Below are 56,798 nucleotides of genomic sequence, written 5' to 3' on the forward strand. Positions count from 1 at the left end.
ATATAGATGTCAGCAACGCCGGCGATGTGATCATCATGCGCATGGGTAGCGATCACCAGTTTCACAGCCGTTGTGACATCAACGTCGATTGCCGCGAACTAATCCAGGACGGGGTGTGCTCGAGTACGTTGATCGCGGCATGAATCAACGGTCAGCCACTCTCCGTTCCCGAGGTGCACGGCCAGTGCCTCTCCCTTGCCCGGACCGAAGATGGATACCTCCAGCTCACCAGCCTTGGGACGGGTGTACTCCATGCTAGTCGCCGAGGAGTCGCTCAAGCTCCCTCGCTTTTCTGTGAGCAGCGAGCTGGATGGAGTCAAGTTCCGCTTGTGTCCACCTACCCAGCCGGCGCATCCGTATAGAAGTAGTTTTGCTCGGCCCGAACTGGCTATTCACGGAGCGGACGGTCACGTAGACGACGTCTCCAAGAGTCAGATCTTCGTCGAACCCGAGCTGGCTGCGTTCGAATTCTGCCATAAACGTCGAGTTGTCACTCGGATCCTCCAGCTCCGCCACGAAAAATTCACGATCGAGCTCGCGCACTACGCCGGTCCAGGACTTCAGAGCATCGACTCGGTAGGAGGATGGGACGAACGGTGGACGACGGTCGGTGCGCTGAGCGTGTGGGGTGGGGGGCATCGATGCAGTGGTGGCGCCGGTGGTCTGCTGGCCGTCCGCGAGTGCGACCGAGCCGCTGGAATGGTTTCCCCTGAAGCCGAACGTTGACACGAAAGCGCTACTGTTAGTTACGGATCCGGACGCAGTCTGGGTTTCACCCGCCCGTACGACCGTATCTTCACTGAATGCCCAAGTCTCCGACTCCTGTCCGAGCTGCCATGTCTGCTGCGATGCGGATGCGGTGGGGGTAATAACGCCCGTTCTCGTTTTCACAGTGCCTCTTCCCCACCGAGCTCGACGACCCGGGACTCCGCCACCGTTGCTCGCGCTAGAGAAGCATCCCAATTTGCTTGTAACACGTTGATCACAGACTCCACATGCTGGCTCGACGGCGGACCGATCTCTGTGATCTGCCACGATCCTTCTAGCTCTGACGCTTGGGTCGCTGTGAACTGGTAGTGATCGTTGTTTTGAATATAGACGGACTGGGGAAACTGCTGCGAGGGCTCAACGCGAATTTGAACGCGGCCTACGTGGTCGTCTGGACGGGCACCCCATAGAATCACCGAGCGCATTCCTGGCGACTGCAGGACGCCGTCCCAGGGAGACTTCGGTGCGAGTACGTGCCCGATGCGGTTGTACGAGTGGATCGAGTCCATGGTCACATGAACGTCGTGATTGATTCCGACAGCTGCGACCGGAGTGCCCGTGAGGGCGCGGAGCGTTCCAATCACGGCATCGCGGAGTCGCACAAACTCTTCCGGCTCGGTCGTGCTTAGTTGCAGCATGCTTGTATTGGCCGTCAGCCGCAGCCACCCCATCTGAAACGAAGTGACTTCGTTGGATACAACGCCCATCTCAGCCTGCTCTCGCTCGGAGCGGCCGATCAGCAGCTCGTCGAAGAACCAGAGTGGCGAAAAGACCGCTGGATTGAACTGTCCGAGCACGACAACGGACAGGCTCTCGGCGGCGATACCGCGTGATGCCATGGCTCTCCTTGCTCAGTGGTGCGAACATGGGACGCCCTCGACAGTAGCGGATCCCGCCCTACGGACCCATGGGAACTTCTGAGCAACTTGTTGGCGGGGTGGATGAGGAGCGGTGACCAGCCACGCTGTCGGATGCGACTGAAAGTCGAACTCGTGGTCCGCGACGCCGTGCCCGGCCGCCGTTACCTTGCGATGTCGATGTGACTACCTGCATGACCGCGAACATGAGTGTCCACCCGGGCGACTTGGGCCGATCGACGGAGACGGGCGGCAGCACGTAACGCTAGGCCGCGCATCGGTCGCGGCGGTCGTGGACATGGAGCGACCAGGGCGGACACCAGTGCGCGAGGGTGAGTATGCCTCGGGTAACGGCGCTGCAGCATCAATGACGCAGGACAACGCTCCGGCCCACGCCGGTGGCCCCGTATCCCACCCACAGTCCGAGCGCATACCGGGACTGCCGTGTGCTGCTGCTCCAGCTGATGCCTTGCGCCACAACCAAGCTCAAAAGAGATGCAACTGCCGCGCCAGCAATGACTCCGCGCGTAGGTGTTCCGAATTGCCGTCTGGTGAACGGGTGCTCAACGGAGCACCACGTCAGGTCTGGATCGCAACGGACTAGACGGTGCCAGCTGGCACAGTCCCTCCCGTCGATCAGTCAGTGCGGAAGCGCTACTCCGAGAGCGACCATGGCCCGGTCGAGGAGGCGTACCTCGCTGCGTTCACCGCCGTCGCCGAGGACGCGGGCGTCGACCGAGTCCTCCTCCGCGAGCCCGCCGTAGCAGGCTTCATCGACTTCGGACTCGAGCCGAACGTCGACGGGCACGGCCTCCGTGGACTGTTCCCCAGGGACCTGACCGGGTACCACGACGGCGCATCCGTCCCGTTGGACACCGCGCGGGAGCTGCTGCGGGGGATGCTCCGGGACCAGGGCGCATGGTGTCGTCTCGAGGTGGACGGCCGCTTCACCGCCCACGTCGGCTACGACCAGTACCTCTACCTCGCAAGCAGCGCACCGCCGGATCGTGCGATCGCGCTCATCGAGCTGTCGGGATTGTTCGCCGAGCGCATCGACGAGTCTCCGTTCCTGTGGGAGTCCGACGACCCTCCCGCCCGTGCGGCGGACCGCGCGTTCTGGGACGAGGTCGTGGCGCTCGTCTCGTCGCGTGGTCCGCTCCTGCTGGAGGAGGCCTTCGTCCAGAACGCCTCCCGCTGGCACCGGCTGACCCCGGAGTGGATCGAGCAGGTGCGCGCGGGTCTGACGCCGCGGTCTCAGCTCCTGCTGTGGCCCGATCTGTCGACCGACCTGCGGATGGTCCGCAGGGAGCTCCGCCGGGCGCTCCGGCACCGACTGGCGAACGTCGTACCGGAAGATGAGCTGGGGGTGCTCACTGATCGGTACCTGTTCCGACGGCGCGGAGTGACGGCTGCGCTGGCCGGAGTCCGTGCCGCGAGGGTCATGCCGGTGCTGGTCGACGAGGACCGCCCCTTGGCGGCCGCGGTCCTGCCGGATCCCGACGGCGTCCTCCGGGCCCGGTGGACGCCGTCGATCGAGTCGAGTGCGGGGCACTCGTAGATCTTCGACCCGTTGGACCAGGGGACACCGGCGCCTCGACGATCCGGATGTGGCTATGGACCCGCCTCCGTCCGTCTCCTGAGGCGCGATCGTGTGACTGCGACTCGGTCGCCAGCGGCTTGCGCTACCGGGGGTCCTGTTGCCCACGCGTCGCAGGCGGTTTGATGACTCCATGCTCGACATCCGCACCAGGTGGTCTCGTTCCACCGCAGCGTTCGCTGTCTCCGTCGATCCGGGCGCGGCGCGAGAGGCCTTGGTGTCGGCCATCGCTGGGACACGAGGACTCCACGTCCGCTACGTCACCGAGCGGACGGTCGTCCTCATGTCGTCGCTGGGATGGGCGACGTGGGGTGAGCTCGTCACGGTCGAACTCCAGCCGAAGCATGGTGGAGGCACGGATGTCTCCGTGAGGACGGCTCCACCAGTGCCACTCACGCTCTTCGACTTCGGTCAGGGTGCGAAGGACATCCGCGTCGTCCACGACGTTCTCACTCGTGCGGCACAGTAGGCGATCGACCACCGAACGACCGACTCTCCCACTGCGTGCATTCGGAGATCCGGGATCGTGACGGTTACTCCTCGGACCGGGTCGGTCGACGGCGTCGTCGACGGACGGCGATGGCCATCGCGAGGACCGCGCCGCCACTGACTGCGAGCAGGAGGCCACCGACCACTGCACCGAGGGCCGCGTTCTCCCGCTGGCCGTCGTTGCTCGACAGGCCGGCGGCGCCGAGGAGCAGCCCGAGCCCCGTGAACATGAGGACCGAGAACCCGGCCGCAGCCCAATGACCGCGAGTCACCCGCGGACGTTCTCGCCCGCGGCCCTGCCATGCAGCGCCGAACGCTGAACCGTATCCGGCGAGGACAGCGACGGCGATGGGGAACACCGTGCTGAGGGCGACGACCGATGCCCCACTCGCGAGGAAACCTGCGAGCCAGGGGACCCACCACCGAATGCCGGCCGCGTGCTCAGCATCGTCGTCCGGGGTTGGCTCCACGGATGGAGCGTACTTGCGCAGCGGTTGGAAGGGTGGCGCACGACCCAGGTCGACGTTCGGGACTCAGCGCCCACCGACGACGTCATCCGCCTCGACGAGGACGTGTCGCTCAACCCGCGGGCAGCGTCGTCGGCTGGTCGGCAGACTGGGTCCCATGCAGCCCTCGCCGAAAGCCGACGTCACCGCAGCGCTCATCGCCCTCACCGGGCAGGGCGAGCACCCCATCGTCGTCGCCGCTGACGGGGACCGCATCACCGGCACCTGGTCCGTGAACTTGTCCGGGCAGCCGACCGGTGACGGCGGCATCACCCTCCTCGGCAACGCCACCTGGAGTTGGCACGTCACCCTCCTCGACGGAGGGGTCTACAAGGCGTCGATGAGCTCGCGCAACTGGCCCGACGGCGGCGGGTACTTCACGTTCAAGTCCTCGTGGGTCGCCGACCCGATGAAGCAGGTCCTCATCGCCCACGGTTGGCAGCGCCGGGAGAACGCGTTCGCCCGTGCGTGGGGAGCGCTGACCGGTAGGCGCTGACGGCTCTCCGAGCAAACTCCGGGTCTGGAGGGGCACAGTTCGTCGATCTCCATGCCCCGACGGTACCTGCGCGATCCGTCGTCGGGCGGGGCGTCACGCGTGTCGGGCCGTCGTCGCCGCCCTGACGAGCGGCTGGCGGGGGTGGGACGACGATCAGAACACGCGGACGGTCCGCACGACGTTCGGCAACGTGATCGGGTCGAGCACCCCGTGGTGGACCGCCCACACCACCCAGAGCATCTGGACGGGCAGCGCGATGACGATCAACGCCGTCAACACGACCATCACACCGACAGTCCACCGCAGGATCGCTTGCGGGTCCGACCGCCCCGACGGACCGCCCCGTCTGGACAGCCGCCATCCGATCATCACCACTGCGACGTCGATCGCGACCAGCCACCACGTGGGGTGCGACTGGAACTCGAACGCGCGGTCTGCGATACCGGACGCGACCACTGACACCTGCCACGTCGATGCGACGGTCTGCACGAGCAGGAACATCAGGGTCCACCCGGTCAATCGAGGCCCGTGAACGGAGACGGAACGGCGGCGCGCACCGCCATACCGGGCATCGGTCGCGGGGGTCGTGGACATGGAGGGATCATGGCAGACCCAAGCACGCGAGAGCGAGCACTCTCGCAGACGGTGGAGGTCGCGAGCGCGCTGGCGACACGGACGACGGGAGGGACGGTGCCAGCTGGCACCGTCCCTCCAGTCCGTCATGGAGCGCGGGAGCGCTACTCCGACTTCTCCAGCTGCCACGTCTCGGGCTCGCGGTCGCCGTTCGGGCGGACCGGGCGGACGTCGCCGACGATCGGGATGGCACGCTTGCGCATGAACCAGAGGTAGCGCACGAAGAAGTGCGTCAGCGTCGACAGGCGGTTGCCGTTGCCGAGGAGGCTCGCGATGTGCACGACGACCCACGCCGCCCAGGCGACCGGGCCGGTCATGGTGATGCCGCCACGGAGCTGGGCGACGGCGGCGTTCGTGCCGATCGTCGCCATGGTGCCCTTGTCGTGGTACTTGAACCGCTCGCGGGGCTTGCCGGCGAGCGTCCGCATGATCTGCTCGCCGATGTGCTCGCCACCCTGGATCGCCGGCTGTGCGAGCTGCGCGAGGGCGTCGTCCTGCGCGGCGATGTCGCCGGCCGCGTAGATGTTGTCGAACCCCTTGACCGTCAGGTCGTCGTTCACCTGGACGCGACCACCGGGGCCCTGCGGCATGCCCCAGTCGGCGACCTCCTTGTGGGCGGCGACGCCGGTCGCCCAGACGACGACCTCGGCGGGGATGAACTCGCCGCCCGCGGCGATGACACCGTCGGGGGTGACCTCCTCGACGCCGGTGTTCAGGCGGAGGACGACACCGCGGTGCCGCAGGACCTTGGCGGCGTAGCGACGGAGCCGGGGCGCGAACGGCTTGAGGAGCTCCCCGCTGCGGTGCACGAGTGTGATCGAGATGCTCGACGCGTCGATCTCCGGGTAGGCGTCCTTGAGGGCCTGGTCGCGGAGCTCGGCCATCGAGCCGGCCATCTCCACACCGGTCGCGCCGCCGCCGACGATGACGACCCGGACCTCGCTGGTGTCCTGCCCCGCGGCCGCCTTCTCGAGCTGGGTGAACAGCTCGTCGCGGATGCGGAGGGCCTGCGAGCGCGAGTACATCGAGTAGGCGTACTCGTAGGCGCCCTTCGTGCCGAAGTAGCTGGTGTTGACGCCGTTCGCGAGGACGAGGGCGTCGTAACGGATCTCCTCGCCGTCGCTGAGGGCCACCGTCTGTGCAGCGGGGTCGATCTCGCGGAGCAGGCCGTGGCGGAAGTTCGCGTTCGGCTGCTTGGCACGGAGGCTCCGCAGGAAGTAGGTGACGTCCCCGGCGTTGAGGCCACCGGTCGCCACCTGGTACATGAGGGGCTGGAACATGTTGTAGACGTGGCGGTCGATGAGCGTGACGTCGACGTCGGCGTTCCGCAGGGCCTTCATCGCGGCGATGCCGGCGAAGCCCCCGCCGACGATCACGATGTGGGGACGGGCATCCTGCGGCATGGGTTCTCCTGCGTGTTCCTCGATGCGGCCGCGGGGTCACCACGGTCTGCTGCTGCCGCGGGGTCGCCACGGGCTCGGTGCGGACGGGGCCGTGCGCGCCGTCGGGCAGGTCGTCGACACCCACCCTGACACACCTTGCGCGCGCGTGTGCGCCCGGTGGTCCGTTCGGCGGATTGCTCGGTGTTCCATCCCGCGCTCCGAGCGTCGTCATGGCGGACGCACATCGGGTGTGGCTGGGATCGTCCTGCACCACGACCGAGCGGTGCGGAGAGGCCGAGATGACCACCACGAACGACCCCGAGAACGACCAGCCCGTCGAGCCCCGCGCGGCGGAGTCCCGAGCCGAGACGCCGCGAGCCGCGGGGGCGACTGAGCCGATGGCGCCGCCGCCGACCTGGGCACGGACACCCGGTGTGGAGCCGGCTGCACACGGGACCGACCCCGCTGGCGCGCCTGCGGAGCAGCAGCCCTGGGGTGCGTGGACGACCACGGCACGGACCGGACCCCGCCCGAGGTGGCAGCTGCCGGTGGGCATCGGGGTCGGTGCGCTGATCATCGTCGCCGGAGCCGGGTTCGGAGGCTTCGCCATCGGGCACGCCCTGGGCGGTGGGTCGGGCTCCACCCAGCAGACGGTGCCGAACGGGCAGTTCCCGGGTGGGGCGCCGACGGGGTTCCCGGGCGGATCCGGGGGTACGGGTGGGAGCGGTGGCTTCGGCGGTCCGAACGGCAGCGGCTCCGGCTCGTCCGGGACCGGGACCGGGACGGGGACGGGGACCGGCACCGGGTCTGGGTCGTCCGGGACCGGGACCGGGACCGGGACCGGGAGCAGCGGTACGTCCTCCTGACGCCACTGCCGAGGGCCACCGCGGCGGAGGGCAGAACGGTCGGGCGGCGCACGATTCCGTCCCACCACGGCGCGTGCGGACGGCCCTCGGTACGGTGAACCGACCGCGCGCCACTCCGGTGCGGGCTGGAGGGAACACCATGACCGACCGTGATCGCACCGCCACCGAGGACTCCACGGGCGGAGGGTTCACCGCCGGGATCGTCCAGAAGGCGATCGCACCGCTCCTCAGGGTCCTGCGCGACGAGATCGCGTCCGCCAAGCGGGAGGTCGGGCAGCGGGTCGCCGGCGCCAAGCGCGGGCTGGTGCTGACGGCCGCCGGTGCGGTGCTGGCACTCGTCGCGGTCGGACTCGTCGCGGCGCTCGACGTGACGCTCCTGATGCTCGTCGTCCCGGCGTGGGCTGCGGTCGCCATCACGCTGGTGGTGTTCCTCGTCGCCGCAGGGATCCTGCTCGCGGTCGGCATCCGCGGGATCAGCCGCGGTGTGCCGCCGGTCCCCAGGGACACCATCGCCGCCGCGAAGAACCGCACCGAGGACACCGGCACGCACGCGCGAGCGATCGACTAGGGCTAGCGCGAGGTCGGCTCCGGCCCGTCCTCGACGAGCCGCACCTTCACGTTCACCGCGAGCTCCCCCTCGGCAGCTCCCGCTTCGTGCACGTGCGTCCGGATCAGTTCCCCGACCCGGCGGAGCGTCTCGGGCGCGGGGACCGAGGACACCGTGGCGATGTGCGCAGTGACGGTCGTGAACCCGTCCACGCGATCGATGTCGACGAGGACGTCGGGCATGCGCAGCGCCAGTCGGACCGCGATCGCGTCGGCCGCAGCCTCAATGATCGGCTGCGCCGGGAACACGCCGGACACCCCCTCGACGTCGCGGATCGCAGCGGTGAGGTGCTGGGACAGCGCGGTGTCGTCGGTCACGGTCGTCCCCCCTCGGGCGGGAACACGTCGTCGATCGTGACGTCGACCGCCGCGACCACCAGCTCGGTGTGCTCGGCGAGCACGGCCGTGATCCGGTGCCGCAGTCGCTCCGCCGCGTCCTCGATCGGGATGCCGAACTCCAGGCTCGCGGTGACGTCGACCCGGATCGGGGCACCCGGGATCGTCACGTCGCCGTCCAGCACGCACCGCCCCATGACGACACCGCCCATGGTGTCCCCGGCACGTCGGACCATCCCGCGGACCGCAGCCTCGGTGAGGGAGAGTCGCAGCGTCGGATCGGGGTGCGTGATCGGCACGTCGCGGCCGGATCGGAGCTCCGACTTGATCGAGTCGAGGAGCCCGCTGATCCACACCTCGTCGCGGGCCGCGTCGCCCTGCGCCTCGCGATCGAACGCGGCGTGGGTGAGCTCGCGGAGCCGGGTGAGGTTCGTCAGCGCGAGTCGGCATGCCGCCGAGTGCTCGATCGACGAGTCGTACGGCGTCCGTCCGCGGTCGAGGTAGTCGCCGAGCTCCTCCATCGTGTGACCGTCGAGCTCGTCGGTCGGAGCGAGCTCGTCGGACGGCGTCAGGTGGTCACCGGGCGTCAGGGGGTCACCTGGCGTCGGGTCGTCGGGGGGCGTCAGGTCGTCGGTCGTCATCGCCATGCCTCCATCTCGTGGAGCACGAAACTGCGGGCCCGCGCGAGGAGACCCCGCACGGTGGAGACGGGGATCTGCAGCGTGTCTGCGATCTCCTGGTACGTGTAGCCGGCCGTCTCGCGGAGGAGCCAGCACCGCCGCTGGTCGGTCGGGAGCTTGTCGAGCGCCAACCAGACCGCGTCGAGCTGCATGCGTGCCTCGACGACGCGCTCCGGGGACGCTGCGCTGCGCGCCGGGGGATCCAGCTCGGTGACGTCGACGTGGTGCCGCCGCACCCGGAGCCGGTCGATCGCCTTGTTCGTCACGATCCGCATCAGCCAACCGCGGACGTACTTGGGACTCTCGAGCTCGGCGATGCGGCGCCACCCGGTCAGGAACGCCTCCTGCACCACGTCGTCGGACTCCACGTCGGAGCCGAGCAGCTTCGCCGCGTAGACGCGCATCAGCGGACCGTGTCGCCGTGCGAGGACCTCGAACGAGCGGACGTCGCCGTCCGCCGCCCTGGAGGCGAGCGTCGCGTCCGACGCCTCCAGCAGTGGGTCCTGTTCGACGATGACATGCTCCTGGTTCGTGGCGGCGCTCGTCCGCGATGGCTCCGACCTGCCTACCACGCCGGGGGCACCCGTCGCCGAGCGGTGGCCCGGAACCGAGTCGGGCGGGGTACGACGTGCAGTGGACAGACCATTCTCCCCACCATCTGGGGCACCTGCCCACCCCATCCGCCCCGACGGCCGCACCGGATTCCCAGACAACGATCCGTGACACGGGACCAGGCCCACTCGTCATGGTCGTGGTGGCGAGAACGCCTCGCACCCGAGACCGGCCCAACCACCGGACGAAGGACACACATGAGCACGATGCTGCCGTCCGGCGACCCCACGGTGCCCGACGACCCCACGAGACCCGACGACCCCACGAGACCCGACGGCCCCGGCGCCGACGAGCCCGGGAGCCCCGTTCCCTCGACGTCCGGCGACCCCGATCCGATCATCGCCACCGGCGACGCCGTCCCCGAGCGTGTCGAGATCGCCGGCCGCGATCTCGCGACGGCCACCCGCGTCGCACGCGACCACTTCGGCGAGGTGCGCCTCGACGGCACCGCACCGGACGGCCGCCTCGACTTCCGGTACACGGCCGTCGGCGGTCCACGGGTCGACCTCCGCGCAGTGGGCCTCGCGCGGGAGCTCCGCGGCGAGACCGACCGGCTCGACGGGTACTTCGTGGCGTGGTTCCGCGACGGTGCTGCGACCATCGGCCTCGGTACCGCCGACCGGACGACCGAGGTGACGGTCGTCCCGGGTCGGCCGGTGGTCCTGCCGTCCACCGACCCGTTCCGGTTCCGGGTGCCGGCCGGCCGCCAGAACCTCGTCCACGTCGACAGCGCGTTCCTCGAGGACGTCGCGACGGAACGACACGGCGGCTCCGCCCGGCCGGTGGTGTTCCGGACCGAGGTCGAGCCCACCCCGGCGGCGTTCGTCGCCTGGCGCTCCGCGTTGACCGCGGCGGCTCCCGTGATCTCCACTCCCGACGCACCGCCCCTGATGCGGATGGACGCGGACCTCGCCGTCGCCCGGGCCGTGCTCACCGCGTTCTCGTGGCACACCGAACAGGTCCCGGAGGTGTTCCGCACCGTGCGGCTCGCCCGGGTTCGGGCAGCGGTCGAGCACCTGCACGAGAACGCGCACCTGCCGATCAGTCCCTCGGTGGCGGCCACCGCGGTCGGACTCAACACGAGGACCATGCAGGTCGCGTTCCAGCGGTACCTCGGGGTGTCGCCGACGGAGTACCTCCGGGGCGTCCGGCTGGACCGCGTGCGACGGGACCTGGTCGAGCACACGCCCGACACCGCCACGGTGTCCGACCTCGCTCGCGCCTGGGGGTTCGGGAACCTCGGCCGGTTCGCGATGGCGTACGCGGAGCGCTTCGGCGAGAAGCCGAACGAGACGCTCCGCCGCGGGCAGCGCTGACCTCACCAGCGTCCCGAGGATGGCCGCGGAGCGAGTCCGGACCGCATCGTCCGGGGCGAGTCCGGCCACGCGTGTGACAGACCGTCTCCTCGACCTGTCTCAAGGGCGTCCCCGACGCCCTCCGGAAGGAACCCGAACCATGAGCAGCAAACGACCCGTCAGCCGATCCACCGCCGAACAGCGCGCCCAGGATGCCCAGACCTGGCCCACCGCGGCCAGACTCCTGGCGGAGGTCTTCGGGACGTTCCTCCTCGTCTTCGGCGGTGTGGGCACGGCGCTCTTCGCGTCCGCGTTCCCGACCTCCGAGAACACCCTCGGCGTCGGGTTCCTCGGCGTCGCCCTGGCGTTCGGCCTGACGGTCATGGCCGGCATCTACGCGGTCGGACACATCTCCGGCGGGCACTTCAACCCCGCCGTCACGGTCGGCCTCGCGCTCGCCGGGCGGACCGAGTGGCGGCATGTCCCCGGCTACGTGGTCGCGCAGATCGTCGGCGGCCTCGTCGCGTCGAGTGCGCTCGCGGCCATCGCGGCGAGCGGTCCGGGGCGGTACCTGGGCGCTGCGCAGGACGACGGCTTCGCGTCGAATGGGTGGGGCAGCGCCTCACCCGGACACTTCGGCATCGTGGGTGTCGCCCTCACCGAGGTCATCCTCACCGGCGTGTTCGTCGCCGTGATCCTGTCCGTCACCGCCAAGCCCGAGTACAAGGCCGTCGCCCCGATCGGCATCGGCCTCACCCTGACGCTCATCCACCTCATCAGCATCCCGATCAGCAACACCTCGGTGAACCCCGCCCGCTCGATCGCCGCCGCCGTCTACGGTGGGCCGATCGCGCTGTCCCAGCTCTGGCTCTTCATCGTCGCGCCGGTCGTCGGCGCCGCGATCGCGGGGTTCGCGCACCGCCAGCTCTCCCGCAGCCGCGCGCTCGCGCTCACCGACTGACGAACTGACGGACTGACGGACTGGAGGCGCGGTGCAGGCCCGCACCGCGCCTCCAGACCGTCAGGCGGCCGGTCCCGGAGCCGCGACGGATCCGGCGGACGCGACCGACCGCGGTGCCGTGGCCTTCGCGACGAGCAGCGCGACGAGCAGCAGCGCCGCCGGCACGAACATCGCCGTCTGCAGCCCGAGGTGCTCGCCGAGGAACCCGAGCGACGGCGGCCCCACGAGGAACGCGAAGTACCCCGCCGTGGCGACGATCGACACGCGCCGGTCCCCGTCCGTCGGGTGGTCACCCGCCGCCGACACCGCCACGGGGAACCCGAGGGCGATCCCGAGTCCCCAGACGGCCGCGGCCACGACCGTCAGGGCCGCCGAGGGAGCGAGGGCCACCCCGAGGACACCCACCAGCCCGACGATCCCGCAGCCGCGGATCACCGTGGCGCGACCGAAGCGGGCGACGAGCGGCGACCCCGCGGACCGACCGACGAGCATCGCGAGCGAGAAGCCGGTGAAGACGAGGGAGCCGACGACCTCCGGTGCGTCGTGGCTCGTCGTCATGAGGAGCGGGAGCCAGTCGCTCGCCGAACCCTCCGCGAACGCCATCGCGAGCACGATGACGGCGATGAGCGCGACCTGGAGCGTCAGCACGGACCGGGTGCGGGTGCCGGCCACCGTCCGCGTCGGTTCCGGCTCCTGCTCGCGGGGGAGGGGGCGGAGGAACAGCGCCGCAGTGATCGCGAGCGCGGCCATCACGGCGGCGGCGATCGGCAGGTGGACCCCGACGGGCACCCGGGCCGCGGACGCGAGGATGCCCACCCCGCCGCCGAGGACGCTTCCGAGGCTGAAGCAGGCGTGCAGCGTCGGGATGACCGGCCGTTCGAGCACCCGTTCGAGCGCGGCGGCCTCGACGTTGAGGCCGATCTCCGCCATGCCGGACCCGAACCCGACGAGGAACAGGCCTGCGGCCACCCCCGGTGTCAGCGCGGCCGGGGCGAGGAGGCCGACGAGCAGCATCCCGATGACCGGCAGCGCACCCCCGAGGAGGATCAGCGGCCGGGTCCCGACCCGGCGGATGAGTGCGCCCGCCCCGAGGATCCCGAGCATCGACCCGATCGAGAGCCCGAGCAGCACGATCCCCATGGTCTCGATCGACGCACCGAGGTCCGTCCGGACCGCCGGGGTCCGCGTCACCCAGGAGCCGATCCCGAACCCCGTCATCGTCGACGTGGCGAACAGCGCGAGGCGCGGGGCGCCGAGCGACACGGGTGAGCGGTCGGTGGTCACGACGCCAACCCTGTCACGGATGCGGCGGGGCCGTCGGTGTCGGAGCGGAATGGCCGATCCGCGACGCTCCCCAGCATCCTCATGCCCGTCGGGAGTGGAGTGGGCGGATGTCTGAGCGGCCTGCAGCGGTGACGGTCCCGTTCGCCTCGACCGGGACCGGACGACCCGTCGTCGTGCTGCCCGGGATCTGGCCGTCGACCGGTGTCGGGAGCGCCGTGCTCGTCCGTGACGCGCTCGCCCCGCTGCACGCGGTCGCCCCGCAGCGCCGGCTCGTGGTCCTGAACCGGTGGCCAGGGCTCGCGACGGGGACGACCATCCGGGACGTCGCCGCCGAGTACGCCGACACGCTCGACCGGGTGCTCGGCGAACCGTTCGACCTCGTGGGGACGTCGACGGGCGGGAGCATCGCCCAGCAGTTCGCCGCGGACCACCCGCACCTGGTGCGTCGCCTCGCCCTCGTGAGCACCGCGTGCCGTCTTGGTCCCCACGGGCGGCGTGTGCAGGCCGATGTCGCCGCAGCGCTCCGGGCCGGCCGGATCCGGGCGGCGGGCGGGATCGCGACGGCGGGCTCGGCCCCGGCGGTGTTCCGGAGCGTGCTGACCGGTGTCGGGTGGGTCGCTGCGCCGTTGGTGATCCGCGGCCCGCAGACGGCGGCTGACCTCGCCACGACGCTCGAGGCGGAGGACGGGTTCGACCTCGGGTCGGTCGAGCGGGTGATCGCGGCCCCGACGCTGATCCTGGGTGGCGAACGCGACCGCTTCTACGACGCGGAGCTGTTCCCCGCGACGGCGGCCCTCATCCCGGGGAGTGAGCTCCACGTCCTCCCGCGCCTCGGCCACGGCGCGGTGCCGCGGTCGCACGAGGCCCGGGGGCTCCTGACCCGGTTCCTGCTGCGGGACTGACCGCGCCGTCCGTCACCCGGCCGTCCCGCGGCGTGTGGCGATCGCGACGACCTGGTCACACCGTTCGACGAGCACGGGGTCCGGGGCCGCCAGCACGACCACCGCGCCGCCGGCCATCGCGGCGGCGAGCGCGTCCCACACGACGTCCCGGCTCGCGGCGTCGAGCTCGCTCGTCGGGTCGTCGAGGCAGACGAGCCGTGGTGTGCCCACGAGCGCTCGGGCGACGGCGACCCGCTGCTGCTGCCCGCCGGAGAGCTGCTCGACGAGGTTGTGCCAGCTCGACTCCGGCAGACCGAGCGACCCGAGCAGCACCTCGATCGCCGTCCAGTCCTCCTCGGCGAGACGGGCGGAGCGTCGTGTCGGGGCGCCGCCGGAGCGTCGGGTGGGGAGGCCCCAGCGTCGGGTGGGGAGGCCCCAGCGTCGTGCGGGACCGACCTCCGCGGAGTCGTCCATGGTCCCGAGGGCGCGGACGGCGACGTTCTCGGCGGCACTCAGTCCGCCGATGAGCTCGTGCCCCTGCGTGACGACCCCGACATCGCGCGGCGCGGCGGCACGGCCGTCGAGCAGGACGCGCCCCGCCCAGGCGAGACCGGACTGCGCGATGCCGTCCGCCCCGCCCGCGGGCCCGCCGCCGCCGACACCGCCGACGGCGGCGCCGCCGCCGCCGCCGACTCCCTCGACGATCGCCCGGAGCACGCTCGACGTCCCGCTCCCGGCCGGCCCGGTGATCGCGATCGCGGTCCCCGGCGGCACCGTCCGACTGAGCCCGTCGAGCACCACGCGGCCGCCGATCCGCACGACCAGGTCGTCGAGCTCGAGCCCGTCGTTCACGAGTCCTCCCCGTCTGCACGGACGATCCGGAGCGTGTCCCCGTCGCCCTGCTCCACCGTGACGAGCGACCCCGCGGGCCACGCGGCGCGGAGGGCCTCCGGGATCTGGATCGACCCGTCGGTGCCGACCACCGCGTATCGTCCGCGGTCGGTGGCCTCCTCGCCGATCCGACCGTCGCGCAGGTGGATCATCCGCTGCATCCGCGCCGCGACCTGCTCGTCGTGCGTCACGACCAGCACCGCCGTGCCCTGCGCCTCCGCGGTCTCGACGAGGACGTCGAGGAGCCGGTCCCTGGCCTCGTCGTCGAGCTGGCTGGTCGGCTCGTCCGCGAGGAGCAACCGCGGACGGGGCGCCATCGCCACCGCGAGCGCGACGGTCTGCTGCTCCGACGGCGACATCGCCGACACCAGGCGTCCGTCGTCGGCGATCCCCCCGGCCCGGAGCACGTGTCGGCCGATGCGCGTGCTGCTGTTCGCCGTGCCGCGGGTCGCCCAGGTGACGTTGCCGATGGCCGTCTCGTGCAGCAGCAGGTTCACCGACGCCCCCTGCAGCATGAGGCCGAGGGTGCCGCCGCGGAGCCGACGGAGGTCGCGCTCCGAGGCCGACCCGAGGTCCGTGCCGAACACCGACACCCGACCGGCACTCGGACGCATGATGCCGGCGGCGATCGTCAGGAGCGTCGACTTGCCGGAGCCGGAGGGGCCGAGGAGTGCGATCCGGGCCCCGGCAGCGACCGTCAGGTCCACCCCGCGGAGCGCGGCGACGTCGGTCCCCGCCTCGCGGTAGACGTGCACCAGCCCCGCGGCGCGGAACGCGATGCGGTCCTCCGCCGCCGGTGGCACGGTCGGCACCGCGGTCGACGCGTCGGACGCGACCGCGGTCGGTGGCCGGCCACGTCGGGAACGGCGGGTGTCCGTGGTGGTCATGGCGTGCCTCCCGTCCGGTGCGTCGCGTCCCGGAGTTCCAGTCGTGCGCCGACGACCGCGATGGTCGCGAGGAGCGCGAGCTCGCCGACGACCAGCGCGACGATCGGCAGCACACCCGGCGCGAGGTCGGGCGGCGGGCTGCCGCTCTCGCCGGACAGCAGCGGCAGCCGGGCGATCGTCACCGCGAACGCCGCGACGCCCGCCGCGACGCCGAGCAGCGCGCCGATGCCCGTCGGCAGGAGGGCGTCGAGCGTCAGCACACGGCGCAGTCGCGCGGCGCTGAGACCGGCACTCCGGAGTGAGACCCAGTCCCGACGGCGGCCGTCGGCACCGATCACGCGGACGGCGACGAGGGCGAGGAGCGTCAGCCCGAGCGCACCGGCCGCGATCGGCAGGCCGAGCACCGAGCCGAGCGTCGGCGCAGCACGGTCGGCCCGGCGTTCCGCATCCGCCAGGGTGTGCGTCGCCGTCACCCGGATGCCATCCGCCCGCAGCTTCGCCAGGACGTCCGGGTGCGAGCCCGGGGCGAGCCACACCTCGTGCTGGGCGAGGCTCGCAGCCGGGTCGGTGACACGGTCCGCCACGCCGAGGTCGATCATCGCGCCGTCGCCGAGCACCCGGGGGACCGCGTCGGTGTGCCCGACCACACGGAGGATCCGCGGGCTCTGGTCCGGACCGACCCCGCTCACCGCGTCCCTGATCCCGGGGAACGGCGCCGTCCCGGTGCTCCGGCCGAGGAGCGCCGGGATCGGTTCGGGCGCGTCCCTCGGGGCGATGCTCGCGACGTGCGAGCCGGAGCTGTCCGTGAGCGAGACGGCGAGTCCCCGCGCACCGGCCGTGTCCGCCCGCGAGAGCGAGGACCGGGTGCGCTGCTGTGAGTCGGTGCTGTCGCCGATCCGGTTCCGCCAGCGTGACGGTGCAAGCCAGGATGCCGTCGAGCCGCGGTCGAGCCGGTCGGTCGCGATCCCGGTCAGCGTGAACGCCGAGCTGTACGGCGGCTCGTACTGGTCGGTGCTCGTGATGCCGATCGACACCAGGCGGCAGCCGTCGGCGCAACGGATCGGCTCCGTCAGGGTGCCGTCCCGCGGGGAGCCGAAGTCGAGGTACTGCCACCCCGACCCGTTCTGCACGACCACCTGCAGGGCGACCGCGCTCTGGTCGGTGCTGATCGAGGCGCTCCGGACGTCGGCGAGCGTCAGGCGGAGCTCGGAGCCCCTGAGCGTCAGGGACTCCGACGCAGCGGGGTCGAGCAGCGTCGTGAGCTCGGAAGCGGACCGACCGCTCCAGGCCGTGTCCCAGCTGCTGACCGCTCCGAGACGCGCCGTGTCCACCGCGACGAGCCGGCCGACGCCGGTGCCGCTGGTCAGCACCTCCGCGGCCATCGCGGTGCGGCCGTCGGGATCGGCCCGGCGGACCGCGTCGAGGAGCGTGACGTCTCCGGGCACCGACACGTCGAGGACCGTGGCCGCTCCGAGGGTCGCCGCCGTGCGGTCGTCCTGCAGGCGCGTCCCGACGACCGCCGTCTGGCTCGCGTACACCGCGATCGCGACGCCGACCGTCACCATGACGGCCGCCGAGAGGACCGAGGGGGAGCGACCGAGCTGTCGCCCGATGAGCACGCCGCCGAGGCTCCGCGGGGGACGCTTCGTCCGGCGGCGGATGACGAGCACTGCGACCCGGAGCCCCACGATGCCGATGAGGACCGCCACGAGGCTCGGGGCGAGGAGCGCGACTCCCGGCCCGGTGACCTCCTGCACGGTCACGAGCGAGGCGAGCACCGTCACGGTCACGAGCACCGCACCCGCCTGCACCACGACGGCGGTCCGCGACAGCAGCCGCGGTTCGGCGGTCGCCCGGAGCAGGTCGACGAGCGGGAGCCTCGCCGACCGGACACTCGCCGCGACGAGGGCGACGAGGGACCCCACGAGGCTCAGTCCGGCCGCCGCGAGCACCAGCGGCTGCCACGGCTCGACCGACGCCGTCCCACCGAGGACGGTCCGCGCCGCGACGGCCGAGGCAGCGACACCGACGCCGAACCCGACCACGGCGCCGATCACGACGGCCACGCCGGGTTCCAGGAACACCGCGCCGAGCCACCGCCGGCGGGGGAGTCCGCGGAGCCGACCGAGCCCCCACTCCGTCGCCCGGACGCGGCCGATCCGCTGGATGACGAGCCCCTCCGCGAACCAGGCGAGCCCGAGTGCCTGGACCGCCGTGACCGCGAGGATGACCCCGGCGGCGTCGTGCTGCGGCCCGATCCGGTCGAGCACCCCGGTGATGCCGGACGTGAACCTGGCCGATGCCGACGCACCGTCGCTCGTCAGTGTCGACGCCCGCGCGGCCCGGATGTCGCTGCGGATCTCGGGGATCTCACCGAGCGTCGGTGGGTGCCGGAGGTACCGGATCGAGTAGGACGTGCCGTCGGCGACGATGCTGTCGAAACCCTCGAGCGACACCACGAAGTCCGACGAGCCGCCGCCGCCCGCACCGAAGCGACGGCCGGGTCCGGCGAGGAGGTTCCCGGTCCGGCCGGAGTCGCGGTAGATGCCGGTCACGGTGAAGGCGGTGCTCGGGGCCTCGGGGACCAGGTCGGTGAGGTCGACCACGTCACCCACCCGGATCCCGTTCGCGCGCGCAGTGCTCTGCGGGACGACGATCCCCGAGCCGTCGGTGACGCACCGACCGGTCACGAGGGTCGCGCCGCCGCAGGAGCTGTCCGCTGCGACGATGGAGGCCTGGCGCGCCCGGCCCGCCCTGCCCGTGACGTCCCAGCCGTACGGGGTGTCCGACTCGGTGAGGGTCACCGGCCGCTGCCAGAGGTGGTTCGAGACGGCGGAGCTCACCGCGAGTGCCGCCCCGAGACCCTCTGCGCTCTGCGCCGCCTGCGTCGAGGCCTGGGCGACGAGTGCCGTGCCGTCCGGTCCGGCGTTCTGCACCGCCTCGGCGAGGGTGACCTGCTGCACGGCCCGGAAGAGCATCGGCGCGAGCACCGACACGATCATCGCGATCGCGGACAGCGCGACCAGGCACGCGAACGCGGCCGGTCGCCGACGGACGCTGCGCGTCCAGAACGTCCCCCTCATGCCGGTTCGCACCTCCCTGTGCTGCCGTCATCGTGCCACAGACCGGACGGGAGGCGCGGGACCGGCCCGCACCGTGCCTCCCGTCCGTCGCGTGGTGCCGAACGCGGCGCCGGTCCGGTGGGCGGAGTCCGTTCGTCCGTCGGCCGGCGCCGGTCAGTCCGGCGGCGGCGGCGGTCAGTCCGTCGGGCGGGGCCGGTACGTCAGGAGCGCGTTCCCCCTGCTCGTCGTCGCACCCCGGACGAGTTCGAGCCGGGTCGCCGGGTCGTCCGCCGCGAAGAGCCGTTGCCCCGCGCCGGCGATCGCGGGGTGGACCATGAGCAGGAGTTCGTCGAGCAGTCCCGCGAAGAGCAGCTGGCGGACCACCGAGATGCTGCCGAACACACTGATGTCGCCGTCACCGTCGCCCCGCTTGAGGTCCCGGACGAAGGTCTCGAGATCGCCGTCGACGAGCGTGGAGTTCTCCCACGCGAGGGGCGCCGTCAGCGTGTGCGACACGACGAACTTCTGCAGCGGGTTGATGAACGCCGCGAACGGGTCGTCCGACTCAGGGGCGCTGTCCGGCCAGTACCCGGCCCACTCCTCGTACGAGGTCCGCCCCAGGATGCCGGTCGTCGTGGACTGCATCAGGGCGGTCATGCCCGCACCGAGCTCGTCGTCGAAGCTGTCGTACTGGAACCGGTACGGCTCGGAGACGACCCCGTCGACGGAGCTGAAGAGACCCGCGGTGACCTTGCGCATGCGGCGACGGTACCGTTGCCGGCGGCCGTGCACCAGGCCCGGTGGTGCCGCGCGTATCGTCGAGCGCATGCGCCCCCTCGTCGAGACCGTGGAGATCGACGGGGCCACCGTGCGCCTCCGGACGATGGCACCGGCCGGCCGCTCCAGGGACACCCTCACGCCGACGATCGCCCTCGTGCACGGCATCGGGATGTCGCACCGGTCCTTCATCCGGTTGCAGCGGGTGCTCTCGCGGACGTATCGGACGGTCGCGGTCGACCTCCCCGGTTTCGGCGGGCTCCCACCGGTCGGCGCCGTCGGCATCGACGGGTTCGCGCGGATCGTGCTCGCGGCGCTCCGCGAGGTCGAGATCGAGGAGTGCGTCGCACTCGGACAGTCGATGGGATCGCAGGTCGCGGCCGAGATGGCCCGGCAGGACCCCGGGTTCGTCACGTCGGTCGTGCTCGTCGGACCCGTCATCGACGACCACCGTCCACGGCTCTGGCAGCAGGCGCTCTCGCTCCTCGCGGACGGCCCGGGCGAGGGCGTGCGGATGAACTGGGTGCTCCTCAGCGACTACGCGAGGAGTCTGCCGCAGTACCTGGCGGTCCTCCCGGCGATGCTGCGGTACCCGATGTTCCGGGTCGTCGCGGGCCTGACCGTCCCGGTGCTCGTGCTCCGAGGCGGGTACGACCCGATCGCCGACCACGACTGGGGGCGGCGGCTCGCCGGTGTCGCGGGCGAGGGTGCACTCGTCGAGCTGCCGGGCCCGCACCACGTGCAGGAGCACCAGCCCCGACCGGTCGCCGCGATCGTCGACGAGTTCCTCCGGGTGCAGTCCGTCGGACGGCTGCGGTGACCGGGTCCCCGTCGGCGCGACGCGACAACTCCGCGACCGAGGCGGCTCGGGGACACGGCATCGGATGGCGGCTCCGGGTCGCCGGGTGGTGGGTCCGCGACTGGCTCTACGCCGGGGTCTGGCAGGTCCGGAGCCTCGGGCCGACGGGTGCCGACGACTACCGCTCGGGCGACCGACAGCCGATCGTGGTGCTGCCCGGCATCTACGAGACCTGGCACTTCATGCGGCCCCTGATGGACGCCCTGCACGATCGGGGTCATCCGGTGTTCGTCGTCACCGCGCTGCACCACAACCTGCTCCCGGTGCGGGACAGCGCGGCGCTCGTGATGCGACACCTGGTCGACGAGGGACTCGAGGACGTGCTGATCCTCGCGCACAGCAAGGGCGGCCTGATCGGCAAGTACGCCATGACGCAGGACGACCCCGACGAGCGGATCGACCGGATGGTGGCCGTGGCGACGCCCTTCGGCGGGAGCACCTACGCGCGGTACGCCCCGACGCCGGCGCTCCGGGCGTTCTCGGCGGCGGACCCCACCCTCGCTGAGCTCGGGGCCGACGTCGGGGCGAACAGCAGGATCACGTCGGTGTTCGGCGTGTTCGACTCGCTGATCCCGGAGGGGAGCGAACTCGAGGGTGCGCAGAACGTCCGGCTCGCGGTCGGCGGGCACTTCCGGATCCTGAGCGACCCCCGGACCTACCGCGCGGTGCTCGCCGCCGTCGATCCGGACGCGTGACCCCTGCGCTCCTCAGCGCAGGCTGGGGAGCGTCATCCGGAAGCAGTGCGCGGTGTACGGCACCGGCACCGTGGTACGCCCCGCGAGTGCCGGATCGGTGTCGAGCAGGTGGCGGACGGCGTCGAGGACGCGGCCACGGGCCTCCCGGCCGAGCGTGCTGATGTAACTGCGGGACGCGACCATGTCGACGAACGCGTTCCGGTCCTGCTCGTGCACCCAGCGGAAGTCGGCGGTCTCGATCGCCGCGGCGTCGAACGGCTCGGCGACGGTGGGGTGCACGGCCTCGATCGCGTGCTCCTCGGGCTGCGCCATGATCTCGGAGAGCTCCCGGACCCACGGCACACGGTCGTCGCGGATGTTCCAGACGAGCCCGAGGACGCCACCGGGGCGCAGGACACGGGCGACCTCGCGGGAGGCGACGACCGGGTCGACCCAGTGCCATGCCTGCGCGGCGACGACGGCGTCGACCGAGGCGTCCGGCAGCGGGACGTGCTCGCCCGAACCGTCGAGGACCCGTACTCCGGGGACGCGGTCCTCGAGCTGCGCACGCATCGCTGGGTCCGGCTCGACGGCGATCGTCTCGGCGCCGGGGGTCCTCGCGACGAGCGGCGCGACGACCCTCGTGAACTTGCCGGTGCCGGCGCCGAGGTCGACCACCCTCGAGGCGTGCTCGGGGAGGAGCCACTCGGCCGCCGCGACCGGGTACCCGGGGCGTCCGCGTTCGTAGGCGTCCGCGACGGCGCCGAAGGAGAGGGCGTGCGAGTCCATGCCGCTCAGCCTGCCACCGGCGGACGGCGCAGGTCGCAGGCTGCGCGCTCGGGCTGTGCGCTCAGGCTGCGCGCTCGGGCTGCGCGCTCAGTCGGCGCGGACCTGCTCCGGCACGACCGCGTGGGCCTCGTCGCGCAGGCTGTGGAACGCCGCGATCGCCTCGTCGTCGGTGAGCGCATGTGCCTCGAGCCGGTCGCCGATGCCGAGCAGTCGCAGGCGATCACGTGCGGCGGTGGCGACGTCGACCTCGGCCGCGTCGTCGATCGCGTCGCTCGCCTCGAGTCGGGCCAGCAGGGTCTCACGGGTCCAGCGGTGCAGTGCGAAGGCCATGAGGGGACGTCCGTTCCGAGGTGGTCGAGGGAGAGGAGCACGTGCGGCTCGCGCACCCTCCGGACGGTAGCGGTCGGCGGCCCTCGCGCGCATCGGCTCGACCCGGAGACTCGGACAGTGCACGGACGTTGCACGGCAGCGCGAAACATCCCCGAAAGAACGGGTGACAACGATCCGTCCGCGCGGGGGGCATGCGGACCGATCGGGGGACGCGGCGGTCGCCCGATGCGCGTGCATGAGCCTCCGCCCGATGCGCGTGCATGAGCCTGCGGCCGATGCGTGTGCATGCGGCGACATCACCCGAGGATCGCGACGTCGCCTTCCGGGTACGGGGTCGCCCGATGCGTGTGCATGAGCCGACGCCACGGCCCCGCGCGGGGGCTGCACTCGCGTTCCCACTCCGGGCATCGCTGCACCCGAGGCACCGCTGTCTGCACACGGCACCGCCCCAGAGCGTGGTGCCGTGTGCAGACAGCGGTGCGGGGCGCTGAGAGCGCCGGGACCCCGGGCGGAGCAGGGCAGCACCAGGACGACGCGGCGTCAGATCGCGCTGCCGACGATCCGCCCGAGCGCCGCGGCCTGCTGCTTCTCGACGTTCGCCTTGACGCGCTTGGCGTAGCTCTCGACCGCGCTGCCGTACCCGCCGGACAGCGCCTTCGTCTCGAGCGCGGCGAGGTCCTTCGACCGGTCGGACTGCGACGCACCGTGCAACGCCTTGACGTCCTTCCGAAGCGTGGGCGTCGCGGTCTTCCAGGCGGTCTGGGCCGCCGTGGCGATGGTCTTGACGTCGGCGCCGTACGTGCCGTCGAGCGCCTTCGTCTCGATCGCGTCCGCCGCGGCCCGCCGGTCGGAGTCCTTCTTGCCGCGCAGAGCCGTGAGGTCGGTCGCCATCGCGGTGGGGACGGTGCCGAGCTGCGCCCGGATCGCATGTGCCGAGACCGCGCGGAACGGCAGCCCGGTCGTGGTGCGGGACGACGCAGACGGGGACGGAGCGGCGGCGTTCGCGATGCCGGCCGCGCCGAACACGAGTGCGGCGGCAGTTGCAGCGCCGGCGGTGCTCAGCAGGACGCGGCTGGTGATGGTGTGCATGGTTCGTTCTCCTTCGGCCGGTCGGCTCTCGACCGGCAGGACGATCGTCGCCGCGGCACCGCAGGTTCCTGCGTCGGGTGTGTGTGGATCCTGTAAGGCGTCGTCCGCGTCGACCACTTCCCGGTTGACTGAGACTGTGGACGGCGTGCGGGGACTGGTGGTGGTCGTGGAGGACGACGCCGCGATCGCCGACGTCGAGCGCATCTACCTGGACGACGCCGGGTTCACGGTCCACCACAGCCCGGACGGCGTGAGCGGACTCGCGGCGATCCGCAGCCTGCACCCCGTGGCGGCCGTCGTCGACATCGGGCTCCCGGGCCTCGACGGCATCGAGCTCTGCCGCCGGCTCCGCGCGGACGAGGACTGGACGCCGATCCTGTTCGCGACGGCGCGCGACTCAGAGGTGGACCGCGTGCTCGGCATCGAGCTCGGCGGCGACGACTACCTCACCAAGCCGTTCTCACCGCGGGAGCTCGCCACGCGCGTGAAGGGACTCGTCCGGAGGAGCGCGCTCGGTCGACGATCCTCCGTGCTCCAGGTCGGGTCACTGGCGATCGACACCCGCGCGAGGACGGTCATGAACGACGGCGCGCGCGTTGAGCTGACCGCGACCGAGTTCGACCTCCTCGCGTACCTCATGACGAACGCGGGCCAGGTCTTCGGCCGGACGCAGCTGCTCTCCGCGGTGTGGGGCATCGCGGACTACCGGGGGAGCCGGACGATCGACGTGCACGTCGGGCAGATCCGGGCGAAGCTCGGGGACACGGTGCCGCTCCGCACCGTCCGCGGCGTCGGCTACGTCCTCGGCGAGTGATGAGTCGGTTCCGCGAGTCCCTGACGGCGCGCCTGGTCCTGGTGACCGTCGGTGTCGCGGTGCTCGGCGCCGTCGCGACCGTCGGTGTCGCCTACCAACTGGTCCGGACGAGCACCGTGCAGCAGTCGCAGCAGGTCCTCCGCTCGACGGCTGAGGTCGTGGCGAACGCTCCGGCGGCCGACCGAGCGGCGCTGGTCCGGAACCTCGACCGGAGCTCGGCGCGGGGCATCCGGCTCGTGCTCCTCCGCGCCGACGGCTCGACCGTCCCCGCTGCCGAGTCGATCGTGCCGCGCTCGGCCGTGTCGGACGTGCGGGCGAACGGGACGGTCTCCGAACGTGTCCGGCACGCGGGTCGAACGTTCCTGCTCGAGGGGGTCAGGGGTTCCCGCGGTGATGCCGTCGTCGCCGCGCAGGACTTCTCGCTCGTCCGGTCCGCCATCCGACGGCTGAACGACCGGTTCCTCATCGCCACGGCAGCCGGTGCCGTGCTCGCCGCCGCCATCGGCGTCGTCGTCGCGCAGCGCGTCGTCCGGCCGCTCCGTCGCTTCGCCGGCGCCGCTCGCCGGATGGCCGACGGCGAACGAGGGGTGCTGGCCGACGGCCGACGCGGGGTGCTGGCCGACGTCGGCGGCGGCCTGCTCGCGCCCGGCGGCCACCGGGTGTCGTCGGCAGCACAGCCGCGTGCCGAGCCGGTGGCGGAACTCGCGGCGATCGGTGATGCCCTGGCGTCGCTCGACCTCGCGCTGCAGCACTCCGAGGCACGGCAGCGCGAGTTTCTGCTCTCGGTGTCGCACGAGATCCGGACACCGCTGACGGGGATCCGCGGGTACGCCGATGCGCTGGCGGACGGACTCGTCCCGGCCGATGCCCTGCCGGGTGTCGGGAAGACACTCGTCCGCGAGACCGGGCGCCTCGACGCGTTCGTCCGCGACCTCCTGGAGCTCGCACGACTGCAGGCGGACGACTTCGCGATCCGACCGGAACGGTTCGACCTCCGTGACGTCGTCCGGAACTCCCTCGATGCATGGCGGGCGACGGCCGGGGCGGTCGACGTCCGGCTGACCGTCGATGTCCCGCCCGGCGGGGAGGCGCTCGCGTGCGACTCTGACCCGATGCGGGTCCGCCAGTTGCTCGACGGGTTGCTGGAGAACGCGCTGCGCGCCTCGCCACCGGGGTCGACCGTGCACCTCGTGGCCCGCCGCCGTGCGGACCGGTTCCCGGCTGTGATGGAGGTGCGCGTGTTCGACGAGGGCCCCGGTCTCACCGCTGCGGACACGGACGACGCGTTCGAGCGCGGTGTCCTCGCGAACCGCTACCGGAACACCCGGACCGTGGGCACCGGCCTCGGTCTGTCGATCGCGGCGCGGCTGGTCCGGCGGCTCGACGGCCGGATCGGGGCGGGTGCCTGGGAACACGGCGCCGTGTTCACGGTGTCCCTCCGAGCTGCTCCGGACGGTGGGCGAGGGACGATGCCGCCGACCCCGCGGTGAGCTGCTGGAGTGCGACGGGCAGAACACCGCTCTCCAGCGCCACGGAGCACCTCCGGTCCGCCACCCACACTTCGTCCGGTTCGTCCTGCGTCCGGCGACGGATCCCGACAGGCCGGCCCCGGGCCTCCCGGCCGTGTCGCCGCATGCGCGCGTCCGTCACCGGGCCGCCGGACGCACCCATGGTCGCGGAACCGGACTGGAGGCCCACCATGACGGCCGCCACGTCGGCTGCGGTCATGCCGACCACTCGACCACCCGTGACGACGGGTCAGCGCGCCGAGGACCCGCTGGCCGGCTCCGGCACGACGTCGACCGTCCGGCCCGTCCGCACTGACTCCTGCGCGGCGAGCACGATGCCGAGCGTCCGGAGCCCCACGTGCACGTCCGGTTGCGGCTGTTCGCCGGACCTGACCGCCTCGATGAACGTCGCCAGGAGTGCCTCGTCGAAGTTCGGGCCGTAGGGCAGGACGAGCGGGCGGCCGGTCTCGCCGGTGAGTCCACGGGCGCTCGGTCCGAAGAAGTCGATGTCGACGGTGCCCAGGGTCCCGGCGACGCTCAGCTGCAGGCCGCCCCAGATCGGCGACGTGTCCGGCTGCGACCACGAGCAGTCGATCGCCGCGATGACGCCGTTGTCGTAGGTGATCGTCACGAGACCCGCAGTCTCGGCCTTCGCGCGGCCGGCGTGCAGCTTGGCGTTCGCGATGGCCGTGACGGAGACCGGGGCGACGTGCATGAGCCCCTCGAGCATGTCCGCGATGTGCACCACGTGGTCGACGATCGCGCCGCCGCCGGACAGCTCCGGCTCGGTGAACCAGTCCCTGGTCAGCGGGAGCATGCCGTTGTTGCTGCCCCGGATCGCGAACAGCTCGCCGAGGGCCCCGGCGTCGTGGGCGCTCCGCATCCGCTCGAACGTGCTCGAGAACCGGACGGGGAACGCGACCATGAGGAGGACACCGGCGGCTGCGGCAGCATCCCGCATGGCGAGTCCGTCCTCCCACGTGGTGGCGAGGGGCTTCTCGCAGAGCACGTGCGCGCCGGCCGCGGCGGCGAGCTCGACGAGCTCGCGGTGCCGGGCGTTCTCGCTCGTGACGACGACCGCGTGCGGACCCTGGCCGCCCCGCGAGCCCGTGTCGCCCTCGGTGACCGCGTCGCCCTGGTCGTCCTGCGTGCCCGTGTCGCCCTCGTCGTTCCAGGCCAGCAGCTCGTCGTACGTGTCGGCGTAGTCGATCCCGAGTGCGTCCGCGAGTTCCCGTCCTCGGAGGTCGACGAGGTCGGTCCCGGTCGAGACGCCGTCGGGGTCCGACCCGCGGACCTCCACGCCCGGCATGGCCTGCAGTGCCGCGAGGTAGCCGATCGCGTGCGTGTGCGCGAAGGACATGACGGCGACGCGGAGTGTGCCGTGGCCGGCTCCGGTCGGGCTCATGCGCTTGCCGCCGTGCCAGCTGCCGGCGCCGTGTCAGCTGCGGTCGTCCCTGCTGCCGCGGCCGTGAACTCGACGGGCTGCCCGGTCGCGAGCGACTCGAGCGCCGCGTTCGCGATCTTCACCGCGATCGCACCGTCCTCGGCGGTCACCCGCGGAGTCGGGCCGCCCCGGAACGCCCCGAGGTACGCCTCGAGCTCCACGAAGTACGGGTCCTCGGCCGGGTCGACCTCGGGCATCGAGCCGTCGACGGCGTCGGGGGTCGCCAGGTCCGCCGTGTAGTTCTGCTCCGCGGCCGACGAATGTGCGAGGCTCCCGCGTGTCCCGGTGACCGAGTACTCCGTCGTGAACGACAGGTGCGGCGGGCCCCAGATGCCCGCGACGTGCGAGATCGCTCCGGACGCGTGGGTGAGCAGCACGTGCGCCGCCTCGACCGGGTGGTCGACGTCGCCGCGGCGGGTGGTGACCGCCGAGACCCGGACGACCTCACCGGCGACCCACCGGGCGATGTCGAGGTCGTGGATCATCTGGTCCATGATGATGCCGCCGGAGAGCTCCCGGTCGGCGAACCACGCGGTGCGGCTCGGGAACGCCCCGGACCGCGAGAACCGGAGCACCGCGAGGTCGCCGAGCAGTCCGTCGTCGACGGCGGCCTTGAGCCGGGCGTACTGCGGGAAGAACCGGACGACGTGCGCCGGGTAGAGCTGCAGTCCCGCGGCATCGGCACGGGCCACGAGGTCGTCGGCGTCCGCGTCGGTGCGGGCGAGCGGCTTCTCCGAGACGACGTCCTTGCCCGCTGCGAGCGCGGCCCGGACCACCTCGGCGTGTGTGTAGGTCGGGGTCGCCACGTCCACGACGTCGACGCGGGCGAGGAGTTCGTCGAGCGTGTCGACGACCTCGCCGCCGTAGGTCGCGACGAGCTCGGCGGCCCCGACTTCCGAGTACACCAGGACCTCGCCGAGTCGGAGGAGGTTCGGCAGGTGCGCGTGGGCGATGCCGCCCGCGCCGACGAGTCCGATCCTGAGGGGTTCCGTCATGACAGCTCCAACTTCGATTCGGGTGTGGTGGTGGTGGTGTGCGGTGGACCGGCCTGGACGAGCAGCGCGGCGCCGGCGAGTCCTGCTCCGGAGCCGACGAGGGACTGCTCGATGCTCGGGGGCGTGCGCCAGCCGAGCATGTCGGCGACGCCGGCTCGGAGCGGACCGAGCAGGCGTTCGCCCGCCTCGCCGAGTCCGCCGCCGAAGACGATCGCGGTGGGGTCGAGGAGCGCGGACAGGATCGTCGTGCCGGTCGCGAGTGCCGAGACCGCGTCTGCCCAGACGGCGGCGGCGATCGGGTCGGTGTCGATGGACTCCGCGACGTCGCGGGTGGTCGCACTCGCGATGCCACCCGCCGCCCGGTAGCGGCGGAGGATGTTGCCCGCGGAGGCGTAGATCTCGACGCAGCCCCGCTGGCCGCACGTGCAGCGCTCGCCGCCCGGGACGACCGGGATGTGCCCGAACTCGCCGGCGCCGCCGGTCGCGCCGTGCACGATCCGGCCCTCGGTGAAGAGCGTCGAGGCGATGCCGGTGCCGATCGGGACGAACACGAACTCGTCGCCGTCGAGACCCGCCTCGATCCGGGCTGCGCGTTCGGCGCGGGCGGCGGCACGGGCGTCGTGGTCGACGGCGACGGGGACGCCGAAGCGCGCTGCGAGGAGGTCGGCGAGCGGCAGGTCGGACCAGCCGAGGTTCGCCGCGAACACGATGCGCCCGGTGTCACCGTCGACGAGTCCGGGGGAGCAGAGGCCGATGCCGGTGACGCGGCGATCCACGGCGTCCGCTGCAGCGGCGAGCTGCTCGATGAGGCTCGTCACCGCGTCGAGCGCAGCACCGGACGGCCCGAACGTCGGGACGGTCGTCCGGGCGAGCACGGTGCCGTCGGCGTCGAACACGGCGCCCTTCACGGTGGTGCCGCCGATGTCGACGGCGACCACGGCGATGTCGGTCATCACGCCACCACGCCGACCTCGACGGCCACCGGACGCTCGACGGCCACCGGACGCTGGGCGTCCTCACGGACGACCTCGTCGATGCGGGCGGGGGCGAGCACCTCGTCGCGGATCAGGATCGTCGCCCCGCGGACCCCGGCGTCCTGGGGGTTCCGGCTCGCCCGGACCTCGAGGTCGTCGGCCACGATCGGCAGACAGCGCTGGTAGAGCTCGGCGCGGATGGCGGCCACGAGGGGCATCGACGCCGACATCGAGCCGGCGAGGACGACCTCGCGCGGGTTGAAGAAGTTGACCATGCCGGCGAGCACCTGCCCGATCTGTGCTCCGGCCGCGCGGATCGCATCGGTCACCACCGGATCGCCCTGCGCCCCGAGTGCGAGGAGGTCGGCCGGGGTCTCCGCCGCGTAGCCGGCCTGTCGGAGCCGCGCCGCGATCGCGCCGCCGCTCGCGACGGACTCCAGGCAGTTCGGCACCCCGCAGGTGCAGCCGATCATGGCGATGCCGTCCACCGCGGTGTGGCTCACCTCGCCCGCGGCACCCCCGACGCCGCGGTGCAGCCGCCCGCTCGCGATGATGCCGCACCCGATCCGGGTGCCGAGCTTCACGGCGAGGAGCTGGTCCTCGTCGGCGTCGCCCGGTTCGGTCCGCTCGGGTCGTTCGGCGATCGCGATGAGGTTCGCGTCGTTCTCGACGAGCACCGGGGCGTCGGTGTGCGCCGCGAACAGTCCCGGCAGGTCGGCGTCGTGCCACGTCGGCTGGAAGCTCGGCGTCACGATGCGACCGCTCGGGTGTGCGATCGGTGCGGGGACACCGATCGCCACGCCACGGAAGGAGTCCATCGTGAGGTGGTGGTCGTCCGCGAGCTGCACGAGCCGGGCCCACAGCGCGGCGACGGCCACGGCGGGACCGTCGGACATCGGGAGCCGGTGCCGCTCCGTCGCCGAGACGTCTCCGTCGGTGATCGTGTCGGTGTCCACCAGGACCGCGCCGGCCAGGTCGCTCAGGACGATCCGCACGTGGTTCGCGCCGAGGTCGACCGCCGCCACGAAGCCCGCTGAGCCGTCGAGCCGCAGCCGCCGTGCACGCCGTCCACCGCGGGAGTCCTCGTTGCCGACCTCGTGCACGAGCCCCATCCCGATGAGCACGTCGACCCGGAGCGACACCGTCGACGGGGCCAGTCCGGTGGTGCGCGCGAGGGTCGATCGCGACATCGCGTCGACCGAGCGGATCCGCCGCAGGACGTCGCCGACGGAACCCGGACTGTGGTCCAGGTCCTGCAAGAGCCGGTGGTTCATGCGATCACTCTAACGTCGAGCATCGAAGGAAGTCATTTCGAAATCGATCATTTACTTTTCGTGATCGACCGGTAATGATCTGGAAACACACGAACCCTAGCGTTCATCGAAGAGCCGCTGTCCGGTGGCTCGATCCGAACGAAGGAGCCCCGATGACGAGTGCAGTGGACGCCCCGCCGAGTGCCGCCCTGGCACGACCGGCGAAGCGCGCACCTCGTGCACCGCAACGAAGCGCGCTCGAGCGGAAGGAGGGCAAGGCCGGGTACGCGCTCATCGCACCGACGACGATCCTGCTCGCCGTCTTCTACCTGTACCCGTTCGTGCAGACCGTCGGCTACAGCTTCACGAACTGGAACTCCGGCACGGGGCAGGTCGACGGCTTCGTCGGACTCTCGAACTACACCGGGCTGTTCCAGGACTCGGAGTTCCTGAAGGCGGCGGGGAACACCGGGCTGTACGTGATCATCGTCGTCCCGATCACGATGGCGCTCGGCCTCTTCTTCGCGGCACTCCTCGCCCAGCCGTTCCGGGGCCGAGGCGTCTACCGCGCGCTGCTCTTCGTGCCGTACATCGCCCCGATCGTCGGCAGCGCACTCATCTTCAGCTTCATCCTCTCGCCGCTCGGCGGGATCGTGAACAACTTCGTGACCGCGCTCGGAGGAGCCCCGATCGGGTTCCTCAACTCGGAGCCGTGGGCACTCATCAGCGTCATCGCGTTCTCGATCTGGCAGGGCGTCGGCTACACGATGATCATCTTCGCCGCGGCGCTGACGAACATCCCGCAGAGCTACCACGAGGCCGCGATCCTCGACGGCGCCGGACCCATCCGACGCTTCTTCTCGATCTCGCTGCCCCTCGTCGCCCCGACCACCGGCTTCCTCGCGGTGACCGGTGTGGTGTCCAGCCTGCAGGTCTTCACCCAGGTGTACGTCCTGACCGGGGGCGGCCCGCTGCAGAGCACCGAGACGATCCTCTACTACATCTACCAGCAGGGCTTCGTGTTCTTCCACGGCGGCTCCGCGAGTGCCGCGGCCGTCCTGATGCTGTTCGTCGGCGTCATCGTCTCCGTCATCCAGCTGCGCGTCCTGAACCGACGCGACCCGATCGAGCTCGTCTAGGAGACCCCAGTGACCCAGCTCACCGCCCGCTCGTCCGCCGGCCGTCCTGCGGGTGCGACGACTGCCTCCCGTCCGCATCTGCAGCGCCGGCACCGCCCGCTCCGGGCGCGCGTCCGCGTCCTGACCCCCGCGATCCTCCGGCACCTGGTCCTCATCATCGCGGTGCTGATCTTCTTCGGTCCGTTCCTCTGGATGCTCCTGACGAGCTTCAAGTCGTCGGCGGAGTCGCTCGCCTACCCGCCGACGTTCCTGCCGAAGGAGTGGCACTTCGACAACTACGCCGACGTGTTCACGGTGGCGCCGTTCGGGATCTACTACCTGAACTCCACGATCGTCGCCGTCGCGACGACCGCCGGGCAGGTCGTCACGAGCCTCGCCGCAGGGTTCGCGTTCTCCCGCCTGAAGTTCCCCGGTCGGAACATCGTGTTCGTGATCCTGCTCGCGGCGCTCCTCGTGCCGTTCGAGACCGTGTTCACGCCGCTCATCTCGCTGCTGTCGTCACTCGGGTGGCTGAACAGCTACCAGGGCCTCATCGTGCCGAACGTCCCGTCGATCCTCGGGGTGTTCCTGTTCCGGCAGTTCTTCACGTCGTTCCCGGCGGAGATCGAGGACGCCAGCCGTGTCGACGGCGCCGGTGTCTGGCGGCGGATGTGGTCGGTCGTCACCCCGATGGCCACCCCGATGATCGGCTCCTTCGCGGTCCTGTCGTTCGTCTACAACTGGAACAACTTCTTCTTCCAGTTCCTCGTCACCACCAAGACGGAGTTCTTCACCGTCTCGGTCGGACTGACGCAGCTGCAGTCGACGAACGCGGCCGACAGCTTCAACGTGCTCATGGCCGGGTCGACGCTCGCGATCCTGCCGGTCTTCATCGTCTTCCTCATCTTCCAGCGCCAGATCGTGTCGGCCATGGCCGGCGGCCTCCGCTAGAGCCCCAACCGCAGCACCCCGTCCCCCCGCACCAAGAACGCAGCAGCACCCGCAGCACCCAGCACCCGCAGCACCAGTCCACAGCACCCCGGAACCCCCCGGACCCGTCTCTGAGAGGACCCCTCCCGATGCAGTTCACGAACCGGCGCGCACGTCGCGCCATGGCCGGCCTCGCTCTCGCCGCCGGCGCCGCCATCGCCCTCGCCGGATGCAGCAGCGGCGGTGTCTCCGGGAACTCCGGCGACAGCGGCGGCGGCGCGACGTCGATCACGGTGTGGCACAACTACACCGGCCCACAGGCCACCGAGGTGAAGAAGCTCGTCGACGAGTACAACTCCTCGCAGTCCAAGGTCAAGGTCACGGCGCAGTACGCCGCGCAGAGCGACCAGTTCGACGCCAAGCTCATCAATGCGCTGAAGAACAACACCGGCCCGAACATGGTGCTCGGCGACAGCACACCCCAGAAGATCGGTCAGGTCGTGCAGACCGGCAAGGTCGTGCCGCTCGAGAAGTACCTCTCCTCCGGCTCCATCACGAAGGACACCTTCACCGAGGGCATGCTCTCCACCGGGTCCTTCAACGGCAAGCAGTACTCCCTGCCGACGGACATCGGTGACTACGCGGTCGTCTACAACAAGGAGATGTTCAAGGAGGCCGGGATCACCGACACCCCGAAGACCTGGGACGACCTGGCCGCCGACGCCAAGAAGCTCACCAAGGGCACCACCCAGTACGGCATGTACCTGCCGATCGGCACCGGTGAATGGCCGGTGTTCACCTGGCAGTCGATGCTGTGGAGTGCGGGCGGGGACTTCCTGAACGAGGACAACACCAAGGTCGAGTTCAACAGCGCCGCCGGCGTCAAGGCGCTCACCGCGTGGACCGACATGCTGAAGGACGGCACGGCGTACCCGCAGTCGCTCATGACCTCGACGTCGAACGGCGGCACCCCTGCCGTCACGAGCAAGAAGGCGGCGATGGCGATCACCGGGGCGTACGACCTCGGCACGCTCGACGAGGCACTCGGCAAGGACAACGTCGGCGTCTTCGCGCTCCCGGGCATCAAGGAGAACGCGATGAACCTCGGGACGAACAACTCGTACCTGCTGAAGGGCACGGACGCGCAGCAGAACGCGTCGTGGAAGTTCATGCAGTGGTGGCTCTCGCCGACGACCGAGGCGAAGTGGGACATCGCGACCGGCCTCCTGCCCGCGAACTCCAAGACGTCGGACGACTCGACGTGGACGAAGTACCTCGACGACAACCCCCGTCTCAAGGCGTTCGCGTCCGAGCTCGACTACGCCAAGGCGCGTCCGTCGATCACGCAGTACGGCGAGGTGAGCGATGCCCTGTCGCAGGAGCTCCAGGCAGCGATGCTCCTGCAGAAGAGTCCGTCGGACGCCCTGGAGGCGGCCGAGACGAAGGCGCAGCAGGCACTCGACGCCAAGTAGGTCGGGTCGCGTCCGCCGGGTGACCGGCTGACACGGACTGGAGGGACGGTGCGGCTTCCGCACCGTCCCTCTCGTCGTGCGCGCGGCCGACGCCGGCTGCACCCGTTCGGCACTGCGTGGTGAACACCTCCGTCCACCGTGAACACCCGGATTCCCGTGTGCCGCGCGGACGGGCGTGTTCAGAACACCCGTGTGCCCGCCCGCCACCGCCGCGGGGTCAGGCGCGTGCGGCCGCCAGGGCCTTCGTGATGCGCTGCAGCGAGACCGTCTCGGCCGGGCGGAGCTCCTGCGCGAACAGGCTGATGCGGAACTCCTCGAGCATCCAGCGCGCGTGCACGAGCTCCGCGTGGCTGCCGGGTGCGGGCGGGAACGTGCCACCCGCCTCCTCGAAGCGGAGCGTCGCCGTGCCGACCTCGTTCATCCACCCGCGATCACGCCCCGGGTTCTGCAGGAGCTTCGCCACGCGGGCCTCGACGCCCTCGAGGTAGACCCGGGTCCGACGGAGTCGATCGACCCCGCCGATCGACACGAAGTCGGGGAACACCAGGCGCTCCATCTGCTGCCGCATGTCCGTCAGCGCGGGCAGGAGCGCCATGCTCGTCGCCTGCTTCAGCGCCCGCTCGGCACCCCGCCTGGCCGTCAGCACCGCCGCGAGCGACGACACCGCCGCGAACATGGTGTCGACGATGGTCGCGGAGACGGCATCGCGGACCTCCTCGAACGAGGCCCGGGTGAACACCAGCCCGTCGGGGTGTCGCTCACGGAGCACCTGGTCCACGACACCGACGAGCACGTCGTCGAACAGCGCGTTCGTCGACGGGTACGGGCTCGTCGCGAGCGCCAGCTTCTCCTGGCTCGTCAGGTGCGCCTGCACGTAGGTCACCGGGCTCGGGACCGCGAGGGCGACGAGCCGTCGGACCCCCGCGGGCATGAGGAGCGCGCGGTCCTGCTCGGTCGCGAGGAGCCGCACGCCGACGGACCCGCCCTTGACCACGGACGACCCCTCGTCGACGAGGGACGGGTACGCGCGGATCGTCGACCCGGCCTGTCGGGTGTCGAGCGTCCGGTGCAGGTCCTCGTCCGGCCAGGTGACCAGGCCGGAACGTTCCGCTGCCCCGGGGACCGGTGCCGTGCCTCCCGGCCGACCGTCGGGACCGCCCGCGCCACCGCGACCGCGACGCCCGCGCGACCCGCCACCGGGGCCGCCGCTGCCGCCACCGGCGACCGCGCGCGCGACGCTCTCCTGCGTCCGGTCCTTCAGGGTCTCCTGGAGCGCGGCGAGCGCCTTGCCGGACCCGACCTGGCGACCGCGCTCGTCGACCACCGTGTAGGTCGGGAGCAGGTGCGCCGGAACGCGGGACATGTCGAAGTCGGCCTCGGTGACGGGCACGTAGGTCAGGCGCTGGATCGTCGCCGCGAGAGTCGCCCGGAACGACTGCGTCGGCGCGACCGGTGCGTCGGCCGGCAGCTCGGCGACGATCTTCTCCGCCCAGTCCGCGGCCGGCACGACGTTCTTCCGGATCTGCTTCGGGAGTGCCTTGATGAGCGCCGTCACGAGGTCGCGGCGGAGACCGGGGACCTGCCAGTCGAAGCCCTCCTCGCGCATCCGGGGGAGGAGCGGGAGCGGGACCTGCACGGACACACCGTCGTCGTCCGCGCCGGGTTCGAACCGGTAGCGGAGCCCCAGCCGCTGATCGCCGGTCCGCCACTCGGTGGGGTACTCGGCCTCGTCCTGCGCCTTCTCCGCGGTGCCCTCGTCGAGCAGGTCTGCGCGCCGCATCGTGAGCAGCTCTGGACGGTCCTTGCGCTCGGTGCGCCACCAGCCCTCGAAGCTCCTGGTCGTCGCGACGTCCGCCGGGACCCTGGCGTCGTAGAACTCGTACACGGCCTCGTCGTCGAGCAGGATGTCGCGACGACGGGTGCGCTCCTCGAGCTGTTCGAGCTCCTTGCGGAGCGCGCGGTTCGCCCGGTCGAAGGCCTGCGGGGACTCCCATTCACCCTCGACGAGCGCGTGCCGGATGAACAGCTCGCGGGAGTGCACGGGGTCGATGCGGGCGTACTGCACGCGGCGTCGGGGGACGATCGGCACGCCGTAGAGCGTCACCCGCTCGTACGCGACGACCGCGCCCTGCTTCTTCTCCCAGTGCGGTTCGCCGTAGGTGCGCTTCAGGAGGTCGCCGGCGAGCGGTTCGGCCCATGCCGGGTCGATCCGCGCAGCGGTCCGTGCGAACAGCCGACTCGTCTCGACGAGCTCCCCGGCCATCACGGCGTCGGGCTGCTTCTTCGCGAGGACACTGCCCGGGAAGATCACGAACCGGGTGTTCCGTGAGCCGAGGTAGTCGCGCTTCTCCTTGTCGCGGAGCCCGATCTGGCTGAGGAGCCCCGCGAGCAGGGCCCGGTGCACGCTGTCCGGGTCGCTCGTCCGCGTGGTGCCGACGTGGACGCCGACCTGCTTCGCGGCGCGCGACAGCTGGCGGAACAGGTCCTGCCACTCGCGGATGCGGAGGTAGTTGAGGAACTCGGCGCGCACCTCGCGGCGGAAGGCGCTCGACCCGAGCTCCGCCTGGCGGTCCTCCAGGTGGTTCCAGAGGGTCAGGAGGGTGAGGAAGTCGCTCGTCGGGTCGGTGAACCGCGCGTGCAGCTGGTCGGCGTGCGCGCGTTTCTCGAGCGGGCGCTCCCGAGGGTCCTGGATGCTGAGCGCCGCGACGATGACGAGCACCTCGCGGCCGACGCCCTGCTTCGTCGCCTCGAGGACCATCCGGCCGAGCCGTGGGTCGATCGGCAGCCGGGTGAGCTGCTTGCCCGTGCGGGTGATCGCGCCCTGCTTGTCGACCGCCTGCAGCTCGCGGAGCAGGTCGAGGCCGTCCTTGATGCCCCGGGAGTCCGGCGGCTGGAGGAACGGGAACGCCGCGATGTCCCCGAACCCGAGCGAGATCATCTGGAGGATCACGGCCGCGAGGTTCGTCCGGAGGATCTCCGGGTCGGTGTACTCGGGGCGCTTGTCGAAGTCCTGCTCGGAGTAGAGCCGGATCGCGATGCCCGGGCTCGTGCGGCCGGAGCGCCCGGAGCGCTGGTTCGCCGACGCCTGCGAGATCGCCTCGATCGGGAGGCGCTGGACCTTCGCGCGGGTCGAGTACCGGGAGATGCGGGCGGTGCCGGTGTCGATGACGTAGCGGATGCCCGGGACGGTGAGGCTCGTCTCGGCGACGTTCGTGGCGAGGATCACCCGCCGCCTGATGCCCGGAGTGCTGCTCGGGCGGAACACCTTGTGCTGGTCGGCCGCCGAGAGCCTGCCGTACAGGGGGAGGACCTCGGTGCCCGGGAGGTTCCGGCCGCGGATGGCGTCCTCGGCGTCGCGGATCTCGTTCTCGCCGGAGAGGAACACGAGGACGTCGCCCGGTTCTTCGCGCGCGAGTTCCTGGAGGGCGTCGGTGATCCCCTGCAGGTAGTCGCGGTCGTCCTGCTGCTCGGGGGCATCGGCGGCGTCGGCGTCGGGGGTGCCCGCGCCGTCGGGGGTGCCCGCGGCGTCGACGTCGCTGTCCGCGCCGCTCGCGGCTCCGTTCGCGTCCCCGCCCGCGTCCCCGCTCGCGTTCTCCGCGACCAGCGCGCGGTACCGGATCTCGACGGGGTAGGTGCGTCCGGAGACCTCGATGATCGGGGCGTCGTCGAAGTGCTTCGAGAAGGACTCCGGGTCGATCGTCGCGGAGGTGATCACGATCTTCAGGTCCGGTCGCCGCGGCATGAGCCGCTTGAGGTACCCGAGCAGGAAGTCGATGGTCAGGGAGCGCTCGTGCGCCTCGTCGATGATGATCGCGTCGTAGCGCTTCAGGTCGCGGTCGAAGTGGATCTCGTTGAGCAGGATCCCGTCGGTCATGAGCTTGACGCGGGTGGCCTGGGACGCCCGGTCGTCGAAGCGGACCTGGTAGCCGACGAGCTCGCCGACCTCGCTGCCGAGCTCTTCCGCGACGCGCTCCGCGATGGTGCGGGCGGCGATCCGGCGGGGCTGGGTGTGGCCGATGTGCTCGTGGCCGAGTTCGAGGAGGATCTTCGGGAGCTGGGTCGTCTTGCCCGAGCCCGTCGCGCCGGCCACGATGACGACCTGGTTGTCGCGGATGGCGGCGGCGATGTCGTCACGACGCTGACTCACCGGGAGTTCCGGTGGGTAGGTGATGACGAGCGGGGTGTCAGACATGAGCCCTCCAGTCTATCGCGGGGGGGGGGGGGGGCCGCCGGACGGCACACAGCGATCCCGCCATCCCTCGGGATCGCGCCGTGTCGCGTGGGTCGGGTGGTGTTGATCCGGCCGGGAGGCGCGGTGCAGGACACCGGGAGAGCGTCACGTCGCTGGCGTGGTGCGATCCGGCCTGGAGGCCCGGTGCAGGTCACCGGGAGAGCGTCGCCTCGAGTGCGTCCAGCGTCCGCACCGGCAGGTCGCAGACGCGGTCGTGGCAGACGTACGCGACGGGCCCGTGCTCGTGCTCGCCCGCCGGTGCTCGGTCCGCGAACAGTTCGAACCCGGCGGCTGCCCATGCCCGGCACTGGGCAGGGGTCACCACGGCGACGAGGGTCCCGGGCCGGCGTTCCCGACGGACCCGCGCGACGAGGGCGTCGTCGGTGCCGCCGGTGTCGGTGTCGGTGCCGCCGCCCGCCGCCGGGTGTTCTGAACACGCCCGTCCATCCCGAACACCCGGATCCGCGTGTTCGCCATGGACGGACGTGTTCGTCCCCGCGGCCTCGTCGGGCTGGGCGTGTTCAGAACACCCGGGCGGAGCGGCACGGACGAGGACGATCTCCCGTGCGGGCGCCGCGAACCCCAGCCCGAGTGCGAGGGCGTCCGCGTGACCGAGCGGCTGTTCGAGCCCGCTCGCGACCCGCGGACCGACCAGCCGTTCGGCCGCGGACCGGTACCGGGCGACACCGGCGAGCTCGCCGAGCATCGACAGCGCCGAGCCCAGGGCGACCGTGCCGCTCCGGAGGGCCGTCTGGGGTTGCTCGCCCGGATCCGTCCCCGCTGCCGCGAGCACCGGGTCCGCCGCACCGACGAGCACCACTGTGCCGTTCGCGTCGAGCACGCCGTCGACGATGCTCCGCGCGGCGACGGCGTACCGGACATCACCGGTGGCGAGCGAAAGTTCGAGCAGTCCCTCGGCGAGGAGCCCGACGTCCTCGATGGTCGGTGCCGCGGGTGAGACACCCCGCGGAGTGCTCGACCGGACCGTGACACGACCGTCCACGACGGCGGTGTCGAGCAGCCGGTCCGCCGCGCGTGCTGCGTCGTGGAGCATGGCGTCGTCCCGGAGCGCCGCACCGGTGATCGCCAGGCCGCGGATCGCGAGGCCGTTCCACCCGGTGAGGACCTGGTCGTCGAGCGGCGGTGGGTCGAGGCGCGCGCGGTCCTCGGCACCGAGGCGGTACCACGTGCCCTCGACACGTCGTCCGTCGATCGTCGACTCGCTGTCCTGGGCGGCGACGAACACCCCGTCGTCGGTCCGGAGCGTGCCACGGAGGAACCCGGCGATCCCGACCGCGAACTCGGCTGCGAGCGCCCGCGCGGAGTCGGTCCCCATCAGAGCGAGTCGCCCGGCGACGGCGAGCAGCCCCGCGTTGTCGTACAGCATCCGTTCGTAGTGCGGCACGGACCAGTCGCGGCGGGTGGCGTACCGGAACACCCCGCCGTCGACCGGATCGCGGAGCTCGGAGTCGGCGATGGTCCGGAGGGTGCGTTCGAGGACCTGCCCGGCGGCCGAGTCCGGGCGGTCGGTGGCTGCCTCGGCGAGGAACTCGAGCAGCGGTGCATTCGGGAACTTCGGTGCACCGCCGAAGCCGCCGTGCTCGTGGTCCTCCGCGTCCGCGAGCCGATCGATGACAGCGTGGACCTCGTCCGGCCGGGGGATCGTCCGCGCCTCGGACGTCGATCCCTGCGCGGCGATGGCGGCGGCGATGCCGTTCGCGTTCGCGTCGACCTCCTCGCGCCGATCGGTCCACGCGTCACGGACTGCCGCGAGGACCTGCCGGAACGACGCGTGGTCACCGACGGGCTGCGGCGGCGAGTACGTGCCGGCGTAGAACACCCGGCCGGCCGGGGTCATGTACACGCTCAGGGGCCAGCCGAGACTCTCGGTGAACGCACTCGCGCCCATCATCGCGCTCGCGTCGACGTCGGGGCGCTCCTCGCGGTCGACCTTGACCGACACGAACCCGCTGCGGAGGATGCCCGCGATCTCCGGATCGGCGAAGGACTCCCGGGCCATGACGTGGCACCAGTGGCACGTCGCGTACCCGATCGACACGAACACCGGGACGTCGCGCTCGACGGCCTCCGCGAAGGCGTCAGGGCCCCACTCGCGCCAGTCGACCGGGTTGTCGGCGTGCATCCGGAGGTAGGGGCTGACGGCGTCGCCGAGTCGGTTGTCGGTGTTCTGGCTGTCCTGCATGGCCCCAGCCTGCTCCTCGCGGACACCCCGCCGGTCAGCTCCGATGAGCCTGCTGTCCGTCGAGCGAGCTCCGGTCAGATCGGTCTGGACACGCTCGTGTCGCGGACGCCGAGCACCCGGACGCGAAGCTCCTCCGAACACGCTTGTCCGACGTGAACACCTGGATCGGGGTGTTCCGGGCGGACCGCGGTGTTCAGAACACCTGGATCCCCCCGGGGGTCGGCGCGCCCGGGTCGAGCGAGCGCGCAGTCACGCCTGGCCGAACTGCAGGAGCGCGAGCGCGGCGTCCTCCGGCCCGTAGTCGAACAGGCGCTCGAAGAACGGGTCGGCCGCCCACGGCACGTCCTTGGACGCGGGCGTGCTCCGCGCTGTCTCGACGAGCCACTCGATCTCGGGCACCACCGCGTCGGCGAACCGCAACGGCTCCCACCCGAGCGCCCGGGCATCGGCGAGGTCGAGCACCACCGGCGACGCGGTCGACCACGGGGTGACCCCGAGGAACGCGGGTGCGTCGACGTCGAGCAGGATCTCGTCGAACCGGTGGTCGAGCCGTTCCGCGATCGACCGGACGATCTCGAGCACGGTCGGCGCCGGGTCGTCGGCGACGTTGAGGATCCGACGGTCGGGGTTCGCGGCGACGAGTTCCACGAGGGAGGCGATCCCCGCCGCTGCCGTCGTGTGGTCGACGCTCCGACCATGGTTCGCGAGGACGATGCGTTCGCGTTCGTCGAGGACCCGGCGCACGACGAACCACTCCCGCGGACGAGCGATCCCGACGCCGTACACCTTGGACGGGCGGAGCACGGTGACCGGGGCGCCGTGGTCGAGCAGCAGGTGCTCGGCGGCGACCTTGTTCCCGGCGTACCCGTCGCGGCTCGTCGGGTCCCCGTCGCCGGGCGCGACCGTCGGCTGCCGCTCGGAGATCGGCACCGGGAACACCGGTCTGTCGACCGAGTTCGCGTGCCGCCCCTGCTCGTCCACGTACACGGCCTTGGTCGACAGCATGACGGTCGAGGACACGTCCGGGAGGAACGGTGCCAGCTGCGCGGCGTCGGCTGCGGTCGCGCAGACCCCGTCGACGAGCAGGTCCGCACCGTTCCGGAGCAGCTCGCGAAGGATCGTCGTGTCGCGGCGGTCACCCGCGACGAACCGCGCCCCGCGTGCGACGAGGTACTGGGCGGCGGGCCCGTCGCGGCGGGCGAGGACGTCCACCTGCCAGTCCTCGTCGGCGTCGAGGAGTCGTCGCGCGACCGCGGAACCGATCCCGCCGGTGCCGCCGAGGACGACCGCCCGCCGCGAGCTCATCGCCGGCCCTGCCGCGCCGACGGGGCGACCGCGGGCCCCGACTCCGACCGCGATCCAGGCGCCGATCCCACCTGCCACCCCGTCGCCGACCGTTCCTGCGACGCCGACCGTTCCTGCGATGCCGATCCCGACGCCACCGCTGACCCTGTCCGCTGTGGGGCCATGTCGTACGTCACCCAGGGCGTGGCCGTCGCATGCGCGTCGTACACCGAGCGCGCGACGGTGTTGCTCTCGGCGGTGATCCACCGCACGAGGGTCGCCCCCGCCGCCGCAGCCTGTGCCGCGGCCGCGTCGAGCAGCATGCCACCGAGCCCGTTCCGGCGCGCATCGGGGTCGGTGTAGAGGTCGTCGAGGTACAGCCCGAACGCGGCAGCCGACGGTCGCGCGAACGACCGGAGGTTGGCAAGTGCACCCAGCCGCCCACTGCCGTCCACGGCGACGAGCCCCTGGAGCCCGTGTTCGCGGCCGACCACCCAGCGCCAGGTCGTCAGGACGGCATCCGGATCGTCCGGCAGCCGGTAGAAGCCGCGGTACCCCGAGTACAGCACGGCCCACTGCTCGGCGTCGGCAGGTTCGACGGGACGGATCGTCCAGGAGGATGCGGAGGTGACCATGCGCCAACGTTAGTTGCCTGTGGTGGCCGCTCTGGGCCTCCAGTCCGACGCTGTGGACGCCGGCGTCTGCCAGCCGCTCTGTGGAGAGCGAGCACCCGCGAGCCGGGTGCGGGTCCGTCAGGACGCGAGCGGTTCCGGCTCCCGCCACCAGTCAGCGAGCGACCCGTCGTAGACCCGGACGCGCTCGTGCCCCAGCACCGTCAGGGCGAGGGCGTCGACGCATGCGGCGGTGCCGACGCCGCAGTAGGTCACGATCTCCTCGGAGGCGAGCACCGGCTCGAGCACCGCGGAGAGAGCCTTCGGTCGGAGGAGCGCGTTCGTGTCGGCGTCGACGAGCGTGCGGACGGGGATCGTCGTCGACCCGGGGATCAGCTCCGATCGGCCGACACCGCCCGCGTCCGACGGGGCGGCGCACACGAGTGCCGCGGGCTCGGAGCCGTCGACCGCTCGCAGGACACGGTCGCGGTCAGCCCAGACCGGACGTTCCTCGGTCGCCAGGAACGCGGTGGCGGACCGGCGTTCGCGTGCGGTCCCCGACATCGCGCCGCTGCGGATCGGCCGGCCCTCGTGCTGCCACTTCGTGAAGCCGCCGTCGAGCACCGCCACCTGGTCGAAGCCGAACGAGCGGAACAGCCACCACAGGCGGGCCGACCACTGCCCGAGGTCGCGGTCGTAGACCACGACGGTGTCGTCGTTGGAGACCCCGAGCGCACTGATCGCCCGCTCGAACCGTGCGGAGTCCGGGCGGGTGAACGGCAGGTCCGAGCCCGATGCGCTCAGGGTGTCCACGAGGTCGGCGAACACCGCGCCCGGGACGTGGCCGTCCTCGACGTAGTCGTCGAACGCGGGAGCCCATGCGGTGGCACGACCGATGCCGGTGGTGCGGACCGAAGCGTCGATGACGACGAGCTCGTCCGAGCCCAGGTGGTCGGCGAGCCACTGGGTCGACACGAGCGGTGACGACGGGACGAGGGGCATGGCGATCAAGATAGCGTCGGCCACCGACAGCTGCCAGGCGGGGCGCAACAGGGCGTCTCGGACGGTGGAACGACCGGTCTGCGCGTGCCTCTCGCACCGTCCTCGCGAATGAGAAGTGCCCATCTGTCGGGTCCGGACGGGCCGGGCGACAGATGGGCACTTCTCAGCAGGGCAACCGCGCGCAGCGGCCCTAGTGCGCGGCGACCGGGATCGAGCCGGTCACGTTCGACGACGCCGACTCGAGCTTGGCGAGCCGGACCTTCTGCCGGTTGATGACGAGACCGCCGGCCAGCGCGACGAGCACGAGCACCCCGGACGAGATCCAGAACGCCGTGTGGTAGCCGGTGAGCGCCGCGTTCGCCTGGGCGAGCTTGCCGCCATCGGTGCCGACGAGCTGGTCACGGACGACGTCGGCGAACACGGTCGACAGGAGTGCGGTGCCGATCGATCCACCGATCTGCTGCATGGTGTTCACCATCGCCGAGGCGACACCGGCGTCCTGACGCGCGACGCCGGAGGTGGCCGTCGAGAACGCCGACGAGAACACCAGGCCCATGCCGAGACCGATGACGATCAGGCCGGGGAGCACGACGGGGGCGTACCCGCTGTCGAGCTGCGTCCGCGTGAGGAGCGCCAGGCCGATCGCCGCGGTGAGCCCACCGATGAGGATGAGCACCTTCGGACCGACGCGGGGCAGGAGCCTCGTGCCGAGGATCGTCGAGCTGAACATGATCGACAGCGGCATCGGCAGGAACGCCAGACCGGTCTTGAGCGAGGAGTACCCGAGGGTCTGCTCGAGGTAGTAGGTCAGGAACAGGAAGATGCCGAACATGCCGATCGCCACGAGCCCCATCGCGAGGAGTGCCCCACCGCGGTCGCGGTCGAGGACCACGCGGAGCGGCATGAGCGGGTGGTCGACCCGGGTCTCGGCGAAGACGAACGCCGCGACGAGCACGACACCGGCCGCGAGGTAGACGTAGGTGAGTGCGTCGTCCCAGCCGTTGGTCTCGGCGTTCGAGAAGCCGTAGACGATGCCGACGAGGCCGAGCGTGATGAGCACGACGCCCAGGTAGTCGATCCGCGGGCGTGCGGTCTTGGCCGGACGTGGCACGAAGAGGAACGTGCCGACGAGTGCGACCGCCGCGATGACGAGGTTCACGAAGAGGCACCAGCGCCACGAGGCGTACTCGGTGAGCACGCCGCCGAGGAGCAGGCCGATCGCGGCACCGGAGCCGGCGATCGCACCGAAGATGCCGAACGCACGAGCGCGTTCCTTCATGTCGGTGAACGTGGTCGTCAGCAGGGACAGCGCCGCGGGGGCGAGCAGTGCACCGAAGACGCCCTGCAGTGCGCGGGCTGCGACGAGCAGGCCGAACGAGTCGGCGAGTCCGCCGAGCATGGACGCGACCGCGAAGCCGACGAGCCCGATGACCAGGGTGTTCTTCCGACCGAAGAGGTCGGCGAGACGACCGCCGAGCAGCAGCAGCGACCCGAAGGCCAGCGAGTACGCGGTGACGACCCACTGGCGCTGGTCGTTGCCGAACCCGAGGTCCTGCTGCGCCGAGGGCAGTGCGATGTTCACGATCGTCGCATCGAGCACGACCATGATCTGGGCGATGCCGATGACCGCCAGGACCACCCAGCGGTGGTCCTTCTTGTCGATGGGGGAGAGGTTCTGCGAGCTCGGTGCGGCGCGGTGCGTCGGCACCGATCCGGTCGGCGTGGGGGCCGTTGCTTGAGACGACATGGTGCGTCCTTCCGTCTGGGCGAGGAGCGGATGGGGGAGGCGCGCGCCGTCGGGCGTCTCGAGGAAGGTGGGGATGCGCGGAGACGATGTCTCCGTCTGCAGGAACCGGATGCAGAACATCCGTTTCGAACCAGTGTACGGGTAAACGGACGAGTCGCATCCGCTTATTCCCAGAATTCTCGATTAACCTTCGGGTGTGATCCCCACCCCGATCGACGAGCAGCACGAGCAGCACGCGCAGGCGGACCGGCCGCTCCGAGCCGATGCGGCACGCAACCGTGAACTCGTCCTCCAGACAGCGCGGCGACTCTTCGCGGAGCGCGGGCTCGGGGTCACCCTGAACGACATCGCGCACGAGGCCGGGGTCGGCGTCGGGACGGTCTACCGCCGGTTCCCGGACAAGGACGCGATCATCGAGGCTCTGCACGAGGCGAAGTTCGCCTCGCTCGTCGAGCTGGCCGAGCGCGCCGCCGCGATGGAGTCCGCTCGCGACGGACTGCGGGCCTACGTCATGGGCACGCTCGAGCTCCGGGCGAGCGACCGTGCACTCGCGCAGGTGATCGTGCACGCCGTCCCCGCGTCGGACACGGTGCGTCGCAGCAGGGTCCTGCTCGACGCCCTCGTGACCGCGATCGTCGAGCGCGCGAGGGTCGACGGCGTCATGCGGCAGGGCTTCGAGGCACGGGACGTCCCGATGCTCGTGCTCATGGTCGGGACCGTCGCGGACCGCACCAAGGGCTGCGGCCCCGACGTGTGGCGACGGTACGCGCAGATCCTCGTCGACGGCATCTGCCCGCCGGCGTCGCCGGCCTCGCTGCTCGGCGAACCGCTCGGCCCCGAGGAGCTGGAGCGCGCGATGCACGGCTCGCGCGACTGACCGGACTGGAGGCGCGGTGCCAGGCCGCGCCGTCCCTCCCGTCCGGCTGACGGGCCGTCCGACGGACTGGAGGCGCGGTGCCAGGTCGCACCGTCCCGCCCGTCCGGCGTGTGGCGCGGCCCGTCCGGCCCTCCGCGACAGAGGCCTGTCGGGTCCGGGTCAGGACCCGGTCAGAGCCACGATCGGAACCAGTAGTGCGACCGCACGAAGTCCCACGGGGTCTGGATCGCCGTCCACATCGGGTACCAGTACGCGCTCGCCAGCACGGCCACGCCGAGGAACACCCCGACCCAGAGGATCCCGCGCCGACGACGCGGGGTCGGATCGTCCCGTGACCCCAGTGCGAGCCCGAGCACGGCCGCGAGTCCGATCAGCATGTACGGCTCGAACGCGATCGTGTAGAACTGGAACACCGTCCTGCCGGCGTACATCAGCCACGGCAGGTACCCGGCGCCGACACCCATCGCGATCAGCCCGTACCGCCAGTCGCGACGGAGCACGAACAGCACGACGAGCACGATCACCGCGATGACCGACGCGTACCAGATGACGGGGTTCGCGATGCCGGTGATCGCCTCGCCGCAGCGGTCGGCCGTGCATCCACCGACGCCGGCGTCCTGCCCCTCGTAGTACATGCTCGTCGGACGGACCATCAGCAGCCACGTGAAGGGGTTCGCGGCGTACGAGTGCGGCGTGTGCAGGCCGATGTTGAACCCGTAGATCTCGGTCTGGTAATGCCACCAGTTCTGCAGGCTCGTCGGGACCCACGCGAGCACGCCGTGCCAGCGCTGGCCGCCGCCCTGGATCCACAGCCGGTCGTAGCCGCCGCTCGTCAGGAACCAGCCCGTCCACGACAGCAGGTAGACCACGCCCGCCACGGGGACCGTCAGCAGGAAGTTGACCGGACCCTGCTTCAGGAACGCGCTGCTGCTCCAGAACTCGATCCCCGCGCGGCGGCGCAGCATCATGTCCGTCAGCACGCTGTAGACGGCGAAGAACGCCAGGAAGTAGAGCCCGCTCCACTTGGTGCCCGTCGCGAGGCCGCACGCCGCTCCCATCGCGAACAGCCACGGGCGGAACCACAGCGCCGGGCCCCACAGGGTGTCGCGGCCCGCCAGCTCCCGCCGGACCACCCACGCGTCGAGGCGGCGCTCCGTCCACCGGCGGTCGAGGATCAGCGCCCCGAAACCGAGCAGTGCGAAGAACCCGACGATGCCGTCGAGCAGCGACACGCGGCTCATCACGATCGCCTGCCCGTCGATGGCCATCAGACCGCCGGCGATCGTGCCGACGAGCGTCGAACGGAAGAGGGAGCGCGCGATGACGGCCACCAGGAACACCGTCGCGATGCCGATCAGCGCCACCGCGATGCGCCAGCCCGCGGGGTCCTGGCCGTTGCCGAAGGCGAGCATGCCGAGGCCGATGAGGTACTTGCCGAGCGGCGGGTGCGCGATGAACTCGGCCGCGCTCGTGTAGAAGCCCGTGTCGCCGCCGACGAACCTTGTGTCGGTGGTGTTCGAGCCGGTCTCGGTCGAGGGCGGCCACGTGCCCTCGTACCCCAGGTGGGTGAGGGTCCAGGCGTCCTTGACGTAGTAGGTCTCGTCGAACACGAGCGCATCCGGGCGACCGAGGTCCCAGAGCCGCAGCACCGCGCCGAGCAGCGTCACCGCGAGCGGGCCGGTCCACCGCCAGAGCGCGAGTCGCCAGCCGACGCTGAGGACACGGCCCCACCAGGCGTCGAGACGGGTGCCGCGGGGCACGTCGAGCACGTCGGGGTCGCCACCCGTCGGAGCGGGGTCGGACCGCACGAGGAGCGCGTCCGTGTCCGGGCCTGTCGTCACCAGAGCATCCTATGGAAGATCATCGCCGTGGCCTGATGCGGAGCCTGCGATCGTGGACAGCGGATTCCGGGAGAATGAGACCGTGATCGTCCTCGCAGCGACTCCCATCGGCAACCTCGGTGACGCCTCCCGGAGGCTGATCGAGACGCTGTCGAACGCCTCGGTGATCGCCGCCGAGGACACCAGGACCACCGTGCACCTGCTCCGCGCGCTCGGGATCGAGAACCGACCGCGGCTCATCGCCCTGCACGAGCACAACGAACGGGAGCGCGCGGGCGAGATCGTCGAGGCCGCCAGGGAGGACGACGTCGTGGTGCTCACGGACGCCGGCATGCCCGCGATCAGCGACCCCGGGTTCCCGCTCGTGGCCGCCGCTGCAGCCGCGGGCGTGACGGTCACCGTGATCCCCGGCCCGTCCGCGGTGCTGGCGGCGCTCGCCGTTTCGGGACTCCCGACGGACCGGTTCGCGTTCGAGGGCTTCCCGTCCCGGAAGGGCGCCGAGCGCCGTCGGCAGTTCGCGGGGCTGGCCGGGGAGCAGCGCACGCTCGTCTTCTTCGAGTCCCCGCACCGGCTGGCCGACACGCTCGTCGACATGGCGTCCGGGTTCGGTGCCGAGCGGCCGGCAGCGGTGTGCCGCGAGCTCACGAAGCTGCACGAGGAGGTCCGGCGGGGCTCGTTGAGCGAGCTCGCCGAGTGGGCGGCCGAGGGTGTCCGGGGCGAGATCTGCGTGGTCGTCGGGGGTGCGTCCGACGAGTCGCTCGCGGTCGACCTCGCCGAGGGCGTGCGGCTCGTGCTGGCGCGGGTCGCTGCCGGGGCGCGCATGAAGGAAGCGTCGCAGGTCGTCGCCGACGCGACGGGACTGTCGCGCCGCGAGCTCTACGAGGGAGCACTGGCCGCCCGCTGACCGGCTGGGGAACCACCGGACTGGAGGCGCGGTGCCGGTTCTCCACAGCCTCCCGGCCCCGTCCGTAACCGGTCCGCAGGCCGCCGTAGGATGGTCCGCATGGCCGACGGCTCCGCGTTCTCGATCACGACGCCCATCTTCTACGTCAACGACGTGCCCCACATCGGGCACGCCTACACGGAGGTGGCGGCGGACGTCCTCGCGCGCTGGCACCGCCAGCGGGCCGACGACACCTGGCTGCTCACGGGGACGGACGAGCACGGCCAGAAGATCCTCCGGACGGCGTCGGCGCACGACGTCTCCCCGAAGGAGTGGGCCGACCGGCTCGTCGCCGACGCGTGGAAGCCGCTCCTCGACACGGTCGACATCGCCAACGACGACTTCATCCGCACCACGGACGAGCGCCACGAGCGCGGCGTCACCCTGTTCCTGCAGAAGCTCTACGACGACGGCTACATCTACGCCGGGGAGTTCGAGGGCTTCTACTGCGTGGGGTGCGAGGAGTACAAGCAGCCGAGCGACCTCGTCGCGGGCACCGGCGCCTACGAGGGCGAGCAGGTCTGCGCGATCCACTCGATCCCGGTCGAGGTCCTGTCCGAGCGCAACTACTTCTTCCGGATGTCCGACTTCGAGCAGCGCCTGCTGGACCTGTACGAGTCGAACCCGGACTTCATCCAGCCCGAGAGCGTCCGCAACGAGATCATCTCGTTCGTCAAGCAGGGCCTCAGGGACCTGTCGATCTCACGGTCGAGCTTCGACTGGGGCATCAAGATCCCGTGGGACACCGGCCACGTGCTCTACGTCTGGTTCGACGCGCTCCTGAACTACATCACCGCCGTCGGGTACGGCGTCGACGACGAGCAGTTCCGTCGTCGCTGGCCGAGTGTGCACATCGTCGGCAAGGACATCGCCCGCTTCCATGCCGTGATCTGGCCCGCCATGCTCATGGCCGCAGGGCTCGAGGTCCCGAAGCGCGTGTTCGGGCACGGCTGGCTGCTGGTCGGTGGCGAGAAGATGTCGAAGTCCAAGCTCACGGGCATCGCGCCCTCGGAGATCACCGACACGTTCGGCTCGGACGCCTTCCGGTACTACTTCCTCCGCGCGATCACCTTCGGCCAGGACGGCAACTTCAGCTGGGAGGACATCTCCGCCAGGTACCAGGCCGAGCTCGCGAACGGGTTCGGCAACCTCGCCTCCCGCATCGTCGCGATGATCGGTCGGTACTTCGACGGCGCCGTACCCGAGCGGGGTGCCCTGACCGACCTCGACCGCGCGATCGACGACCTCGGCGTCTCCGTCACCGAGCGTGCCGACGCAGCCGTCGCGGCCTTCGCACCGCACGACGCGATCAGCACCGTGTGGGAGCTCGTCGACGCCCTGAACGGCTACATCACCGAGCAGGAGCCGTGGGTGCTCGCCAAGGACCCCGCGGACCGCGAGCGTCTCGGCACCGTGCTCGTCACCGCGCTCCGTGGGCTCGGCACCATCGCCGTGCTGTCGGCACCGGTCATGCCGAAGGCCACCGAGAAGCTCTGGGCATCGATCGGCGCGGGTGGTTCGATCACCGAGCAGCGGGTCGACCGCGCCTACGAGTGGGCCGGTGCCGACCACGTCGTCCCCCTCGAGAGCGGGCTCTTCCCGCGGATCGAGCAGCCCGCCGTGGCGACGGCGTGACCGACCCCCATCTGCGCGCTCGTGGCAGCGACGACAGCGCACAGCACCGTGACCTGACCTACCCGCCGCTGCCCGAGGCGCTCCGGGTGCCGGTCTACGACAACCACACCCACCTGGAGATCGCCGACGGCGGCGAGAACGCCATCGACTACCACGAGCACCTCGACCGCGCGTCGAGCGTCGGCGTCCGCGGCGTCGTGCAGGTCGGCACCGACCTCGCGACCTCGCGCTGGTCGGCCGAGATCGCTGCCCGCGAGCCGCGCGTGCTCGCCGCCGTCGCGATCCACCCGAACGACACCCCGGAGCTCGAGGCGCAGGGGCTCCTCGACGAGCACCTCGCCGGGATCGACGAGCTCGCCGCCCTGCCCCGCGTGCGCGCCATCGGCGAGACCGGCCTCGACTTCTTCCGGACCGGACCCGAGGGCCGCGACGCCCAGGTCCGCGCGTTCGAGGCGCACATCCAGATCGCCAAGCGGCACGACCTCGCGCTGCAGATCCACGACCGCGACGCCCACGACGTCGTCGTCGAGACACTGCTCCGGGTCGGAGCACCGGAGCGGACCGTCTTCCACTGCTTCTCCGGAGGGCCGGACCTCGCGCAGCTCTGCGCCGAGCGAGGCTGGTACATGTCGTTCGCCGGCACCGTGTCCTTCAAGAACGCCGCGTCCCTCCGCGAGGCCCTCAAGGTCGCACCGCGGCACCTGATCATGGTCGAGACGGACGCGCCGTACCTCACCCCGACGCCGTACCGCGGTCGTCCGAACGCGCCCTACCTGATCCCGTTGACACTCCGCTCGATGGCCGAGACCATCGGCACGGACCCGTCGATGCTCGCCGCGCAGATCTCCTCGAACACCGAGGCCGTCTACGGCGCCTGGGACCGCGATCCGGTGACGGTGGACGAGTGAGCGATCCGGCCGGCGAGCCCCGCCGCGGCCGGCTCCTCGGTCCGGCAGAGATCCGGGACCTCGCGGAGCGGCTCGACGTCACCCCGACCAAGAAGCTCGGACAGAACTTCGTGCACGACGCGAACACGGTGCGTCGGATCGTCGCGGCGGCTGGGGTGACCGCGGACTCGCGTGTGCTCGAGATCGGGCCGGGGCTCGGGTCGCTGACGCTCGGACTGACCGAGACCGGCGCGGACGTCACGGCGGTCGAGATCGACCGCCGTCTCGCTGCGCAGCTCCCCGACACGGTGCGGCTCCTGCAGCCCGCGGCGCGGTTGCGGGTGGTGCAGCAGGACGCCATGACCGTCGGACCGGCCGACCTGGCCGGCAGCGTTGCGGACGGCGGCCCGGCGGATGGCGACGGCGCTGCGGACGGCGACCGCCCGGCGGACGGCGACGGCCCTGCGGGCGGCCTGGAGGCACGGGTCGCGTCCGCACCCGACCCCGCGCCGGACGCGGGCCGGCCCACGCACCTCGTGGCGAACCTCCCGTACAACATCTCGGTCCCGGTCCTGCTGCACCTGCTCGCCACGTTCCCGTCCCTCGAGCGGTCGCTCGTCATGGTCCAGGCCGAGGTCGGGTACCGACTGGCCGCGGACCCGGGGTCCAAGGTCTACGGTTCCCCGAGCGTCAAGGCGGCCTGGTACGGGTCGTGGCGGATCGCCGGGCAGGTCAGCCGGCAGGTGTTCTGGCCGGTGCCGAACGTCGACAGCGTCCTCGTCGGGTTCGAGCGGCACGACCAGCCGGGTGACGAGGCCCTGCGCGTCCAGGTGTTCGCCCTGGTCGACGGAGCGTTCCAGCAGCGACGCAAGATGCTCCGCCAGAGTCTGTCCGGGGTACTCGGCAGCAGCACACGCGCGGCCGAACTGCTCACTGCGGCAGGCATCGACCCGACGTTCCGTGGTGAGCAGCTCTCCGCGGACGACTTCGTGCGGCTCGGGCGGACGGTCCTCGCGGCCTGAGCGCTGGCTGCGGAGGCCACCGTCGTCCGCCCGCGTGTTCTGAACACCGCCGTCCGCCCCGAACACCGGGATACACGTGTTTGGGGTGGACGGACGTGTTCTGAACACGCCGCGCCCCCGCCGCGACCGACGCCGTGCCGTGCCGTGCCGTGGTTCAGTGCCCGGCCATCGCCGTCATGATGTGCGCCTGCGTGCCGTCGCGCTCCGACCACCGGAGCGGCAGGACGTTCTGCACGAGGATCTCGGGCGACGCCCCGGCCTCGAGCAGCGACATGACTTCGTCGAGGAAGTCCGACAGCGGCATCCCGCCGAAGTCGACCCCGGCGCCGCGCAGATCGGTCGCGACAGCCGGCGGGACGAGCTCGAGGACCTCGACGGGCGAGCCGACGAGCTGCTGGCGGAGCGAGAGGGTGTACGCGTGCACGCCGGCCTTCGTCGCGTTGTACGTCGGCACACCCGCCATGGGTGTGTACGCGAGCCCGGACGTCACCGTCATGACGGTTCCGGCGGGGCGGGTGAGCAGGTGCGACAGGAACGCGTCGATGAGCCGGATGGTGCCGAGCAGGTTCGTGGTGATCGTCGCCTCGGCGTCATCGATGTGCCCGGGGTCCCGGAGGTCCTCGTCGCGCATGATCCCCGACATCGTGACGAGGGTTTCCAGGTCAGGGTGGCGCTCGAGGACGGTGGCGGCCGCGGCGGTGATCGACGCCGGGTCCGCGACGTCGAGGAGCACCGTGTCGAAGCCGTGCTCGGCGGCGAGGGAGTCGAGCAGCTGCTGGCGACGGCCACCGATCACGACGGTGCTGCCGGCCTGCTGCAGGCGGAGGGCGAGACCGAGGCCGAGGCCCGAGGTCGCGCCGGGGATGAAGACGGTGCTGTTGGTGATGTCCATGGCACCGATCCTCCGCGCCCTCCCCGTGCCCGACGAGAGCGCGCCGATCGGGGGACCGGCGATCCCTGGCTCCTGGGGCTCGGACAGACGATGATCGTGGTGTGGACCGACCTGCACTCGCCGACTTCCTGCGCCGTCGCCGCGAACTCCTCCGTCCCGAGGACGTCGGGCTCGGCGAGGGTGCCCGCCGCCGGACGCCCGGCCTCCGCCGCGAGGAGGTCGCCGCCCTCGCCGGGATGAGCGTCGACTACTACACGCGGCTCGAACAGCAGCGGGGCCCCCAGCCGTCCGAACAGATGGTCGCAGCGATCGCGCGGGCGCTCCGTGTCTCCCTCGACGAGCGCGACCATCTCTTCCGCATCGCCGGGCACAATGCCCCGATCCGGGTCCGGCGCGACGAGCACGTCGCACCGGCACTCCTCCGGGTGCTCGACCGACTCGAGGACACCCCGTCGATCATCGTGAGCGACCTCGGCGAGACGCTGGTCGAGAACCGGCTCGCGATCGCGCTGCTCGGTTCGACGGCGGGGCTCACCGGCCCGGCCCGGTCGCAGGTCTGGCGGTGGTTCACCGACCCGTCGGAGCGTGCCCGCTACGCACCCGAGGAGCACGAGCACCTGCAGCGCGTGCAGGTGGCCACCCTCCGCGCGGCAGTCGGTGCGGCCGGCCCTGGGGATCGCCGTGCCGTCGACCTCGTGGCGGCGCTCGAGCGGACGAGCGAGGAGTTCGTCGCGACGTGGGCACTGCACGAGGTCGCGAGCCGATGGAGCGACCACAAGACGTTCGTGCACCCGGAGCTCGGCCGGATCGAGGTCGACTGTCAGGTGCTCCTCACCGAGAACCGCGCGCAGACACTGTTGCTCTTCACGGCGCCGCCCGGGTCGTCGGATGCGGAGAAGCTCGCCCTGCTGGGTGTGGTCGGTCAGCAGGCGTTCACACCCTGACCCGCACCACCTCGCGCTCGCGATTCCTACGGGCGACTCGGACCGGTATGGTCTCCTGTGCAGGACGCTTCGAGCCTCCCGCACCTAGCCAACGCCCCGCCTCGAGCGGGGCGTTGTGTTTGTCGGACACCAGACGTACTCCGCGATCGTCACGCTCCGGACGAGGCCAGCTATCCGGGCGACCGCAGCAGCAGAACGAGGATCCCGCTCAGGTACGGTGCGAGATCGGTTCAGGAAGTACGTCGCGAAGTCGGCTGCCTGCAGCATACGACTCTCGTGCGACGGCCCGAAGTAGATCGTGTCCGCAATCCGGTCCAGTGGACGCTTCGTCCATCCCGGAGCACTCTCCACCTTGAAGTTCCTCAGGCTCCTTCGGGCACCTGCAGCCGAATGATGTTCGTCGGCGAGCACGAGTCCGAGCTGATCGGGACGGTCGATCGACCCGAGCCGACCGTTCACCGCCTCGAGGAGCTGTGCGAGCGTGAGCAAGTGCGGCGGGTGCGCGTGCTGGCCGTATCGGAGTCGGAGCGCTTCGAGGTCGACACCCCGGAAGACGAAGACCGCGCCTGAGCGGGCGATGATCTTGGCGACGAGCGTGCACGCCTTCACGCGCCACCCGACCGGCACGCGCTTCCAGCCGTGCTCGCCGTGGAACATGTCGACGGCGTGGAACTCGGTCGCTGTGTCGAACCCCGGCACGTCGGCCGCGACCAGCTCTGCGACACGGTTGAGCCCGGCCTCGATCGAACGCGTCGCGTCAGCGTCCGCCATCAGCGCTCCGAAGAAGTAGAAGGCGTCGTCGCGGGCAGATTCGTCGATGAAGATCAAACGCACGTGTGGAGCGTAAAGCTGAAACTCCAGTTCTACATTCAGAAACAAATCTGTCATCGTGTTGCACCGTGTGACGGCTCCCCACTCCGCTCGACAGGACGCGTGCCTAGGCTGGGGCGGTGAGCACTCCGCGCGTGTACGTCATCCACGAGAACCCCGAGTGGTTCCCCCCGCTCGCCGCCGCCTTCGAGGCCGAGAGCGTCCCGGTCGGGGAGATCCTGCTGACGGCCGACAGCGGCACCGAGGGCACCAACGGCAACGATCAGCCGAGCACCGGCTCGATCGACCTCGCCGCGGACCCGGCGCCGGGCATCTACTGGTCCAGGATGTCCGCCAGCGCGCACACCCGCGGGCACGAGCACGCCAAGGAGTACACCCGCGCTGTCCTCGGATGGCTGGAGCGGGCGGGGCGCACGGTGGTCAACGGCTCCCACGTCCTCGAGCTCGAGGTGAGCAAGGTCGCGCAGCACGGACTCCTCCGGAACGCCGGGTTCGACGTCCCGCGGACGACCGCCGTGTTCGGCAAGGGTGACCTCGTGAGCGCCGCGGAGCGTTTCACCGCCGAGGCGCCCGGTCAGCCGTTCATCACGAAGCACAACCAGGGCGGCAAGGGCCTCGGCGTCCGGAAGTTCGACACCGTCGAGGAGCTCGCCGCGTACGTCGACAGCCCGGAGTTCGAGGAGCCGGTCGACGGCATCACGCTCCTGCAGGATTACCTGCTCGCCACCGAGCCGTTCGTCACGCGTATCGAGTTCGTCGGCGGTCGTTTCGTCTACGCCGTCCGGGTCGACACGAGCGCCGGCAGCTTCGAACTCTGCCCCGCCGACGCCTGCGAGGTCCCGACGCCCGGCCAGCAGGGGACCGCCGCGCCCGGCCAGCAGGGGACCGCCGCGCCCGGTCAGCAGAACGCAGACGCGGACCCGTTCTCGATCCGCGAGGACGTCACCGCGCGCCACCCCCTCGTCCAGCGCCTCGAGGCCTTCCTGGCCGACAACCGCATCGGCGTCGCGGGCATCGAGTTCATGGAGACGACCGACGGCCGGCACGTCGTGTACGACATCAACACGAACACGAACTACAACCCGGCGGTCGAGGCGACGAGCCCCGTCTCGGGTCCTCGCTCCATCGCGCAGTACCTCGGCGGCCTCCTGGCCGCCGAACAGGCGCTCCTCACCGCCTAGCCCGCGACCTCACAGGCCGCGACCGCGAAGGCCGCGGCCACCGAGGACGCGACCTCACACCGGACTGGAGGCACGGGGCACGCCCGCACCGCGCCTCCAGTCCGGAACGCACCCACCCACGCAACTCGACCCGGAAGATCCCACGTGCGATTCGGATACTGGACCCCGCTCTTCGGCGGCTGGCTCCGCAACGTCGACGACGAGCAGATGCCCGTCACCTTCGACTACGTCAAGCAGCTCGCGCAGCGGGCCGAGCAGATCGGGTTCGACCTGACGCTCGTCCCGGAGCTCAACCTCAACGACATCAAGGGGACCGCGGCGCCGAGCCTCGAGGCATGGGCCCTGGCGGCGGCGATCGCGGCGACCACCGACAAGCTCGAGATCATGGCGGCCATGCGTCCGGGGTACCACCTGCCGGCGGTGACGGCGAAGCAGGCGGCGACGATCGACGACATCTCCGGCGGGCGCTTCACGTTCAACGTCGTGAGCGCCTGGTGGGCGGAAGAGGCGCGTCAGTACGGCGGGATCTTCTCCGAGCACGACGACCGGTAC

Annotated in this window: 52 protein-coding genes (2 of these 52 cut by a window edge); 22 read left to right on the forward strand and 30 right to left on the reverse strand. The window is 71.3% G+C overall.

Annotated elements, in window-relative coordinates; all coding sequences use genetic code 11:
• The 3 genes from ASF23_RS18285 to ASF23_RS08520 all read right to left on the reverse strand — a co-directional run.
• A protein-coding gene (locus ASF23_RS18285; protein WP_156364393.1) for a hypothetical protein crosses the window boundary here: on the reverse strand, window positions 1–65 show its 5' end (the start). 844 nt of this gene lie to the left of the window's left edge; the window shows 65 of its 909 coding nt (coding positions 1–65); the start codon lies at window positions 63–65; its stop codon lies beyond the left edge, outside the window.
• 190 nt (window positions 66–255) lie between these two features.
• Complete coding sequence (locus ASF23_RS18290; RefSeq protein WP_156364395.1) at window positions 256–729, reverse strand: hypothetical protein; 474 nt, start codon at window positions 727–729, stop codon at window positions 256–258.
• Window positions 730–887: 158 nt separating this feature from the next.
• Complete coding sequence (locus ASF23_RS08520) at window positions 888–1,607, reverse strand: hypothetical protein (RefSeq protein WP_055951855.1); 720 nt, start codon at window positions 1,605–1,607, stop codon at window positions 888–890.
• A gap of 661 nt (window positions 1,608–2,268) precedes the next feature.
• Between ASF23_RS08520 and ASF23_RS08525 the strand changes: the two genes are divergently transcribed.
• Complete coding sequence (locus tag ASF23_RS08525; protein ID WP_055951858.1) at window positions 2,269–3,183, forward strand: hypothetical protein; 915 nt, start codon at window positions 2,269–2,271, stop codon at window positions 3,181–3,183.
• 572 nt (window positions 3,184–3,755) lie between these two features.
• Here ASF23_RS08525 and ASF23_RS08535 read toward each other — a convergent pair.
• The gene (locus ASF23_RS08535; RefSeq protein WP_055951864.1) at window positions 3,756–4,181 is read right to left on the reverse strand and encodes a hypothetical protein; all 426 of its coding nucleotides are present in this window, start codon (window positions 4,179–4,181) and stop codon (window positions 3,756–3,758) included.
• Window positions 4,182–4,335: 154 nt separating this feature from the next.
• Here ASF23_RS08535 and ASF23_RS08540 point away from each other — a divergent pair, with 154 nt between their 5' ends.
• Window positions 4,336–4,713 carry a hypothetical protein gene (locus ASF23_RS08540; protein WP_055951867.1) on the forward strand — a complete coding sequence of 126 codons (378 nt, stop codon included), beginning with the start codon at window positions 4,336–4,338 and terminating at the stop codon, window positions 4,711–4,713.
• Window positions 4,714–4,866: 153 nt separating this feature from the next.
• Here the strand turns inward: ASF23_RS08540 and ASF23_RS18295 are convergent, their stop codons facing one another.
• Both ASF23_RS18295 and ASF23_RS08550 read right to left on the reverse strand, forming a co-directional pair.
• On the reverse strand, window positions 4,867–5,307 hold the full coding sequence (locus tag ASF23_RS18295; RefSeq protein ID WP_156364397.1) for a hypothetical protein: 441 nt from the start codon (window positions 5,305–5,307) through the stop codon (window positions 4,867–4,869).
• A 143-nt stretch (window positions 5,308–5,450) separates the two neighbouring features.
• A complete protein-coding gene (locus tag ASF23_RS08550; RefSeq protein WP_200919331.1) occupies window positions 5,451–6,749 on the reverse strand; it encodes an NAD(P)/FAD-dependent oxidoreductase in 1,299 nt (432 codons plus the stop codon).
• Between the two features lie 278 nt (window positions 6,750–7,027).
• On the opposite strand from ASF23_RS08550, the gene ASF23_RS08555 reads away from it, so the two are divergent.
• Both ASF23_RS08555 and ASF23_RS08560 read left to right on the forward strand, forming a co-directional pair.
• Complete coding sequence (locus ASF23_RS08555; protein ID WP_156364399.1) at window positions 7,028–7,594, forward strand: hypothetical protein; 567 nt, start codon at window positions 7,028–7,030, stop codon at window positions 7,592–7,594.
• Window positions 7,595–7,733: 139 nt separating this feature from the next.
• Window positions 7,734–8,162 carry a phage holin family protein gene (locus ASF23_RS08560; RefSeq protein WP_055951876.1) on the forward strand — a complete coding sequence of 143 codons (429 nt, stop codon included), beginning with the start codon at window positions 7,734–7,736 and terminating at the stop codon, window positions 8,160–8,162.
• 2 nt (window positions 8,163–8,164) lie between these two features.
• On the opposite strand, the gene ASF23_RS08565 is transcribed toward ASF23_RS08560, so the two are convergent.
• The 3 genes from ASF23_RS08565 to ASF23_RS08575 are packed head-to-tail and all read right to left on the reverse strand — an operon-like array spanning window position 8,165 to window position 9,788.
• Window positions 8,165–8,518 (reverse strand): hypothetical protein, encoded by a 354-nt coding sequence (locus ASF23_RS08565; RefSeq protein ID WP_055951878.1) that lies wholly within the window; start codon window positions 8,516–8,518, stop codon window positions 8,165–8,167.
• Complete coding sequence (locus ASF23_RS08570) at window positions 8,515–9,183, reverse strand: Asp23/Gls24 family envelope stress response protein (protein ID WP_055951881.1); 669 nt, start codon at window positions 9,181–9,183, stop codon at window positions 8,515–8,517. Before ASF23_RS08570 ends, ASF23_RS08565 begins: the two co-directional genes overlap by 4 nt.
• Window positions 9,174–9,788, reverse strand: coding sequence for an RNA polymerase sigma factor (locus ASF23_RS08575; RefSeq protein ID WP_235510836.1), 615 nt, complete (start codon window positions 9,786–9,788; stop codon window positions 9,174–9,176). The genes ASF23_RS08570 and ASF23_RS08575 overlap by 10 nt, the downstream gene beginning before the upstream one ends.
• Window positions 9,789–10,025: 237 nt before the next feature.
• Here ASF23_RS08575 and ASF23_RS08580 point away from each other — a divergent pair, with 237 nt between their 5' ends.
• Together ASF23_RS08580 and aqpZ are read left to right on the forward strand one after the other, a co-directional pair.
• Window positions 10,026–11,144, forward strand: coding sequence for an AraC family transcriptional regulator (locus tag ASF23_RS08580; RefSeq protein WP_055951886.1), 1,119 nt, complete (start codon window positions 10,026–10,028; stop codon window positions 11,142–11,144).
• Between the two features lie 139 nt (window positions 11,145–11,283).
• Window positions 11,284–12,084, forward strand: a complete 801-nt coding sequence (gene aqpZ / locus ASF23_RS08585) for an aquaporin Z (RefSeq protein WP_082473959.1) — start codon at window positions 11,284–11,286, stop codon at window positions 12,082–12,084.
• Between the two features lie 60 nt (window positions 12,085–12,144).
• On the opposite strand, the gene ASF23_RS08590 is transcribed toward aqpZ, so the two are convergent.
• Entirely contained in the window at window positions 12,145–13,368 is a 1,224-nt protein-coding gene (locus ASF23_RS08590) for an MFS transporter (RefSeq protein WP_055951888.1), read from the reverse strand.
• A 107-nt stretch (window positions 13,369–13,475) separates the two neighbouring features.
• On the opposite strand from ASF23_RS08590, the gene ASF23_RS08595 reads away from it, so the two are divergent.
• The gene (locus tag ASF23_RS08595; protein ID WP_082473960.1) at window positions 13,476–14,270 is read left to right on the forward strand and encodes an alpha/beta fold hydrolase; all 795 of its coding nucleotides are present in this window, start codon (window positions 13,476–13,478) and stop codon (window positions 14,268–14,270) included.
• A 12-nt stretch (window positions 14,271–14,282) separates the two neighbouring features.
• Here the strand turns inward: ASF23_RS08595 and ASF23_RS19015 are convergent, their stop codons facing one another.
• From ASF23_RS19015 to ASF23_RS08615, 4 genes are all read right to left on the reverse strand, one after another.
• Window positions 14,283–15,101 (reverse strand): ATP-binding cassette domain-containing protein, encoded by an 819-nt coding sequence (locus ASF23_RS19015; protein ID WP_055951894.1) that lies wholly within the window; start codon window positions 15,099–15,101, stop codon window positions 14,283–14,285.
• Window positions 15,098–16,027, reverse strand: coding sequence for an ABC transporter ATP-binding protein (locus tag ASF23_RS08605; RefSeq protein WP_055951896.1), 930 nt, complete (start codon window positions 16,025–16,027; stop codon window positions 15,098–15,100). The genes ASF23_RS19015 and ASF23_RS08605 overlap by 4 nt, the downstream gene beginning before the upstream one ends.
• On the reverse strand, window positions 16,024–19,110 hold the full coding sequence (locus ASF23_RS08610) for an FtsX-like permease family protein (protein ID WP_055951899.1): 3,087 nt from the start codon (window positions 19,108–19,110) through the stop codon (window positions 16,024–16,026). Before ASF23_RS08610 ends, ASF23_RS08605 begins: the two co-directional genes overlap by 4 nt.
• 174 nt (window positions 19,111–19,284) lie before the next feature.
• Window positions 19,285–19,848: a dihydrofolate reductase family protein gene (locus ASF23_RS08615; protein WP_055951902.1), complete on the reverse strand. Its 564-nt coding sequence runs from the start codon at window positions 19,846–19,848 to the stop codon at window positions 19,285–19,287.
• A gap of 67 nt (window positions 19,849–19,915) precedes the next feature.
• Here ASF23_RS08615 and ASF23_RS08620 point away from each other — a divergent pair, with 67 nt between their 5' ends.
• Together ASF23_RS08620 and ASF23_RS08625 are read left to right on the forward strand one after the other, a co-directional pair.
• Window positions 19,916–20,686, forward strand: a complete 771-nt coding sequence (locus ASF23_RS08620; protein ID WP_055951904.1) for an alpha/beta fold hydrolase — start codon at window positions 19,916–19,918, stop codon at window positions 20,684–20,686.
• Complete coding sequence (locus ASF23_RS08625) at window positions 20,683–21,420, forward strand: esterase/lipase family protein (protein WP_235510837.1); 738 nt, start codon at window positions 20,683–20,685, stop codon at window positions 21,418–21,420. Before ASF23_RS08620 ends, ASF23_RS08625 begins: the two co-directional genes overlap by 4 nt.
• Before the next feature lie 12 nt (window positions 21,421–21,432).
• Here the strand turns inward: ASF23_RS08625 and ASF23_RS08630 are convergent, their stop codons facing one another.
• From ASF23_RS08630 to ASF23_RS08640, 3 genes are all read right to left on the reverse strand, one after another.
• Window positions 21,433–22,188, reverse strand: a complete 756-nt coding sequence (locus ASF23_RS08630; RefSeq protein ID WP_055951909.1) for a class I SAM-dependent methyltransferase — start codon at window positions 22,186–22,188, stop codon at window positions 21,433–21,435.
• An 87-nt stretch (window positions 22,189–22,275) separates the two neighbouring features.
• Complete coding sequence (locus tag ASF23_RS08635; RefSeq protein WP_055951913.1) at window positions 22,276–22,518, reverse strand: hypothetical protein; 243 nt, start codon at window positions 22,516–22,518, stop codon at window positions 22,276–22,278.
• Between the two features lie 540 nt (window positions 22,519–23,058).
• Window positions 23,059–23,607, reverse strand: a complete 549-nt coding sequence (locus ASF23_RS08640) for a hypothetical protein (RefSeq protein ID WP_055951916.1) — start codon at window positions 23,605–23,607, stop codon at window positions 23,059–23,061.
• Window positions 23,608–23,743: 136 nt separating this feature from the next.
• Between ASF23_RS08640 and ASF23_RS08645 the strand changes: the two genes are divergently transcribed.
• Together ASF23_RS08645 and ASF23_RS08650 are read left to right on the forward strand one after the other, a co-directional pair.
• Window positions 23,744–24,421: a response regulator transcription factor gene (locus tag ASF23_RS08645; protein ID WP_235510838.1), complete on the forward strand. Its 678-nt coding sequence runs from the start codon at window positions 23,744–23,746 to the stop codon at window positions 24,419–24,421.
• Window positions 24,421–25,911 (forward strand): sensor histidine kinase, encoded by a 1,491-nt coding sequence (locus tag ASF23_RS08650; protein WP_055951919.1) that lies wholly within the window; start codon window positions 24,421–24,423, stop codon window positions 25,909–25,911. Before ASF23_RS08645 ends, ASF23_RS08650 begins: the two co-directional genes overlap by 1 nt.
• Window positions 25,912–26,179: 268 nt before the next feature.
• Here the strand turns inward: ASF23_RS08650 and ASF23_RS08655 are convergent, their stop codons facing one another.
• From ASF23_RS08655 to ASF23_RS08670, 4 genes are read right to left on the reverse strand one after another with little or no spacing between them, the layout of a single operon-like run.
• The gene (locus tag ASF23_RS08655; protein WP_055951921.1) at window positions 26,180–27,334 is read right to left on the reverse strand and encodes a Gfo/Idh/MocA family protein; all 1,155 of its coding nucleotides are present in this window, start codon (window positions 27,332–27,334) and stop codon (window positions 26,180–26,182) included.
• Window positions 27,331–28,368, reverse strand: a complete 1,038-nt coding sequence (locus ASF23_RS08660) for a Gfo/Idh/MocA family protein (RefSeq protein ID WP_082473963.1) — start codon at window positions 28,366–28,368, stop codon at window positions 27,331–27,333. Before ASF23_RS08660 ends, ASF23_RS08655 begins: the two co-directional genes overlap by 4 nt.
• Window positions 28,365–29,321 carry an ROK family protein gene (locus tag ASF23_RS08665; RefSeq protein WP_082473964.1) on the reverse strand — a complete coding sequence of 319 codons (957 nt, stop codon included), beginning with the start codon at window positions 29,319–29,321 and terminating at the stop codon, window positions 28,365–28,367. The genes ASF23_RS08660 and ASF23_RS08665 overlap by 4 nt, the downstream gene beginning before the upstream one ends.
• Window positions 29,321–30,616 carry an ROK family transcriptional regulator gene (locus ASF23_RS08670; protein ID WP_055951924.1) on the reverse strand — a complete coding sequence of 432 codons (1,296 nt, stop codon included), beginning with the start codon at window positions 30,614–30,616 and terminating at the stop codon, window positions 29,321–29,323. Before ASF23_RS08670 ends, ASF23_RS08665 begins: the two co-directional genes overlap by 1 nt.
• Before the next feature lie 152 nt (window positions 30,617–30,768).
• Between ASF23_RS08670 and ASF23_RS08675 the strand changes: the two genes are divergently transcribed.
• The 3 genes from ASF23_RS08675 (at window position 30,769) to ASF23_RS08685 (ending at window position 34,115) form a co-directional block, all read left to right on the forward strand.
• Window positions 30,769–31,734: a carbohydrate ABC transporter permease gene (locus ASF23_RS08675; protein ID WP_055951927.1), complete on the forward strand. Its 966-nt coding sequence runs from the start codon at window positions 30,769–30,771 to the stop codon at window positions 31,732–31,734.
• 9 nt (window positions 31,735–31,743) lie between these two features.
• Complete coding sequence (locus ASF23_RS08680; protein WP_055951930.1) at window positions 31,744–32,664, forward strand: carbohydrate ABC transporter permease; 921 nt, start codon at window positions 31,744–31,746, stop codon at window positions 32,662–32,664.
• Between the two features lie 128 nt (window positions 32,665–32,792).
• Window positions 32,793–34,115: an ABC transporter substrate-binding protein gene (locus ASF23_RS08685; RefSeq protein ID WP_055951932.1), complete on the forward strand. Its 1,323-nt coding sequence runs from the start codon at window positions 32,793–32,795 to the stop codon at window positions 34,113–34,115.
• A gap of 217 nt (window positions 34,116–34,332) precedes the next feature.
• Here ASF23_RS08685 and hrpA read toward each other — a convergent pair whose 3' ends face one another.
• From hrpA to ASF23_RS08715, 6 genes are all read right to left on the reverse strand, one after another.
• On the reverse strand, window positions 34,333–38,307 hold the full coding sequence (hrpA, locus tag ASF23_RS08690; protein ID WP_055951935.1) for an ATP-dependent RNA helicase HrpA: 3,975 nt from the start codon (window positions 38,305–38,307) through the stop codon (window positions 34,333–34,335).
• Between the two features lie 190 nt (window positions 38,308–38,497).
• Complete coding sequence (locus tag ASF23_RS08695; RefSeq protein ID WP_055951938.1) at window positions 38,498–40,549, reverse strand: thioredoxin domain-containing protein; 2,052 nt, start codon at window positions 40,547–40,549, stop codon at window positions 38,498–38,500.
• A gap of 249 nt (window positions 40,550–40,798) precedes the next feature.
• Window positions 40,799–41,854: an NAD-dependent epimerase/dehydratase family protein gene (locus ASF23_RS08700; protein WP_055953075.1), complete on the reverse strand. Its 1,056-nt coding sequence runs from the start codon at window positions 41,852–41,854 to the stop codon at window positions 40,799–40,801.
• On the reverse strand, window positions 41,851–42,468 hold the full coding sequence (locus tag ASF23_RS08705; protein ID WP_200919332.1) for a GNAT family N-acetyltransferase: 618 nt from the start codon (window positions 42,466–42,468) through the stop codon (window positions 41,851–41,853). Before ASF23_RS08705 ends, ASF23_RS08700 begins: the two co-directional genes overlap by 4 nt.
• 117 nt (window positions 42,469–42,585) lie before the next feature.
• Window positions 42,586–43,446, reverse strand: a complete 861-nt coding sequence (locus tag ASF23_RS08710; RefSeq protein ID WP_055951941.1) for a sulfurtransferase — start codon at window positions 43,444–43,446, stop codon at window positions 42,586–42,588.
• A gap of 190 nt (window positions 43,447–43,636) precedes the next feature.
• Window positions 43,637–45,193, reverse strand: coding sequence for an MFS transporter (locus ASF23_RS08715; RefSeq protein ID WP_055953079.1), 1,557 nt, complete (start codon window positions 45,191–45,193; stop codon window positions 43,637–43,639).
• 196 nt (window positions 45,194–45,389) lie between these two features.
• Here ASF23_RS08715 and ASF23_RS08720 point away from each other — a divergent pair, with 196 nt between their 5' ends.
• Window positions 45,390–46,070: a TetR/AcrR family transcriptional regulator gene (locus ASF23_RS08720; protein ID WP_082473967.1), complete on the forward strand. Its 681-nt coding sequence runs from the start codon at window positions 45,390–45,392 to the stop codon at window positions 46,068–46,070.
• A gap of 170 nt (window positions 46,071–46,240) precedes the next feature.
• Here ASF23_RS08720 and ASF23_RS08725 read toward each other — a convergent pair whose 3' ends face one another.
• Window positions 46,241–47,911 carry a dolichyl-phosphate-mannose--protein mannosyltransferase gene (locus ASF23_RS08725; protein ID WP_235510839.1) on the reverse strand — a complete coding sequence of 557 codons (1,671 nt, stop codon included), beginning with the start codon at window positions 47,909–47,911 and terminating at the stop codon, window positions 46,241–46,243.
• Window positions 47,912–47,993: 82 nt separating this feature from the next.
• Here ASF23_RS08725 and rsmI point away from each other — a divergent pair, with 82 nt between their 5' ends.
• From rsmI to ASF23_RS08745, 4 genes are all read left to right on the forward strand, one after another.
• Window positions 47,994–48,815, forward strand: a complete 822-nt coding sequence (gene rsmI, locus ASF23_RS08730; protein WP_055951944.1) for a 16S rRNA (cytidine(1402)-2'-O)-methyltransferase — start codon at window positions 47,994–47,996, stop codon at window positions 48,813–48,815.
• 99 nt (window positions 48,816–48,914) lie between these two features.
• Entirely contained in the window at window positions 48,915–50,489 is a 1,575-nt protein-coding gene (metG, locus tag ASF23_RS08735; RefSeq protein ID WP_055951947.1) for a methionine--tRNA ligase, read from the forward strand.
• Window positions 50,486–51,397, forward strand: coding sequence for a TatD family hydrolase (locus ASF23_RS08740; protein WP_055951949.1), 912 nt, complete (start codon window positions 50,486–50,488; stop codon window positions 51,395–51,397). Before metG ends, ASF23_RS08740 begins: the two co-directional genes overlap by 4 nt.
• Window positions 51,394–52,398, forward strand: a complete 1,005-nt coding sequence (locus ASF23_RS08745; protein ID WP_055951952.1) for a ribosomal RNA small subunit methyltransferase A — start codon at window positions 51,394–51,396, stop codon at window positions 52,396–52,398. Before ASF23_RS08740 ends, ASF23_RS08745 begins: the two co-directional genes overlap by 4 nt.
• A gap of 154 nt (window positions 52,399–52,552) precedes the next feature.
• Here ASF23_RS08745 and ASF23_RS08750 read toward each other — a convergent pair whose 3' ends face one another.
• The gene (locus tag ASF23_RS08750; protein WP_055951953.1) at window positions 52,553–53,290 is read right to left on the reverse strand and encodes an SDR family oxidoreductase; all 738 of its coding nucleotides are present in this window, start codon (window positions 53,288–53,290) and stop codon (window positions 52,553–52,555) included.
• Window positions 53,291–53,391: 101 nt separating this feature from the next.
• Between ASF23_RS08750 and ASF23_RS08755 the strand changes: the two genes are divergently transcribed.
• Complete coding sequence (locus tag ASF23_RS08755; protein ID WP_055951956.1) at window positions 53,392–54,234, forward strand: helix-turn-helix transcriptional regulator; 843 nt, start codon at window positions 53,392–53,394, stop codon at window positions 54,232–54,234.
• Window positions 54,235–54,318: 84 nt separating this feature from the next.
• Here ASF23_RS08755 and ASF23_RS08760 read toward each other — a convergent pair whose 3' ends face one another.
• A complete protein-coding gene (locus tag ASF23_RS08760; RefSeq protein WP_156364403.1) occupies window positions 54,319–55,122 on the reverse strand; it encodes a DUF3800 domain-containing protein in 804 nt (267 codons plus the stop codon).
• Between the two features lie 62 nt (window positions 55,123–55,184).
• Between ASF23_RS08760 and ASF23_RS08765 the strand changes: the two genes are divergently transcribed.
• Together ASF23_RS08765 and ASF23_RS08770 are read left to right on the forward strand one after the other, a co-directional pair.
• Window positions 55,185–56,246 (forward strand): ATP-grasp domain-containing protein, encoded by a 1,062-nt coding sequence (locus ASF23_RS08765; RefSeq protein ID WP_055951962.1) that lies wholly within the window; start codon window positions 55,185–55,187, stop codon window positions 56,244–56,246.
• Between the two features lie 144 nt (window positions 56,247–56,390).
• Window positions 56,391–56,798, forward strand: the 5' end (the start) of a protein-coding gene (locus ASF23_RS08770; protein WP_055951965.1) for an LLM class flavin-dependent oxidoreductase. Its footprint extends 633 nt past the window's final position; the window shows 408 of its 1,041 coding nt (coding positions 1–408); it begins with the start codon at window positions 56,391–56,393; the stop codon falls past the right edge of the window.

Source organism: Curtobacterium sp. Leaf261 (assembly GCF_001422205.1).
GTDB lineage: Bacteria > Actinomycetota > Actinomycetes > Actinomycetales > Microbacteriaceae > Curtobacterium.

Excerpts from the sequence above, each read along its gene's own strand:
- ASF23_RS08520 (WP_055951855.1), bottom strand. The coding sequence starts at position 1,607 with ATGGCATCACGCGGTATCGCCGCCGAGAGCCTGTCCGTTGTCGTGCTC.
- ASF23_RS08540 (WP_055951867.1), top strand. The coding sequence starts at position 4,336 with ATGCAGCCCTCGCCGAAAGCCGACGTCACCGCAGCGCTCATCGCCCTC.
- ASF23_RS18295 (WP_156364397.1), bottom strand. The coding sequence starts at position 5,307 with ATGTCCACGACCCCCGCGACCGATGCCCGGTATGGCGGTGCGCGCCGC.
- ASF23_RS08550 (WP_200919331.1), bottom strand. The coding sequence starts at position 6,749 with ATGCCGCAGGATGCCCGTCCCCACATCGTGATCGTCGGCGGGGGCTTC.
- ASF23_RS08555 (WP_156364399.1), top strand. The coding sequence starts at position 7,028 with ATGACCACCACGAACGACCCCGAGAACGACCAGCCCGTCGAGCCCCGC.
- ASF23_RS08560 (WP_055951876.1), top strand. The coding sequence starts at position 7,734 with ATGACCGACCGTGATCGCACCGCCACCGAGGACTCCACGGGCGGAGGG.
- ASF23_RS08570 (WP_055951881.1), bottom strand. The coding sequence starts at position 9,183 with ATGGCGATGACGACCGACGACCTGACGCCCCCCGACGACCCGACGCCA.
- ASF23_RS08580 (WP_055951886.1), top strand. The coding sequence starts at position 10,026 with ATGAGCACGATGCTGCCGTCCGGCGACCCCACGGTGCCCGACGACCCC.
- aqpZ (WP_082473959.1), top strand. The coding sequence starts at position 11,284 with ATGAGCAGCAAACGACCCGTCAGCCGATCCACCGCCGAACAGCGCGCC.
- ASF23_RS08595 (WP_082473960.1), top strand. The coding sequence starts at position 13,476 with ATGTCTGAGCGGCCTGCAGCGGTGACGGTCCCGTTCGCCTCGACCGGG.
- ASF23_RS08605 (WP_055951896.1), bottom strand. The coding sequence starts at position 16,027 with ATGACCACCACGGACACCCGCCGTTCCCGACGTGGCCGGCCACCGACC.
- ASF23_RS08610 (WP_055951899.1), bottom strand. The coding sequence starts at position 19,110 with ATGAGGGGGACGTTCTGGACGCGCAGCGTCCGTCGGCGACCGGCCGCG.
- ASF23_RS08615 (WP_055951902.1), bottom strand. The coding sequence starts at position 19,848 with ATGCGCAAGGTCACCGCGGGTCTCTTCAGCTCCGTCGACGGGGTCGTC.
- ASF23_RS08620 (WP_055951904.1), top strand. The coding sequence starts at position 19,916 with ATGCGCCCCCTCGTCGAGACCGTGGAGATCGACGGGGCCACCGTGCGC.
- ASF23_RS08630 (WP_055951909.1), bottom strand. The coding sequence starts at position 22,188 with ATGGACTCGCACGCCCTCTCCTTCGGCGCCGTCGCGGACGCCTACGAA.
- ASF23_RS08635 (WP_055951913.1), bottom strand. The coding sequence starts at position 22,518 with ATGGCCTTCGCACTGCACCGCTGGACCCGTGAGACCCTGCTGGCCCGA.
- ASF23_RS08640 (WP_055951916.1), bottom strand. The coding sequence starts at position 23,607 with ATGCACACCATCACCAGCCGCGTCCTGCTGAGCACCGCCGGCGCTGCA.
- ASF23_RS08650 (WP_055951919.1), top strand. The coding sequence starts at position 24,421 with ATGAGTCGGTTCCGCGAGTCCCTGACGGCGCGCCTGGTCCTGGTGACC.
- ASF23_RS08655 (WP_055951921.1), bottom strand. The coding sequence starts at position 27,334 with ATGAGCCCGACCGGAGCCGGCCACGGCACACTCCGCGTCGCCGTCATG.
- ASF23_RS08660 (WP_082473963.1), bottom strand. The coding sequence starts at position 28,368 with ATGACGGAACCCCTCAGGATCGGACTCGTCGGCGCGGGCGGCATCGCC.
- ASF23_RS08665 (WP_082473964.1), bottom strand. The coding sequence starts at position 29,321 with ATGACCGACATCGCCGTGGTCGCCGTCGACATCGGCGGCACCACCGTG.
- ASF23_RS08670 (WP_055951924.1), bottom strand. The coding sequence starts at position 30,616 with ATGAACCACCGGCTCTTGCAGGACCTGGACCACAGTCCGGGTTCCGTC.
- ASF23_RS08675 (WP_055951927.1), top strand. The coding sequence starts at position 30,769 with ATGACGAGTGCAGTGGACGCCCCGCCGAGTGCCGCCCTGGCACGACCG.
- ASF23_RS08685 (WP_055951932.1), top strand. The coding sequence starts at position 32,793 with ATGCAGTTCACGAACCGGCGCGCACGTCGCGCCATGGCCGGCCTCGCT.
- hrpA (WP_055951935.1), bottom strand. The coding sequence starts at position 38,307 with ATGTCTGACACCCCGCTCGTCATCACCTACCCACCGGAACTCCCGGTG.
- ASF23_RS08695 (WP_055951938.1), bottom strand. The coding sequence starts at position 40,549 with ATGCAGGACAGCCAGAACACCGACAACCGACTCGGCGACGCCGTCAGC.
- ASF23_RS08700 (WP_055953075.1), bottom strand. The coding sequence starts at position 41,854 with ATGAGCTCGCGGCGGGCGGTCGTCCTCGGCGGCACCGGCGGGATCGGT.
- ASF23_RS08705 (WP_200919332.1), bottom strand. The coding sequence starts at position 42,468 with ATGGTCACCTCCGCATCCTCCTGGACGATCCGTCCCGTCGAACCTGCC.
- ASF23_RS08710 (WP_055951941.1), bottom strand. The coding sequence starts at position 43,446 with ATGCCCCTCGTCCCGTCGTCACCGCTCGTGTCGACCCAGTGGCTCGCC.
- ASF23_RS08715 (WP_055953079.1), bottom strand. The coding sequence starts at position 45,193 with ATGTCGTCTCAAGCAACGGCCCCCACGCCGACCGGATCGGTGCCGACG.
- metG (WP_055951947.1), top strand. The coding sequence starts at position 48,915 with ATGGCCGACGGCTCCGCGTTCTCGATCACGACGCCCATCTTCTACGTC.
- ASF23_RS08750 (WP_055951953.1), bottom strand. The coding sequence starts at position 53,290 with ATGGACATCACCAACAGCACCGTCTTCATCCCCGGCGCGACCTCGGGC.
- ASF23_RS08760 (WP_156364403.1), bottom strand. The coding sequence starts at position 55,122 with ATGACAGATTTGTTTCTGAATGTAGAACTGGAGTTTCAGCTTTACGCT.